Origin of the sequence: Pseudomonas sp. CNPSo 3701 (assembly GCF_028674975.1) — a bacterium.
In the GTDB taxonomy this organism is placed as follows: domain Bacteria; phylum Pseudomonadota; class Gammaproteobacteria; order Pseudomonadales; family Pseudomonadaceae; genus Aquipseudomonas; species Aquipseudomonas straminea.
Genome location: NZ_JAQZSI010000001.1, coordinates 228111 through 285201, shown reverse-complemented (window position 1 = coordinate 285201; position 57091 = coordinate 228111). Strand labels below are relative to the sequence as shown.

The 57091-nt window shown below is 64.0% G+C and carries 52 protein-coding genes and 1 pseudogene (2 of these 53 only partly in view); 36 read left to right on the top strand and 17 right to left on the bottom strand.

Annotated elements, in window-relative coordinates; translation table 11 throughout:
• On the top strand, nt 1–921 hold the 3' portion of the coding sequence (locus PVA39_RS01255; protein ID WP_274122457.1) for an efflux RND transporter permease subunit. The gene continues 2166 nt to the left of window position 1, outside the view; the window shows 921 of its 3087 coding nt (coding positions 2167–3087); its start codon lies off the left edge, out of view; it ends in the stop codon at nt 919–921.
• A 148-nt stretch (nt 922–1069) separates the two neighbouring features.
• Here the strand turns inward: PVA39_RS01255 and PVA39_RS01250 are convergent, their stop codons facing one another.
• Both PVA39_RS01250 and PVA39_RS01245 read right to left on the bottom strand, forming a co-directional pair.
• On the bottom strand, nt 1070–1531 hold the full coding sequence (locus PVA39_RS01250) for an REP-associated tyrosine transposase (protein ID WP_274123392.1): 462 nt from the start codon (nt 1529–1531) through the stop codon (nt 1070–1072).
• A gap of 153 nt (nt 1532–1684) precedes the next feature.
• Nucleotides 1685–3451, bottom strand: a complete 1767-nt coding sequence (locus PVA39_RS01245; protein WP_443200926.1) for a sigma 54-interacting transcriptional regulator — start codon at nt 3449–3451, stop codon at nt 1685–1687.
• A 256-nt stretch (nt 3452–3707) separates the two neighbouring features.
• On the opposite strand from PVA39_RS01245, the gene PVA39_RS01240 reads away from it, so the two are divergent.
• Genes PVA39_RS01240 through PVA39_RS01230 form a run of 3 tightly spaced genes read left to right on the top strand, consistent with a single transcriptional unit; the run spans nt 3708 to nt 7013 of the window.
• Nucleotides 3708–5198: a benzaldehyde dehydrogenase gene (locus PVA39_RS01240; RefSeq protein WP_274122456.1), complete on the top strand. Its 1491-nt coding sequence runs from the start codon at nt 3708–3710 to the stop codon at nt 5196–5198.
• 49 nt (nt 5199–5247) lie between these two features.
• Nucleotides 5248–6012: a coniferyl-alcohol dehydrogenase gene (locus tag PVA39_RS01235; protein ID WP_274123388.1), complete on the top strand. Its 765-nt coding sequence runs from the start codon at nt 5248–5250 to the stop codon at nt 6010–6012.
• 53 nt (nt 6013–6065) lie between these two features.
• On the top strand, nt 6066–7013 hold the full coding sequence (locus PVA39_RS01230) for a SphA family protein (RefSeq protein WP_274122455.1): 948 nt from the start codon (nt 6066–6068) through the stop codon (nt 7011–7013).
• Between the two features lie 21 nt (nt 7014–7034).
• Here the strand turns inward: PVA39_RS01230 and PVA39_RS01225 are convergent, their stop codons facing one another.
• Nucleotides 7035–8051 carry a bile acid:sodium symporter family protein gene (locus PVA39_RS01225; RefSeq protein WP_274122454.1) on the bottom strand — a complete coding sequence of 339 codons (1017 nt, stop codon included), beginning with the start codon at nt 8049–8051 and terminating at the stop codon, nt 7035–7037.
• Between the two features lie 97 nt (nt 8052–8148).
• On the opposite strand from PVA39_RS01225, the gene PVA39_RS01220 reads away from it, so the two are divergent.
• Nucleotides 8149–8940, top strand: coding sequence for an AraC family transcriptional regulator (locus PVA39_RS01220; protein ID WP_274122453.1), 792 nt, complete (start codon nt 8149–8151; stop codon nt 8938–8940).
• A 1-nt stretch (nt 8941) separates the two neighbouring features.
• Here PVA39_RS01220 and PVA39_RS01215 read toward each other — a convergent pair whose 3' ends face one another.
• The 4 genes from PVA39_RS01215 to PVA39_RS01200 form a co-directional block, all read right to left on the bottom strand.
• Nucleotides 8942–9721: a DUF1835 domain-containing protein gene (locus tag PVA39_RS01215; RefSeq protein WP_274122452.1), complete on the bottom strand. Its 780-nt coding sequence runs from the start codon at nt 9719–9721 to the stop codon at nt 8942–8944.
• A gap of 19 nt (nt 9722–9740) precedes the next feature.
• Entirely contained in the window at nt 9741–10814 is a 1074-nt protein-coding gene (locus tag PVA39_RS01210) for a hypothetical protein (RefSeq protein ID WP_274122451.1), read from the bottom strand.
• A 71-nt stretch (nt 10815–10885) separates the two neighbouring features.
• Nucleotides 10886–12295 (bottom strand): FAD-binding oxidoreductase, encoded by a 1410-nt coding sequence (locus tag PVA39_RS01205; RefSeq protein WP_274123387.1) that lies wholly within the window; start codon nt 12293–12295, stop codon nt 10886–10888.
• 31 nt (nt 12296–12326) lie between these two features.
• Nucleotides 12327–13634, bottom strand: a complete 1308-nt coding sequence (locus PVA39_RS01200; RefSeq protein ID WP_274122450.1) for an MFS transporter — start codon at nt 13632–13634, stop codon at nt 12327–12329.
• A gap of 612 nt (nt 13635–14246) precedes the next feature.
• Between PVA39_RS01200 and PVA39_RS01195 the strand changes: the two genes are divergently transcribed.
• From PVA39_RS01195 to PVA39_RS01185, 3 genes are all read left to right on the top strand, one after another.
• Nucleotides 14247–15224 (top strand): tripartite tricarboxylate transporter substrate binding protein, encoded by a 978-nt coding sequence (locus tag PVA39_RS01195; protein WP_274122449.1) that lies wholly within the window; start codon nt 14247–14249, stop codon nt 15222–15224.
• A gap of 64 nt (nt 15225–15288) precedes the next feature.
• Nucleotides 15289–15819 (top strand): tripartite tricarboxylate transporter TctB family protein, encoded by a 531-nt coding sequence (locus tag PVA39_RS01190; RefSeq protein WP_274122448.1) that lies wholly within the window; start codon nt 15289–15291, stop codon nt 15817–15819.
• Between the two features lie 9 nt (nt 15820–15828).
• A complete protein-coding gene (locus PVA39_RS01185) occupies nt 15829–17349 on the top strand; it encodes a tripartite tricarboxylate transporter permease (protein ID WP_274122447.1) in 1521 nt (506 codons plus the stop codon).
• 64 nt (nt 17350–17413) lie between these two features.
• Here the strand turns inward: PVA39_RS01185 and PVA39_RS01180 are convergent, their stop codons facing one another.
• Together PVA39_RS01180 and prlC are read right to left on the bottom strand one after the other, a co-directional pair.
• Nucleotides 17414–17701 (bottom strand): YheV family putative zinc ribbon protein, encoded by a 288-nt coding sequence (locus PVA39_RS01180; protein ID WP_274122446.1) that lies wholly within the window; start codon nt 17699–17701, stop codon nt 17414–17416.
• Nucleotides 17698–19746 carry an oligopeptidase A gene (gene prlC / locus PVA39_RS01175; RefSeq protein WP_274122445.1) on the bottom strand — a complete coding sequence of 683 codons (2049 nt, stop codon included), beginning with the start codon at nt 19744–19746 and terminating at the stop codon, nt 17698–17700. Before prlC ends, PVA39_RS01180 begins: the two co-directional genes overlap by 4 nt.
• 100 nt (nt 19747–19846) lie before the next feature.
• Here prlC and PVA39_RS01170 point away from each other — a divergent pair, with 100 nt between their 5' ends.
• The 4 genes from PVA39_RS01170 to PVA39_RS01155 all read left to right on the top strand — a co-directional run bounded on the left by PVA39_RS01170 (nt 19847) and on the right by PVA39_RS01155 (nt 22175).
• Nucleotides 19847–20389: a gamma carbonic anhydrase family protein gene (locus PVA39_RS01170; RefSeq protein ID WP_027908502.1), complete on the top strand. Its 543-nt coding sequence runs from the start codon at nt 19847–19849 to the stop codon at nt 20387–20389.
• Between the two features lie 81 nt (nt 20390–20470).
• Nucleotides 20471–20941 (top strand): type II RES/Xre toxin-antitoxin system antitoxin, encoded by a 471-nt coding sequence (parS, locus tag PVA39_RS01165; RefSeq protein WP_274122444.1) that lies wholly within the window; start codon nt 20471–20473, stop codon nt 20939–20941.
• Nucleotides 20941–21402, top strand: a complete 462-nt coding sequence (locus tag PVA39_RS01160) for an RES family NAD+ phosphorylase (protein ID WP_192293016.1) — start codon at nt 20941–20943, stop codon at nt 21400–21402. The genes parS and PVA39_RS01160 overlap by 1 nt, the downstream gene beginning before the upstream one ends.
• A 284-nt stretch (nt 21403–21686) precedes the next feature.
• Nucleotides 21687–22175: a GNAT family N-acetyltransferase gene (locus tag PVA39_RS01155; RefSeq protein ID WP_274122443.1), complete on the top strand. Its 489-nt coding sequence runs from the start codon at nt 21687–21689 to the stop codon at nt 22173–22175.
• A gap of 210 nt (nt 22176–22385) precedes the next feature.
• Here PVA39_RS01155 and solA read toward each other — a convergent pair whose 3' ends face one another.
• Both solA and PVA39_RS01145 read right to left on the bottom strand, forming a co-directional pair.
• Nucleotides 22386–23552: an N-methyl-L-tryptophan oxidase gene (gene solA, locus PVA39_RS01150; protein WP_274122442.1), complete on the bottom strand. Its 1167-nt coding sequence runs from the start codon at nt 23550–23552 to the stop codon at nt 22386–22388.
• An 8-nt stretch (nt 23553–23560) separates the two neighbouring features.
• Nucleotides 23561–24220 (bottom strand): HD domain-containing protein, encoded by a 660-nt coding sequence (locus tag PVA39_RS01145; protein WP_274122441.1) that lies wholly within the window; start codon nt 24218–24220, stop codon nt 23561–23563.
• A gap of 284 nt (nt 24221–24504) precedes the next feature.
• Here PVA39_RS01145 and PVA39_RS01140 point away from each other — a divergent pair.
• From PVA39_RS01140 to PVA39_RS01100, 9 genes and pseudogenes are all read left to right on the top strand, one after another.
• Nucleotides 24505–26630 (top strand): annotated as a pseudogene (locus PVA39_RS01140) (type VI secretion system Vgr family protein).
• Between the two features lie 25 nt (nt 26631–26655).
• Nucleotides 26656–27105 (top strand): DUF6484 domain-containing protein, encoded by a 450-nt coding sequence (locus PVA39_RS01135; protein WP_274122440.1) that lies wholly within the window; start codon nt 26656–26658, stop codon nt 27103–27105.
• Between the two features lie 9 nt (nt 27106–27114).
• Nucleotides 27115–28227 (top strand): DUF2169 family type VI secretion system accessory protein, encoded by a 1113-nt coding sequence (locus PVA39_RS01130; RefSeq protein WP_274122439.1) that lies wholly within the window; start codon nt 27115–27117, stop codon nt 28225–28227.
• Complete coding sequence (locus tag PVA39_RS01125) at nt 28224–29261, top strand: hypothetical protein (protein ID WP_274122438.1); 1038 nt, start codon at nt 28224–28226, stop codon at nt 29259–29261. Before PVA39_RS01130 ends, PVA39_RS01125 begins: the two co-directional genes overlap by 4 nt.
• A complete protein-coding gene (locus tag PVA39_RS01120; RefSeq protein ID WP_274122437.1) occupies nt 29261–30427 on the top strand; it encodes a PAAR-like domain-containing protein in 1167 nt (388 codons plus the stop codon). Before PVA39_RS01125 ends, PVA39_RS01120 begins: the two co-directional genes overlap by 1 nt.
• 17 nt (nt 30428–30444) lie before the next feature.
• Nucleotides 30445–31353: a hypothetical protein gene (locus PVA39_RS01115; RefSeq protein ID WP_274122436.1), complete on the top strand. Its 909-nt coding sequence runs from the start codon at nt 30445–30447 to the stop codon at nt 31351–31353.
• Nucleotides 31354–31378: 25 nt separating this feature from the next.
• Nucleotides 31379–32617 carry a TIGR02270 family protein gene (locus tag PVA39_RS01110; protein WP_274122435.1) on the top strand — a complete coding sequence of 413 codons (1239 nt, stop codon included), beginning with the start codon at nt 31379–31381 and terminating at the stop codon, nt 32615–32617.
• A gap of 352 nt (nt 32618–32969) precedes the next feature.
• Complete coding sequence (locus tag PVA39_RS01105; protein ID WP_244154103.1) at nt 32970–33374, top strand: DUF4198 domain-containing protein; 405 nt, start codon at nt 32970–32972, stop codon at nt 33372–33374.
• 33 nt (nt 33375–33407) lie between these two features.
• Nucleotides 33408–34559 (top strand): lipase family protein, encoded by a 1152-nt coding sequence (locus PVA39_RS01100; RefSeq protein WP_274122434.1) that lies wholly within the window; start codon nt 33408–33410, stop codon nt 34557–34559.
• A 39-nt stretch (nt 34560–34598) separates the two neighbouring features.
• On the opposite strand, the gene PVA39_RS01095 is transcribed toward PVA39_RS01100, so the two are convergent.
• The 4 genes from PVA39_RS01095 to purE form a co-directional block, all read right to left on the bottom strand.
• A complete protein-coding gene (locus PVA39_RS01095) occupies nt 34599–35132 on the bottom strand; it encodes a DUF3299 domain-containing protein (protein WP_147176259.1) in 534 nt (177 codons plus the stop codon).
• A gap of 61 nt (nt 35133–35193) precedes the next feature.
• Nucleotides 35194–35442, bottom strand: a complete 249-nt coding sequence (locus PVA39_RS01090; RefSeq protein WP_093500853.1) for a GlsB/YeaQ/YmgE family stress response membrane protein — start codon at nt 35440–35442, stop codon at nt 35194–35196.
• A 95-nt stretch (nt 35443–35537) separates the two neighbouring features.
• Complete coding sequence (locus PVA39_RS01085) at nt 35538–36623, bottom strand: 5-(carboxyamino)imidazole ribonucleotide synthase (protein ID WP_274122433.1); 1086 nt, start codon at nt 36621–36623, stop codon at nt 35538–35540.
• Complete coding sequence (gene purE, locus PVA39_RS01080) at nt 36623–37114, bottom strand: 5-(carboxyamino)imidazole ribonucleotide mutase (protein WP_073263433.1); 492 nt, start codon at nt 37112–37114, stop codon at nt 36623–36625. Before purE ends, PVA39_RS01085 begins: the two co-directional genes overlap by 1 nt.
• A gap of 250 nt (nt 37115–37364) precedes the next feature.
• Here purE and adhP point away from each other — a divergent pair, with 250 nt between their 5' ends.
• From adhP to PVA39_RS01035, 9 genes are all read left to right on the top strand, one after another.
• Nucleotides 37365–38387, top strand: coding sequence for an alcohol dehydrogenase AdhP (gene adhP, locus PVA39_RS01075; RefSeq protein WP_274122432.1), 1023 nt, complete (start codon nt 37365–37367; stop codon nt 38385–38387).
• A gap of 89 nt (nt 38388–38476) precedes the next feature.
• Entirely contained in the window at nt 38477–39274 is a 798-nt protein-coding gene (locus PVA39_RS01070) for a hypothetical protein (protein ID WP_274122431.1), read from the top strand.
• Nucleotides 39275–39558: 284 nt separating this feature from the next.
• Nucleotides 39559–40467, top strand: a complete 909-nt coding sequence (locus PVA39_RS01065) for a glutamate/aspartate ABC transporter substrate-binding protein (RefSeq protein ID WP_274122430.1) — start codon at nt 39559–39561, stop codon at nt 40465–40467.
• Between the two features lie 343 nt (nt 40468–40810).
• Entirely contained in the window at nt 40811–41557 is a 747-nt protein-coding gene (locus tag PVA39_RS01060) for an amino acid ABC transporter permease (RefSeq protein ID WP_093500863.1), read from the top strand.
• Nucleotides 41554–42222 (top strand): amino acid ABC transporter permease, encoded by a 669-nt coding sequence (locus PVA39_RS01055; protein ID WP_178109863.1) that lies wholly within the window; start codon nt 41554–41556, stop codon nt 42220–42222. Before PVA39_RS01060 ends, PVA39_RS01055 begins: the two co-directional genes overlap by 4 nt.
• Nucleotides 42219–42953 (top strand): amino acid ABC transporter ATP-binding protein, encoded by a 735-nt coding sequence (locus PVA39_RS01050; protein WP_013793461.1) that lies wholly within the window; start codon nt 42219–42221, stop codon nt 42951–42953. The genes PVA39_RS01055 and PVA39_RS01050 overlap by 4 nt, the downstream gene beginning before the upstream one ends.
• A 70-nt stretch (nt 42954–43023) precedes the next feature.
• Nucleotides 43024–44697 carry a gamma-glutamyltransferase gene (gene ggt / locus PVA39_RS01045; protein ID WP_274122429.1) on the top strand — a complete coding sequence of 558 codons (1674 nt, stop codon included), beginning with the start codon at nt 43024–43026 and terminating at the stop codon, nt 44695–44697.
• A gap of 99 nt (nt 44698–44796) precedes the next feature.
• Entirely contained in the window at nt 44797–46698 is a 1902-nt protein-coding gene (locus tag PVA39_RS01040; RefSeq protein WP_274122428.1) for a sensor histidine kinase, read from the top strand.
• Nucleotides 46691–48013, top strand: coding sequence for a sigma-54-dependent transcriptional regulator (locus PVA39_RS01035; RefSeq protein ID WP_274122427.1), 1323 nt, complete (start codon nt 46691–46693; stop codon nt 48011–48013). The genes PVA39_RS01040 and PVA39_RS01035 overlap by 8 nt, the downstream gene beginning before the upstream one ends.
• Before the next feature lie 52 nt (nt 48014–48065).
• Here PVA39_RS01035 and PVA39_RS01030 read toward each other — a convergent pair whose 3' ends face one another.
• Nucleotides 48066–48977, bottom strand: a complete 912-nt coding sequence (locus tag PVA39_RS01030) for a LysR substrate-binding domain-containing protein (RefSeq protein WP_274122426.1) — start codon at nt 48975–48977, stop codon at nt 48066–48068.
• Nucleotides 48978–49154: 177 nt separating this feature from the next.
• Here PVA39_RS01030 and aspA point away from each other — a divergent pair, with 177 nt between their 5' ends.
• From aspA to PVA39_RS01010, 4 genes are all read left to right on the top strand, one after another.
• Nucleotides 49155–50579: an aspartate ammonia-lyase gene (aspA, locus tag PVA39_RS01025; protein WP_274122425.1), complete on the top strand. Its 1425-nt coding sequence runs from the start codon at nt 49155–49157 to the stop codon at nt 50577–50579.
• 123 nt (nt 50580–50702) lie between these two features.
• Nucleotides 50703–51956, top strand: a complete 1254-nt coding sequence (locus tag PVA39_RS01020) for a dicarboxylate/amino acid:cation symporter (RefSeq protein ID WP_274122424.1) — start codon at nt 50703–50705, stop codon at nt 51954–51956.
• Nucleotides 51957–52122: 166 nt separating this feature from the next.
• Nucleotides 52123–52890, top strand: a complete 768-nt coding sequence (locus tag PVA39_RS01015; protein ID WP_274122423.1) for a substrate-binding periplasmic protein — start codon at nt 52123–52125, stop codon at nt 52888–52890.
• Between the two features lie 157 nt (nt 52891–53047).
• Nucleotides 53048–53815, top strand: coding sequence for a substrate-binding periplasmic protein (locus tag PVA39_RS01010; RefSeq protein WP_274122422.1), 768 nt, complete (start codon nt 53048–53050; stop codon nt 53813–53815).
• 315 nt (nt 53816–54130) lie between these two features.
• Here PVA39_RS01010 and PVA39_RS01005 read toward each other — a convergent pair whose 3' ends face one another.
• Entirely contained in the window at nt 54131–54943 is an 813-nt protein-coding gene (locus tag PVA39_RS01005; protein ID WP_274122421.1) for a helix-turn-helix domain-containing protein, read from the bottom strand.
• 165 nt (nt 54944–55108) lie between these two features.
• On the opposite strand from PVA39_RS01005, the gene PVA39_RS01000 reads away from it, so the two are divergent.
• Nucleotides 55109–56563, top strand: coding sequence for an alanine/glycine:cation symporter family protein (locus PVA39_RS01000; protein ID WP_274122420.1), 1455 nt, complete (start codon nt 55109–55111; stop codon nt 56561–56563).
• A gap of 267 nt (nt 56564–56830) precedes the next feature.
• A protein-coding gene (locus tag PVA39_RS00995; protein WP_274122419.1) for an alanine/glycine:cation symporter family protein crosses the window boundary here: on the top strand, nt 56831–57091 show its start. 1164 nt of this gene lie beyond the right edge of the window; the window shows 261 of its 1425 coding nt (coding positions 1–261); its start codon is at nt 56831–56833; its stop codon lies off the right edge, out of view.

Sequence of the window (57091 nt, the reverse complement as noted above, 5' to 3'; positions counted from 1 at the left end):
CAGTTCGGGCTGTCCTCCGAAGACGTCGCCAACCTGCTCAACAGCGTGGTCAGCGGCAACACGGTCACTCAAGTGAAAGACGACATCTACCTGATCGACGTCATAGGCCGCGCCGAAGACAGCGAACGCAGCTCGCCGCAAACCCTGGAGAATCTGCAGATCGTCAACCCCAATGGCGTGGCCGTTCCGCTGCGCGCCTTCGCCACCGTCGGCTACGAGCTGGAGCAACCGCTGGTGTGGCGTCGCGACCGCAAGCCGACCATTACCCTCAAGGCCGCCGTAGTCAGCGATATCCAGCCCACCGACCTGGTCGCCAACCTGGCGCCGGAGATCCAGAAATTCGCAGGCGGATTGCCAAACGGCTACAGCGTCGATACCGGCGGCACCGTGGAAGAAAGCGGCAAGGCCCAGGGTCCGATCGCCAGCGTGCTGCCGCTGATGTTGTTTCTAATGGCCACCTTCCTGATGATCCAGTTGCACAGCGTGGCCAAGACCTTCCTGGTGTTCAGCGTGGCGCCGCTGGGCCTGATCGGCGTGGTGCTGGCCCTGGTACCGACCGGCACGCCGCTGGGTTTCGTGGCGATTCTCGGCGTACTGGCGCTGATCGGCATCATCATCCGCAACTCGGTGATTCTGGTGACCCAGATCGACGAATTCGAACGCGCCGGCGACTCGCCCTGGCAGGCGGTGATCGACGCCACCCACCACCGCCGCCGGCCGATCCTGCTGACCGCCGCTGCCGCCAGCCTGGGCATGATCCCCATCGCCCGCGAAGTGTTCTGGGGCCCGATGGCTTACGCCATGATCGGCGGCATCTTCAGCGCCACCCTGCTGACGTTGTTATTCCTGCCGGCGCTGTATGTAGCGTGGTATCGGATTGAGGAGCCGTCGGAAAAGGAGCGGGAGAAGGCGCCGGCTTGAGGTGAATGGCCTATCGCGTGCTGTCAGTGAGATTGATGGTGCTCGATAGGCCCTTCGCGGGCATGGCCCGCTCCCACAGGTTTGGCGGGGCGCTCAGACTCCGTGGGAGCGGGCCATGCCCGCGAAAAATCAGGCAGTCACCTCACCCCTAAAGCCAAACCGCATTCCAAAATGGGTAGTCACCAATACGCCTGACCAACCCAGCCCTCAGCGGATTGGCCACGATATACCGCGCCACACCGAGCAAATCCTCCTCGGCACGCAGCCCATGATCGTGGAACCCAGCCACCCAGATACCCCTCTCGGTGCCCGCGCACTTTCCAGCCAATCGACTACTCGACGATTTCAGCCGATTCACCAAAGCAGCCAGGCTGTCCACCTCCCCCAGTTGAATCAGCCAATGGGCATGATCCGGCATCAACACCCAGGCCAGCATATGGCTGTCGCGAAGGAGCCTTGACGTCTCGAAGCAGCGAGCCGCTGCACAGCCAGCGGGGAAGTGGCTGAATATCGGCTGACGGTCACGGGTGATGGTAGTGATCAGATAGGCCGTTCCGGGGCAGGAAGCGCGGCCTCTGCGCAGGGCGCGATAGCCGGGTTTCGAGGGCATCGGCATGAATCGACCTCCGTGTTGATTCAGCGAGGTCAGTCTAGCCCTTGATATCGCGTCGCGCGCATGGCGCGCTCCCACAGGGATCTATGGATACCGACAATTCGGTGTCGGACTCGAATCCTGTGGGAGCGGGCTATGCCCGCGAAAAGATCAGCCTCCCCGCGCCCGCTTGAGCCGATAGGCAAACTGCGCCCGGCTCAACCCCAGTAGCCGCGCCGCTGCAGCCAGGTTGCCGGCGCTGCGTTGCAGGGCCTGCTCCAGCAGCTGGTTTTCAACGGCCTCCAGCGACAGGCTGGCATCAGGCAAATCCGGGCAGCCAAGGCGGGTCAGCAGATCCACCTCGCCGGGCTGCTCCTGGTCTTGTACCAGGCGCCCCTGCTGCAACAGCGAATAGAACTCGGCCGGCAGCTCCTCGTCGCGGAACAGGTGGTTGAGGTCGATGGGCGCGCCGTCGTTGCTGGCGATCACCCCGCGTTCGATCAGGTTCTGCAGCTCGCGGATGTTGCCGGGAAAGCTGTAGTTGAGCAGTGCCTTCAGGCCACGCATGGTCAGGCCAACCGGCGTGCGCCCGTAGCGCTCGCAGTAGCGGCGCATGAAGAAATCCACCAGCAGCGGAATATCGTCGCGCCGTTCGCGCAGCGGCGGAATATGGATCGGGTAGACGTTGAGGCGATAGTACAAATCCTCGCGAAACTCGCCGCGGCGCACCGCCGCACGCAGGTCGACGTTGGTGGCGGCGATCACCCGCACGTCGACGCTGATCACCGAAGTGCCGCCAACCCGTTCGATCTCGCGCTCCTGCAGGGCGCGCAGCAGCTTGCCCTGGCCCGGCAGACTCAGGCAGGCGACTTCGTCTAGAAACAGCGTGCCGCCCTGGGCGCGCTCGAAGCGGCCAGGCCTCGAATGGCTGGCGCCGGTGAAGGCGCCGCGCTCGACGCCGAACAGTTCGGCCTCGATCAGGCTTTCGGCGATGGCCGCGCAATTGAGCGCCACGAACGGCCCGTCGCGGCGCTCGCTCATGCGGTGCAGGTTGCTGGCGAACAGTTCCTTGCCGACCCCGGACTCGCCGCCGAACAACACCGTGGCCGGCGTGCGCGCCACCCGCTGCAATGACTGAAAGGCGGCGTTGAAGGCGGCTGAGGCACCGATCATGCGACCTTCGTCGGCCTCCCCGGCGCTGGCCGGCAATGGCTGATAGGCCGCGCGTTCCACGCCGCTACGCTCACCTTCCTCGGCCGATGCGTTCAGGTAACGCAGGTCCTCTTCAACGTCGCCCCAAAGCTCGGCGGTCTTGCCCAGCACGCGGCACACCTGATGGCCCATGGCGCGGCATTCCACCTCACGAAATACCACCAGGCGGCCGAACAGCCCGCTTACGTAGCCGGTGGCATAACCGATTTCCATCCAGCAGGCCGGGTCATTGCCAATGCCATAGGCGGCGATGTGCTCGTCGTCTTCGTGGGCGTGGTGCCAGAGAAACTCGCCGTCGTAGTGGCCGCGGTCGACATCGAACTCGAAGTGCAGCGGCTCGACCTTGACCATGCCTTCGAGCCCATGCAGACGGATGCCGGCGGCGAAGATCGACGCCGGCTCGGCGCCCGCCCAGCGCTGCTGCACCAGGCGTGCATCGCGGGCGCCGGAGAGGTAGCCAACGCGGGTGAACAAACCGCGGGCGCGCTCCATGCCCAGGCTGTCGATCAGCTCGCGGCGCAGCGCGCCCAATGCCTCGCAATGCAGCAGCACCATGCGCTGATCGTTGAGCCAGATGCGTCCGTCCCCCGGAGAAAAGAACAGGCACTCGGTGAGGTCACGCAGGGTCGGCGCGCTCTGCCAGTCCAGCGCATCGCTGGCGCCTCGGTAGTGCGGCACTTCGGTGATCTGCAACGCATCCAGGGAAATACGACGGGTATCGATCACGCACGACTCCTCGCTTACGCAACTCATCACTTCGATCTGTGGCGGACAGGCTCTGGATTGCTCATTTGCTTAACAGCGAACGCTTCAAAAACCCACCTTACGGATCGTAGAAACTCGATGAATAAAGCCAGCTTATTGAAATTGTTATGGATTCTCTGCGCTACCCAATACCGCGATACGGCTGGGCACGCTCCTTGCGATCAGTGTCAATGCCATCGGCACATCACTCAAAACAACAATACTCCAAGGAGACACCATGTCTCGACTGCCCCGTTCAGAATCGACCCCTGCCCTGTTGGATGAGCAGATCTGGGAGGCCCGGCTGTTTTCCGGCACCTGGCGCACGCCAATAGCGGGCGGGCGTAACGAAGTCAGCGAGCCGGCTACCGGTGAGTGTCTGGCCACCACCGGCCAGGCTCGCGCTGAGGACGTCGCCATGGCCACCGCCGCGGCAGCCGCCCAACAGCCGGCCTGGGAGGCTGTGCCACCGCGCCAGCGCGCCGATATCTTCCTGCGCGCCGCTCAGCTACTGCAGGCCCAGGCAGACGAGTGTGCGCTGTTCATCGCCCGGGAAACCGGCGGTATCCTGCCCAAAGCCCAGCATGAGGTGCGCGAAGCGGTGCTGTTCCTGCAGCTCGCCGCCGGCCAGGTGATGCAACCCCACGGCCTGGTACTGCCGAGCAACAGCGGTACGCTCTCCTACGCACGGCGCCTGCCCCACGGCGTGGTCGGGGTGATTTCGCCGTTCAACTTTCCGCTGATCCTGTCGATCCGCGCCGTGGCGCCGGCCCTCGCCGCCGGCAATGCAGTGGTGCTCAAGCCTGATCCGCAGACGCCGATTGCCGGCGGTTTCCTGATCGCCCGTTTGTTCGAGCTGGCCGGGCTGCCCGAGGGCGTGCTGCACGTGTTGCCCGGCGGCGCCGATGCCGGCGCGGCGCTGTGCAGCGACCCGCACGTGCGGATGATTTCCTTCACCGGCTCCACCGCTGCCGGCCGCAAGGTGGCGGAAACCGCCGGCCGCCACCTGAAAAAGGTGGCCCTGGAGCTCGGCGGCAAGAACCCGCTGATCATCCTCGACGACGCCGACCTGGAGCGCGCCCTGAGCTGCGCCAGCTGGGGCGCCTTCCTGCATCAGGGGCAGATCTGCATGGCCAGTGGGCTGATCCTGGTGCACGAGTCGCTGCACGAGCGTTTCGTCGAAGGGTTGGTCGAGCGCGCCCGGCACCTGCGCGTCGGCGACCCGGCCGGCGGCGATGTGCAGCTCGGCCCGATGATCAACGAGAACCAGCTGGTGCGTACCCATCAACTGGTGCTCGACAGCGTGGTGGCCGGCGCTCACCTGCATACCGGCGGTCAGTACGACGGCCTGTTCTACCAACCCACCGTGCTCAGCCACCTGACGCCGGGCATGCCGGCCTTCGATACCGAGATGTTCGGTCCCGTGGCCTGCGTGGCCAGCTTCGCCAACGACGAAGAGGCCGTCGATCTGGCCAACCGCACCGAGTACGGCCTCGCCGCGGCAGTGATCTCGCGCTCCGTGGGCCGCGCCATGGCGGTCGGCGCCCAGCTGCGCGCCGGCATGCTGCACATCAACGACCAGACGGTGAACGACGACGGCGTCAACCCGTTCGGCGGCCGCGGTAACTCCGGCAACGGCGGCAGCATGAGCGGCCCGGCCAACTGGGACGAGTTCACGCAGTGGCAGTGGGTGACGGTCAAGGACACGCCGCCGCAGTACCCCTTCTGACCGCTCACCCGACTTACTCACAACAAGAACAAGAGGACGCACCATGAACCTGAATCTGCACGACAAGACCCTGATCGTCACCGGCGCCGCTTCCGGCATCGGCGCCGAAGTCGCTCGCCTGGCGCGCTGCGCCGGTGCGCGGGTGATCGCCCTGGACCGTAACGAGCCACAGATCAGCGTGCACGCCTATCACCAGGTGGATCTGGGCGACCCGGCGAGCATCGACCAGGTGATCGCCCGCCTGCCCGGGCACATCGACGGCCTGTGCAACATCGCCGGCGTGCCCGGTACCGCGCCCGCCGAACTGGTCGGCCGGGTCAACTACCTGGGCCTACGTCACCTTAGCGAAGGCCTGCTGCCGCGTCTGGCTGGCGGTTGCATCGTCAATGCTGCGTCGATTCTTGGCGCCGAATGGCAGCAGCGCCTTGAAGCCCACAAAGCGCTGGCCGCCACCGCGGGTTTCGAGGCCGGTAGTGACTGGCTGGATGCCAATCCGGTCGATCAGGCTACCTGCTACCAGTACTTCAAGGAGGCGCTGATCGTCTGGTCGTACCAGAACGCTTCGCCCTGGTTCCGCGAGCACGACGTGCGCATGAACTGCGTGGCCCCCGGCCCGGTGTTCACGCCGATCCTCGGCGACTTCGTACAGATGCTCAGCGATGAACGCCTGGAGCGCGACGGCCGCCACATGAAACGCCCGGCCCTGGCCGACGAAGTAGCTGCAGTGGTGCTGTTCCTCTGCTCGGATGCGGCGCGTTGGGTGTGCGGCGCCAATATCCCGGTCGATGGCGGGCTGGCAGCCAGCTACGTGTGAGTCGCGCCAACGCGGCGCAGCGATCTACCAAAACAACAAGAAGGATCACCACCATGCACGCATCACGTCTTTCGGCTCTGACCCTCGGCCTGGCTACCCTGGCGGGCACCGCCCAGGCCTACGACCTGCCCACGGTCAACCTTGGCTCCACCAGTTTCTACGACGGCGCGCCACTGCCCGGCGGGCCGGGCGGCTACGTGGTCGAGTATCTGGTCTACGGCAAGGCTTCGCGCTTCAACGACCAGAACGGCGACAAGCTGCCGCTGCCCAAGCAGGAAATCGAAACCTTCGCGCCGGTCACTCAGTACATCCACCTGGCCCAGCCGCTGGCCAATGGCTGGATGCCCGGCGCCACGGTGATCGTGCCCTGGCTGGCCCACGCCAAGGTGGACGACGGCCTCGACAACGCCGTGCTCAGCTCGCGCGAAGGTGTGGGCGACATCGTGCTGGGGGCCTTCCTGCAATCGCCGGTAAGTACTCGCGCTGACGGCTCGCCGCTGTTCGCCCAACGTATCGAAGCCGAAGTGATCCTCCCCACCGGCGCCTACGACCGCGACAAGGCGGTCAACCCGGGCAGCAACTTCTGGTCGTTCAACCCCTACTACGCGGCGACCTACTGGTTCACGCCCAGGTGGTCGGTGAGTGGGCGCTTCTGGTACCTGTGGAATGCCAAGAACCGTGATCCATTAACCTCGTTCGGCGACGTGTCGAGCACCCAGGCCGGCCAGGCATTGCATGCCAACTTCGCCACCCAGTACGCACTCACCGACCAACTGAGCGTCGGCCTGACCGGTTACTGGCTCAAGCAGATCACGGATACCGAGGTCGATGGCCGCGATGTCAGCGGCCGCCGTGAAAAGGTCTGGGCCATCGGGCCGGGCCTGACCTACAGCTTCTCGAAGGAGACCATCGTGACTGCCAACAGCTACTTCGAGCAGGACGCCGAGAACCGCACCGAGGGCAACAAATTCGTGCTCAGCTTCGTGCACAAACTGTTCTAGCGGGCCTCGGCGCGATACGCGTCACGGCGCCTTGGCGACGGGCGCAGGCTGCGCGGCCTGTGCCTCGATGGCGACTTCCGGGCGGCGCGCATAGCGCTGGGCGAGCACTGCGCAGACCATCAGCTGGATCTGGTGGAACAGCATCATCGGCAGGATCATCAGGCCGATGCTGCCGCCGGCGAACAGCACCTGGGCCATCGGCACGCCGGTGGCCAGGCTCTTCTTCGAGCCGCAAAACAGGATGGTGATGCGGTCTTCCTGGTTGAAGCCGCACACTCTGCCGAGCAGCGCGGTGATGCCCAACGCCAGGGCCAGCAGAATGCAGCAGGAGAGGATCAGCAGACCCAGCGTCGGCCAGGACACCTGATTCCACAGGCCTTCGACTACGGCTTCGCTGAACGCGGTGTAAACCACCAGCAGGATCGAGCTCTGGTCGACATACTTGAGCCAGTTCTTGTTGCGGCCGACCCAGGCGCCGATCCAGCGGCGGGCGATCTGCCCGGCGATGAAAGGCACCAGCAGTTGCAGGGTAATCTTGCCGATGGCGTCGAGCATCGAGCCGCCACTGCCGTGCACGTCCATCAGCAGCGCAACCAGTAGCGGGGTGAGGAAAATGCCGAACAGGCTGGACGCCGCCGCGCTGCAGATCGCAGCCGGGATGTTGCCGCGCGCCAGCGAGGTGAAGGCGATGGCTGACTGCACGGTGGCCGGCAGCGCGCACAGGTAGAGCATGCCCAGGTACAGCTCGGTGCCGATCAGCGGCGACAGCAGCGGCTTGAGCGCCAGGCCGAGCAGCGGGAAGAGGATGAAGGTACAGCTGAACACCAACAGGTGCAAACGCCAGTGGCCGGCACCGGCGAGGATCGCTTCGCGCGACAGCTTGGCACCGTGCATGAAAAACAGCAGGCCAATCGCCAGGTTGGTGATCCAGCCGAACGCCACGGCCGCCTGGCCGCTGACCGGCAGGAAGGTGGCGGTAAGCACGACGGCGATCAGCGTCAGGGTGAAGTTGTCGGGCAGTAAACGGGAACGGGCCATGGGCAGGACTCCGGGCAGGCGATGGCAAAGTTGCCACAGAAAGGGCGCCACTTTACCCTGAGCGGCCAATTGCCGACTAACGCCATAAAGTCAGATCATGTCGCCTAACGGACAAAGCAGCATCGCAGAACGCAGTATTCCCCAGCTGGAACGCCTGCCCCGACCGCTCTACGCGCGCAACGAGTCACTACTGCGCCAGACCGGCACGCCCCGCCATAGCCATCCGTGGGTACAGCTGACCTACGCCATCCAGGGCGTACTGCACGTGCGCACCACCGCTGGCAGCTTCGTCGCGCCGCCACAGCGGGCCATCTGGATTCCCGCCGGCCTGGAGCACGAGGTGCTGAGCTCGCCCAACACCGAAATGCGCAGCCTGTATCTGCAGGACGAGAACCCTGAGAGCACCGTTGAGAGCTGCCGGGTGCTCGGCGTGGATGCGTTGACCCGCGAGTTGATCCGCAGCTTCTGCGAACTGCCGGTGGGGTACGACGAGGATGGCCCGGACGGCCGCCTGGCTCAGGTACTGCTCGACCGCCTGCGCGCAGCACCGGAAGTGCTGTTGTCGCTGCCGCTGCCGAGCGACGCACGCCTGAAGAAACTCTGCAGCCGCCTGCAGAACAGGCCCGACGACGACCGCACCCTGGCCGCCTGGGGCGACGAACTTGGCGTGTCGGAAAAGACCCTCAGCCGCCTGTTCCTGCGCGACACCGGCCTGACCTTCCGCGCCTGGCGCCAGCGCCTGCGCCTGCTTGGCGCGCTGACCCCGCTGGAGCGCGGCGAGCGGGTCACCGATGTCGCCCTGCTCTGCGGTTACGACTCCACCTCGGCCTTTATCGCCGCCTTTCGCCAGCAGTTCGGCGCCACGCCGGGTGAGTTCTTCAACAGCTGATTCAGCTGCTACGGCGCACCTGCAGGCCCGAGTAACCGTGATCGCCCGGCTCACCACCGAGCACCAGCTGGCCGCTGCCGGCCAGCTCGCGGGCACGCCAGAACAGGAAGAAGTCGGTGGCGAAGAAGCCGTCGCAGCGCGCCATCACCTCCGCCATCACCCGTGCCAAAGGTTGTGGCTCGGCGCGAGCGTGGCGCAGCAGCGCCGCGTCGATGGACTGGTAGTCCTCAGCGCTGAACGCGCCGGTCTGCCAGCGATGGATCAGCCCGCCATCGGTGACCGCAGCGCGCCACTGCGTCGCCAGCGCGGCGAGGCGTTCAGGGCCGACCGGCTGCGGGTTGGCCAGCTCCAGTAGCGCCTGCGGCGCATGCATGGCCACCGCCTTGCGGCTCTGCACCCAGCTGTTGCCGGTGCCGCAGGCCACTTCGATCAGCGCGACGCCGCTACCTTCAAGAGCATTGGCCACCCGCGCCAGCAGCAATTGCTCGCTGGCACTGTCGCCATGCCAGACCGTAACCGGCCGCGCCTGACGGGCCAGATCGGCGAGCCACTGCGCATCGGCGGGCAGGTCCGCCTCAAAATCCGGTACCGGCGTCACGCCCGCCGGCCATACCCCACGCCAGAACGCCGCGCGTGCCGGACAGGGCGAGGTGTCGACATCGCCCAGCGGGCCTACGGCCAGGTCGTCGCGCAGCACACGCAGGCCAGCTTCGGCGGCCTCCTGGCCGATCACATGGGTGACGCCGGCGACGGCATTGTCACCACAGACCAGATGCCACATAAGCCCTCCTCGTCGGATGTTACGGGGTGAGTTTTACCGCCAGCGCCCGCTTTCCGCCCTGCTGCCAGGTACCGGTCAGGCTGCCGTCGGCCTGAAATTCGAGTTCGAAGCGCGCCGGCGGTTCGCCGCTTTCGTGCAGGGTGAGCGAATCCTGCTGGAATTCACCGCCCAGCTCGATGTACTTCGCGTGTTTGTCGTAGAAGTAGCTGGCGGTCAGGCTGCGGTCGCTATACAGCTGCTCGATCACCAGGGTGATCGGATAGGCGCCGAGGCTGCCGTAGTACACGCCTTGCGCCGTGCTGCTCGCTGGCAGGGTGCAGTCGCTGCGTTTTTCCAGCAGCAGGCAGCGGCCGTAGGGGCTCAGGTCGGCACTCAGGGCCTGGTAGCTGATGCTCTCGGGAAACTCGCCCAGCTCGTCCAGCGCGCGGCTGGCGTGGTTGGCACAGCTGCCGCCAATCACCGTCATGCTGTCTGTGCCCAGTTGCAGACGGTCGAAGTCGAAGCTGGCCTCGCCAAGGCTCTCCAGGCATTCGCTGTAGAGGGCGCGCTGGTCTTCCTGCTGCTGCTCGTCGTCGCTCAGCTCGTCCGGGTCCACCGGCTTGCTGGGCGGCATGGCCTTGAGAAAGTCCTGCATGCGTTTGGCCCGTTTGCCCTGCAGCTCGGTTTGCAGGCGCGCCAACCCTTGAGGAGTGAGCAACTGCGCCAGGCCGATGGGTCGCCCGCTGGCCAGGTCGAAGTTGTAGGCGGTCGAATTCTGGCTGCTGTAGGCAGCGGTGTATTCGCTGTCGACGTTCAGCGACAGATAACCCGGGCCCTGACCGACTACCTGATAATCGAGGCTGTTCACGCCACCGATTTCGCCCTCCTTGGGCCGCACCTTCTCGAACGGCGACTTGGCGAAGCGCCCTGGCAACGCCTGCAGTTCGCGCACATGCAGGAATGTGTTGATGCGCGCGATGGCCGGGCTGTCACCGACCAGCAGCGGGAAGCGGTAGGTTTCCCAGTCGCTGCGCTTGTCGGTGAGATCGTCGATACGCACATCGGCCAGCGCCGGCAAGGCGATGGCGAGCAGGGGCAGTAGCAGCAGACGCACGGCAGGTCCTTATTGCAGTCACGGGAGGCCAGCAGTATCCGCCACGCCCACCACGAACTCCAGACGCTGGATCAGAACAGCTTGCCGGGGTTCATCAGCCCGGCGGGATCCAGCGTCTGCTTGAGGCTGCGCATCAGTTCCAGCTCCAGCGGGTCCTTGTAGCGCCGCGCCGCCTCGCGCTTGGCCTGGCCGATGCCGTGCTCGGCGCTGATGCTGCCGGCGAACGCCGCGGTTACATCGTAGATCTGCTGCATGATCGCCTCGGCCTGAGCCTTGAATGGGGCATCCTCGCTGCCTACCGGCTTGCTGATGTTGTAGTGCAGATTGCCGTCGCCGACATGGCCGTAGCAGACGATGCGCACGCCGGGAAACGCCTGCTGCAGGCGTTCGTCGGCCTGGGTGATAAAGGCGGGAATGGAGCTGACCGGCACGCTGATGTCGTGCTTGAGACTGGGCCCTTCGTGGTTCTGCGCCTCGGAAATGCCCTCGCGCAGTTTCCATAGCGCAGCGACCTGCGCCTCGCTGCCCGCCACCACGGCGTCCAGTGCCTCGCCCTCTTCGAATGCCGCACCCAGGCCGTTTTCCAGCATCTCGGCCAGGGGCGCGTCGGGTAGCGTGTCGCTCAGCTCGATCAGCACGTACCAGGGGTGCGACTCGGCGAACAGCTCGCCGCAGCCGGCGACGTGGCGCAGCACGAACTCCACGCTTTGCCGCGACATCAGCTCGAAGCCGGTCAAACGATCGCCGCACAGCGCGCGCATGCGACCGATCAGGTCGACCGCTGCCTGGGGGCTCGGTAGTGCGACCCAGGCGGTGGTGCGGCTACGTATCGCCGGGTAGAGCTTGAGCACGGCAGCGGTGATGATGCCCAGGGTGCCTTCCGAGCCGATGAACAGGTGCTTGAGGTCATAGCCAGTGTTGTCCTTGCGCAGGCCACGCAAGCCATTCCAGACACGCCCGTCGGGCAGCACCACCTCCAGGCCCAGAGCCAGGTCGCGCATATTGCCGTAGCGCAATACGGCGGTGCCACCGGCGTTGGTCGCCAGGTTGCCGCCCACGGTACAGCTGCCCTCGGCGCCCAGCGACAGCGGAAACAGCCGGCCCACCTCGGCGGCCGCTTCCTGCAGACGCTGCAGCAGCACACCGGCCTCGACGGTGATGGTTTCGTTGCCGGCATCCACGTCGCGGATCTGCGTCATGCGCGTCAAGGACAGTACCACCTGGGTGCCGGAGTCGTCCGGAATCGAGCCGCCACACAAGCCGGTGTTGCCGCCCTGGGGTACTAGAGCCACTCCGGCCTCGCGGCACAAGCGCACCACGTGCGCGACCTGCTCGGTGCTGGCCGGGCGCACCACTAGCGCCGCCTTGCCGCGGTAGGCGTTGCGCCAATCGCTCAGGTAGCTTTGCAAGCGCTGTTCGTCGCGTACCAGACCGGCTTCGCCGACCACCTGTTCCAGATCCTGCAACAAACGCTGGGGCATGCTCATGGTCTCTCTCTCCGTCGGCGGGTTTTCAGTCTTTCAGTTCGATGCGCTGGATACGGCCGACCACTAGCAGATAACAAAGCACCGCCAGCAGGGAGTTGGCCGCCACGTAGGCCAGGGCCAGGTCGAAGGAGCCGCTGCGGCTGACCAGGTAACCGACGATGATCGGCGTGGTGATCGCCGCCAGGTTGCCGAAGCTGTTGAAGAGCCCGCCGCTGAGCCCGACGATTTGCCGCGGCGAGGTGTCGGCCACCAGCGTCCAGCCCAGTGTGCCGAAGCCCTTGCCGAAGAACGCCAGGCCCATCAGCGCCAGCACCGCGGCGTCGCTCTCGACGAACACGCACAGGCCGATACAGGCCGACAGGCTCATGCCGGTGACGATGGGCAGCTTGCGCGCCAGGGTCAGCGAGTGGCCATGGCGCACCAGGCGGTCGGACAGCAGGCCGCCGCTGAGGCTGCCGGCGAATCCACTGACGGCCGGCACCACGGCCGCGAAGCCGGCCGCTATCAGGGTCATGCCGCGCTCTTGTACCAGGTACACCGGAAACCAGGTGAGCAGAAAGTAGCCGATGGCGTTGCCCAGGTACTGGCCGACGTAGATGCCCAGCAGGGTGCGCTGGCTCAGCAGCTGCCAAAGATGGCCGCGTTGGCGGGGCTTGTCGGTCGCGGGCAGCGGCGTCAGGTCGAGCAGTCCGCCACCGCGCTCGATATGCGCGAACTCGGCGGCGCCGATGCGAGGATGTAGACGCGGACTGTGGATGGTTCGCGCCCAAAGGAAGCACAGCGCAAAGCCGAAACAGCCGAGCACGATGAACACTTGCTGCCAGCCAAGGGCTTGTACCACCCAGCCCATCAGCGGCGCGAACAACGCAGTGGAGCAATACTGCGCCGAGCCGGACACCGCGGTGGCGGTGGCGCGCTCGCTGCTCGGGAACCAGGCGGCGATAATCCGCGCGTTACCGGGAAAACAGGGGGCCGCAGCGAGGCCGACCGCCACGCGCAGCAGAAACAGACAGGCCACCGTCCAGGCTACCGGCAGGAAGCCGACGAAGCCCTGGGCGAAGGTGAGCGCCGACCAGCACAGAAGAGCGATGCCGTACACGCGCTTGACGTCGAAACGGTCGAATAGCCAGCCGCCGGGAATCTGCGCGACCACGTAGGCCCAGCCGAACGCCGAGAAGATATAGCCGAGGGTCAGGGCGTCGATCCCCAGGTCGGCCTGCAGCGCAGCCCCGGCGATGGACATGCTGGAGCGGTCGGCAAAGGTCACCGCGGTGACCATGAACAGTATCGCCACGATGTTGAAGCGTACGCGTCCGGTTCTAGGGGCAGACATGAGCGATCCTTGCAGCGAAACACGAGACGGAAGATGGGCCGGGCTCAGGGTTCACAGCGGGTCAGGGATCTGTGGAAGCAATACGGGTCATCAGAGGCCTTGTTTGTTGTTATGGCGGCGCCAGAAGCGCGACTGACAGAAGTGAGCATACAAGTTCAAGCAAAAAATTTGTCATACGTTATCGTACGACAATAAAAAAGATCACTCCTTATCTTTATACCATCACGTCCAAGGCTCCTCACCGTGCTCCCAGCCGTAACCCGAAGCGCATCAAGAGCAAGGGTTTCGTTGACAGTGTCGCATGACCTTGGTACTAATCTGCCAAGTCATACGACAACCTATAACAAGAGAGGCTAACGGTCATGCCCACGACCACAACTGCCTACCCGGGTGCCTTGACACCCCCGCTCGCCTTGCCCTGGTCAAGCGCCCATGCCTGCGTCTGATCACGCCTCTCCTGCACGCCTATTTGTCGGTCGCGACCGCTTCTGCCATGGTCGCGCTACCGCACCTGAGTCACGCTCTCTTCTCTCGCCTTGCGGCACGGCAGCAATGCGCCGTTCCCGATTCACCGTCATGAACTGACGGTCCCACACCACCACGGAGCTTCCAATGAAAAAAATATTCCGCGCCTCTCTTCTTTCTGCCGTCGTCGGCATGGGTGCCATCGGCGCTCAGTCAGCGGCCTTCGCCGATGACGTCAAATGGCCGACCCGCCCCGTGCAGGTCGTGGTGATCGCCAACCCGGGCGGTGATACCGACTTCAACGCCCGCATGATGGCCAAGTACTTCAACGAGATCACCGGCAAGAGCATGGTGGTCACCAACGTCGCCGGTGGCGGTGGCACCCTGGCCGCCGAGCAGGTCAAAGGCGCCGCGGCGGACGGCAACACCATCCTGTTCACTCACCCGGGCCAGATGATCGTCAACGAAGTGGCCGGCCTGACCGAAGACAGTTACGAAACCTTCGACATCTCGTGCATCGCCGGCGTCGACAAGAGCACCGTGTTCGTCGCCTCCAAGCAAGCCGGCGTGAACAACATGAAAGAGCTGATCGACAAATCCAAGGCCAGTCCAGGCAGCATCACCTACGGCACTGAGATGGGCAGCTTCTCCCACCTGCAGGGCCTGATGCTGGAAAAACTCGCCGGCATCAAGCTGAAGATGGTCGACGGCGGCACCGTGTCCGACCGCGTAGTCGGCATGCTGGGTGGTCGCCTGGGCATGGGCGCCATCACCTACGGCTCTGTGCAGGATTATGTTCAGGGCGGGCAGATGGTCGCACTGGGCCAACCCAACGCAGAACGCAACCCCATGATTGGCGATGTACCAACCCTCAAGGAGCAGGGTCTGGACATCACCATGGACAAACCTTACGTGGTTGCTTTCCCGAAAGGCACCGATCCGGCGATTGTCAAGAAGATGTCTGACATCATGAAGCAGATCACCGAGAAACCCGAGTACGCCGAAGACCTGAAGAAATTCAAGCAGCCGGTCGCCTTCTACGGCACCGAAGAGGCCAAGCAGATTCTGGCCAAGACCCGCGAAGACTTCATGCAGTTCAAGGATCAGCTGCGCCAGGCCAAGTGAGTCATGACGCCGCGCCGGCCCAGTGAGCGGGCCGGTGCGGTGTATCCCTTCCCCGAGGTTTCACATGAGCACCACCGCGAAAAAGAAAGAGCTGATCACGGGCGTCATCATGATCGGTGTCAGCCTCGCCTATATGGTGATGGCCTACCAGGTACCCGGGCATGACGGCATCGATGCCGGCACACTGCCCGTGCTGCTGGCCGGTTTCCTGACTTTGCTGGGCGTTTTTCAGCTGCTCAGCGCACTGCCCAAAAAGGTGCCGAGCGCCGAAGCGCCTACTCTGGCAGCCACTACAGGCGACCTGCCGGAAACACCCAAAGACGACACACCGCCGGATGTCATCGAACCCAAAACCGTGCTGCTGACCCTGGGCCTGATCCTCGGCTACATGGCGCTGCTCGGTACGGTCGGTTTTCCCATCATGACGGTGATCTACCTGTACCTGCAGTTCCTGGTGCTGACGCCCGTGGCGCAGAAACCCCGGCACGTGGTTTACCTGCTGACCGCCGTGATCTGCTCCGCCGTCATCTTCCTGCTGTTCCGCGAGGCCTTCGACCTGTTGCTGCCCGCTGGCCTGCTGAACGACTTCCTCTGAGGATCGACCATGCTCGAATTACTGCAGCAAGGCTTCGGTGCCGTCTTCTCCATTCATATCCTGATGCTGATGGCCGTTGGCGTGGCCATGGGCATCGTCTTCGGCGCCGTACCGGGACTGTCGGCCACCATGGCCGTGGCGCTGTGCCTGCCGCTGACCTTCACCATGGGCCCGCAAGCGGGCCTGTCACTGCTGGTCGCGCTGTTTATCGGCGCCACCTCCGGTGGTTTGATCTCGGCGATTCTGCTGAAGATCCCCGGCACGCCCTCATCGATCGCCACGGTGTTCGATGGCGGCCCGCTAATGGAACAGGGTCACGGCGTCAAGGCGCTGGGCGTCGGCATCGTGTTCTCGTTCCTGGGCACCATTTTCAGCATCGCCGCGCTGATGTTCATCGCCCCGCAGCTGGCCAAGGTAGCCCTGAGCTTCGGGCCCCATGAATACTTCGCCATCGCCGTGTTCTCCCTGACCCTGATCGCCACCCTGTCGGCTGGCTCGATGGTCAAGGGTCTGTTCGCAGGCGCGCTGGGTATCGCCGTGTCCACTGTGGGCATCGCCCCGGTCGAGGCCGTGCGCCGCTTCACCTTCGGTATCAGCGAGCTCAACGGTGGCTTCTCGATGCTGACGGTGATGATCGGCATGTTCGCTGTGGCCGAGATCATCAAGCTCGCCGAGACCGGCCGCCATACCGTACAGGGCAAGGCCAAGTCGGTGAGCATGAAGAACATCAAGGGCTTTGGCTTCTCGCTCAAGGAATTCCGCGAGCAGTTGCCCAACGCCGGCCGCTCTGGCCTGATCGGTCTGGGCATCGGCATTCTGCCGGGCATCGGTGCGGGCACCTCGAACCTAGTGTCCTACATCATCGCCAAGAAGCGCGCCAAGGACGGTGACACCTACGGCAAGGGCAACATCGGTGGCGTGGTAGCCAGTGAAACCGCCAATAATGCCGGTATCGGTGGCGCCATGATGCCGCTGATGACTCTGGGCATCCCCGGCGACACCGTCACCGCGATCATGCTCGGCGGCTTCCTGATCCACGGCATCCAGCCCGGTCCGCTGCTGTTCATCAGCCAGGGGCCGCTGGTGTACACCATCTTCGCCGCCCTGATCGTCGCCACCTTCATGATGCTGTTCATGGAGTTCTACGGCCTGCGTCTGTTCATCAAGCTGCTCGACGTGCCCAAGCACATCCTGCTGCCGATCATCCTGGTGCTGTGCGTGGTCGGTGCCTTCGGTCTGTCCAGTCGCCTGTTCGATGTCTGGTCGATCCTGCTGTTCGGCCTGCTTGGCTATGGCTTCGTCAAAGCGGGCATGCCGGCAGCGCCGTTCATCATCGGTTTCATCCTCGGACCAATGGCGGAAACCAACCTGCGCCGTGGCCTGATGCTCTCCGACGGCAGCTTCACGGCGTTCTTTACCAACCCCATCGCCGGCACTTTCCTGGGCCTGGCCCTGGTGTTCGTGCTCTGGCAGGTGTTCAGCGCATTGCGCCCGAAACCGAGCGCGATCAACGAAATCCTGCGTACCTGATAAAGACCGTAGAAACAAAAACGCCGCTCCAGCTGGAGCGGCGTTTTTTATTGTGACAACCGTGTCAGTCGTCGCTTTTCTTCAACTTCGGATTGGGGAAGAACTGCACCGCCTTGACCTTGGGGTCAGCGGCCTTGGGCTTCAGGCCACTGACATTGACACGGGTCGGCAGCTCCCTGGCCACCGAGTTGCCACGCTCGTCCAGGGTGTCGGCGTAACCGCACTGCACGCATTCGCGGTGCGGCACGCCATCGACGTTCCACATCTTGATGCTGTCCATCTCGCTGCACGCCGGGCACACGGCACCGGCGATGAAACGCTTGGGCGTGATATCTACAGGGGCGTCGCTCATGCCGCCTCCGCACTCAGGCCCAGGTGGCGCAGCAGCGCGTCGATGCTCGGCTCGCGGCCGCGGAAATCGACGAACAGCACCATCGGCGCCTGGGAACCACCGCGGGCCAGGATCGCCTCGCGGAACGCACGACCGGTCTGCGGGTTGAGCACGCCCTCTTCCTCGAACTTCGAGAAGGCATCGGCGCTCAGCACCTCGGCCCACTTGTAGCTGTAGTAACCGGCCGCGTAACCGCCGGCGAAGATGTGCGCGAAACTGTTGGGGAAGCGGTTGTAGGCCGGCGGACGCAGCACCGAGACCTCGTCGCGGATGCCTTCGAGCACCTCCAGCACGCTGCGACCATCGCCGTGGGTAACGTGCAGTTCGAAGTCGAACAGCGAGAACTCCAGCTGGCGCACCATCATCAGGCCGGACTGGAAGTTCTTGGCGGCCAGCATCTTGTCGAGCAGGTCCTGGGGCAACGGCTCGCCGGTCTGGTAATGGCCGGAGATCAGCGCCAGGCCCTCGGGCTCCCAGCACCAGTTCTCCATGAACTGGCTCGGCAGCTCGACGGCGTCCCAGGCAACGCCATTGATGCCGGACACGCCGACGTGCTCGACGCGGGTCAGCAGGTGATGCAGGCCATGGCCGAATTCGTGGAACAGCGTGGTGACTTCATCGTGAGTCAACAGCGCCGGCTTGCCGGCCGAAGCCGGCGTGAAGTTGCACACCAGGTTGGCCACCGGGCTGATCAGTTCGCCACCGACGGCGCGGCGCTTGTCGCGGGCGCCATCCATCCAGGCACCACCACGCTTGTTGGCGCGGGCGTAGAGGTCGAAGAAGAAGCGCCCGACGTGCTGGCCGTTCTCGGAAATCTCGAACAGGCGCACGTCCGGGTGCCAGGTGTCGAAGTCATGCAGCTCCTTGATCTGGATGCCGTAGAGCTTCTCGACGATGGCGAACAGGCCGCTCAGCACCTTGTCGATCGGGAAGTAGGCGCGCAGGATTTCCTGGGAAATGCTGTAGCGCTGCTCGCGCAGCTTCTCGCTGTAGTAGCCCACGTCCCAGCTTTGCAGGTCGTTGCAGCCCTGCTCGGCGGCGAAAGCGCGCAGCTCGGTCAGGTCCTGCTCGGCGAACGGCTTGCTGCGTACCGCCAGGTCGCGCAGGAAACTCAGCACCTGCTCGGTGGACTCGGCCATCTTGCTGGCCAGGCTCAGTTCGGAATAGTTGGCGAAGCCCAGCAGGCGCGCCAGCTCCTGGCGCAGCTCGAGAATCTCGGCCATCACCGGGCCGTTGTCATTCTGCCCGGCGTTCGGGCCCTGGTCCGAGGCGCGGGTGCAGTAGGCCGCGTACAGCTCTTCGCGCAGGGCGCGGTTGTCGGCGTAGGTCATCACCGCGTAGTAGCTGGGGAATTCCAGGGTGATCAGCCAGCCCGAGAGGTTCTTGGCTTCGGCGGCCTGCTGCATCTGCGCCTTGGCCGACTCGGTGATGCCGGCCAGCAGGCTTTCATCCTCGATGTGCTTGGTCCAGGCCTGGGTGGCGTCCAGCAGCTGGTTGGAGAAGCGGCTGCCCAGCTCGGACAGGCGCATCTGGATCTCGCCATAACGCTTCTGCTGCTCGGCCGGCAGGTCGATACCGGACAGGCGGAAGTCCCGCAGGGCGTGTTCGAGAATGGTCTTCTGCGCGACATCGAACTTCGCCGCTTCGGGGCTGGCGGCCAGCGCCTCGTAGGCCTGGAACAGGGCGCGGTTCTGGCCCATTTCCGTCCAGTATTCCGACAGTTTCGGCAGGCAGGCCTCGTAGGCGGCGCGCAGCTCGGGGTTGTTGCGCACCGCATTGAGGTGGCTGACCGGGCTCCAGGCGCGGCCTAGCTTGGCGCCCTGCTCGTCGAGCGCGTCGATCAGGCTTTCCCAGCGCGGCGCATCGCCCTGGCTGGCCAGCACCTTGGCGACCACGCTGCGGCTCTCGGCGAGAATAGCATCCACCGCCGGCTCTACATGCTCGGGCAGGATGGACGAATACGGCGGCAGGTCGAAATCTTGCAGCAGGGGATTGTTCGCACTCACGTCGGGTACCTGTGGTGGAATGAATTAAAAACACTGACCAGTGATATGGCGGTCATCTTAATTACAATCAACCCCCGACGTAACTTCAGAGGTTTCTATCGTGGCGATTCGTACGTATCAGGGCACAAAACCGACGCTCGGTGATCGGGTGTTCGTCGATAGCTCGGCGGTGGTCATCGGCGACGTGGAAATCGGCGAGGACAGCTCGGTGTGGCCGCTGACCGTGATCCGCGGCGACATGCACCGCATCCGCATCGGCAAGCGCACCAGCGTGCAGGACGGCAGCGTGCTGCACATCACGCACGCCGGCCCGTTCAACCCGGACGGCTTCCCGCTGATCATCGGCGACGAAGTGACCATCGGCCACAAGGTGATGCTGCACGGCTGCACCCTGGGCAGCCGCATTCTGGTCGGCATGGGCAGCACGGTGATGGACGGCGCGGTGGTCGAGGACGACGTGATCATCGGCGCCGGCAGCCTGGTGCCACCGGGCAAAGTGCTGGAGAGCGGTTTCCTGTACGTCGGCAGCCCGGTGAAACAGGCACGCCCGTTGACCGACAAGGAGCGCAACTTCTTCAGCTACACCGCCGGCAACTACGTGAAACTCAAGGACCAGCACATCGCCGAGGGCTACGATCAATAGCCGACAGCCGAGCGTGCAAGCAAGAACGCAAAGGTGTAACCTTCATTTGACGCTTAATTTCATTCAAATGAAGGAGGCAACATGACCGTTACCGTAATGCGTCAGGCCAAACAGGGCAAGGACGACCATTCGCCCGTGGTCGCCGCCTTCTGGGATTTCAGCGCCGGCCGGGAAAAGCTCAGTGAAGCCGAGCGCCTGCAGCAGATTCGCGACGGCTTCGCCGCCGATCTGGTGCAAGCGGTCAAGGCGACCTTCACCCTGCCCGAGCGCAGCCTGGAGATCCTGCTCAACGCTTCGATCTCGACCCTCGAACGCCGCCGCCGCGAGCGCAAGGTGCTCGATCCGGTGGCCTCGGAGCGCCTGGATCGCATCGCCATGGTCTGCCAATTGGCCGAGGACGTGTTCGAAAGCCGCCAGGCAGCCGCCGAGTGGATGTCCCGCGCCAATCGCTCCCTCGGCGACCAGGCACCGATCATGCTCTGCGAGACGGAAATCGGCGCCAAGCAGGTACGCCGGGTGCTCAACGCTCTCGATTGGGGTGGCGCCGCCTGATGCGTGCCTGGCGCGTGGCCAAGGCCAAGCGGGCCACCGACCTGTCCGGGCGTGGCGCCGCCATCGAAGGCGGGCGCTGGAACGAGCAGGACATCGCCGCCGTGTACATGGGCCTGAGCCCCGGCATCTGCTGCCTGGAAACCTTCGTGCACGCCGAAGGCCCGCCCGCGATGCCGATGAAGATCACCTGTTTCGAGCTGCCGGACGACGCGGATCTCTACTGGGAGCCTGCAGCGAGCGAGTTGCCAGAAGGCTGGAGCGCGCTGCCGGTGGATCGCCCGAGCATGGATTTCGGCAGCGCCTGGCTGCGCGCCGTCAGCCACCTCGGCCTGATCGTGCCGTCCGCGGTGCTGCCGCTGGAGCGCAACCTGGTGGTCAACCCGCTGCACCCGGCCATCAGCCGCATCCGCATCGTCGACACCTACGATTTCACCTACGACCCACGCATGTTCAAGGCGTGATGAGCCTCTAGGGTCTGTTGACGTTTCAGCACAAACCGCGTTGCTGCGAGAAATCTCGCCAGGTTAGGCGGAGGACGCAGGGAATGGCATTCCCTTTTCAAGTCCTCCAACGACGCCTGGCGAGATTTCCCGCGCAACCCGCAGGGCCGGGCCAGTTTTTGTGCGATGCTGCGTTTCTCGGTGACTCATTTGGCCAGCCAAACTTCGCACCTCGTGCCTTGCCTCGCGCAAAAACTGGCTCCGGCGCGGTCGTACTGAAACGTCAACAGACCCTAGGAAACCCCGTGAATATTCGCCCCATCAACGAAACCGATTTCGACCAGGTCTGGCCCATCATCCGCGATGTCGTGCAGGGCCAGGAAACCTACGCCTATGACCCGGCCATGGATCGTGAGACGGCCTGGAAAACCTGGGTCGAGCTGCCCCGCGCCACCTTCGTGGCCGAAGAACATGGGCAGATCCTCGGCACCTATTACATCAAGGCCAACGCCGCAGGACCTGGCGACCACGTGTGCAACTGCGGCTACGTGACCTCGCCGGCCGCCCGCGGCAAGGGCGTGGCGAGCGCGCTGTGCCAGCACTCGCTGCAGGTCGCCCGTGAGCTGGGCTTCCAGGCCATGCAGTTCAACTCGGTGGTGGCCAGCAACACCGTCGCCGTGGCGCTCTGGCAGAAACACGGTTTCGCCATCGTCGGCACCCTGCCCAAGGCCTACCGCCATCGCACGCTGGGCCTGGTGGACTGCCATGTGATGTATCGCTGGCTGAATGACTGAAACCGATTCCGTAGCCCGGCGTAGAGCGTAGCGATACCCGGGATCATCTCCCGGGTATCGCTACGCTCAACCACAGGCTACGAGCTGGTGATTATCTGTGGGAGCGGCCATGCCCGCGATTTTTCGCGCGCATGGCGCGCTCCAACAGTGGATCGGCGAACGGCTGCTCCTGCACTGCTGCAGTCGATAAGCCACTAGCGCCCGAGCAGGCTACGACGTGAAGCGCGCCAGCGAAAACGCCGACAGGTCAGCCGCGCCGGGCTCGCCGCAATGCTGCATGGCCAGCGCCTCACCGATGCCGGCGGAATGCTTGAAGCCATGCCCCGAGCAGGCCGACACCAGGGTCACGTTGGCCATCTGCGGGTGGGTATCGATGATGAAATTGAAGTCCGGCGTGATGGTGTAGGTGCACACCTTGGACTTCAGCACCCGCCGGGAAACCCCGAGCAGCCGGCCAGCCACGTGGGCGTCGTACAGGGCGTCGGTATCCGCCTGGCTGATGTGGCGATCCAGCGCAACGGGGTCGCAGCCTTCGAGGTACTGCTCGGTGGCGACCTTGATGGCGTTCTCGCCCGGCAGCGGTGGAAAACCGTAGCAACTGTCGGTATCAGCCGCACCATGCAGCAGGATGTACACCGGCGAGCCGGCAGCGAAACGCTCCGGCTCGTCCAGCTCGAACCACACCAATTGCTGGCGGCAGACCTTCAGCAAGCCCTCGACCGACGCGCCCAGCAGCCGGCCCGTCCACATGCCGGCGCAGACGATGGCCTTGTCCGCCGTCAGCGTGCCGCTGGCCGTACGCACCCGAACGCCGCCGGCATCGGACTCTATAGCCTCGACCAGCGTATGGGTGTGCAAGGCCGCACCCAGTTGCTCGGCCAGCCGCAGCTGCACGTCGATGGCCCGCTCGGGGCATACGTAGCCGGCGCCCGGCTCGTAATAGCCGGTGGCCGCATCGCCGAAGCCGCCGAATTGCGGGAAGCGCTGGCGGACGGCGGCGGCGTCCAGCAGGCTGTGTTCGATGCCGAAGCGTTTGGCCAGCGCCGCCGTTTCGCCGCCGAAGTCAGGCGTGCCGTGGCCGCGGGTCGGCTCCCGGCTGCTGCTCAGCATCAGCATGCCGCAGGCTTCGAACAGCGCCTCGCCGCTCTGCGCCTCCAGCTCGCGCCAGATGCGCTGGGAGTTGAGCGCCAGCGGCACGTAGGCCGCGCCCTCGCCCACCGCCTGGCGGGTGATGCGCGTGTCGCCATGGCTGGAGCCCTGGTCGTGGGGCGGCGCATGGCGGTCGACGCCGGCCACGCGCACGCCGCGCTTGGCCAGTTGATAGAGGGTGGTGGCGCCCATGGCGCCCAGGCCAATCACGATAACGTCGTAGTGCATGGGATTCTCTACTGCTCGAAGGGCTGGGTTTCTTCGCGAAAGGCGTCGAGGAAGGCGACCATCCGCGCGTGCCGCTGCCCGGCCAGGCGCGCACCGGTGGCGGTCTGGAAGCCGGCGGCCAGGCCCAGCAACTTGGTGTGGAAATGGTCCAGGGCGAAACGCTGGTCATCCAGCGGCCGCTGGCGTGCGTCGATATCCTCGGCATCGTACAGCGCACTGCCCAGGCGCCCGGAAACATGAAAGCAACGCGCCACGCCGATCAGGCCGATGGTGTCCAGGCGGTCGGCATCCTGCAGGATGCGGGCCTCCAGGCTGGTCGGCGTGATGGCGGCGGAGAAACTGTGCGCCTCGATGGCATGGCGCACGCCGGTGATGCGCTCGCTCGGCCAGCCGTGGCCTGCGAGCACCTCACCGGCGCGCGCAGCGGACAATCGCGAAGCGCTGGAGCGCAGTGGCGAATCCTTTTCCACCGCCACGCAGTCATGCAGCAGCACCGCCGCCAGCAGCAACTGCAGATCGCCGCCCTCCTCGCGTTGCAAGCGCCGAACGTTGGCCCATACCCGCTGCAGGTGCGACAGGTCATGGGCGCCATCGTCGGTAGACGGCGCGCAGCCGGCCAACAGCTGGTCAGCCAGCTCGGCGTAGGGGGCGAAAGGATCAAGATTCATGACAGATCGCCAGAAAGGGAAAGCCGCACCTTACGGGCCAGCCGCCAGGGCTCGCAAGTCATGCAGCGGAGTGTGGCGCCTTGCCATTACTGGACAAGCTCATAGCGCTTGCGCCACCTTTGGCAGCTTCGCCGAGCGACCTGGCCGCGCGCCAGGATCGCCCCGGCGCATGAAGGATCTTCGACAGACTCGCCCCCAATGAGCGCACATTCCGAACGGCGTCTCAGCAGATAACCGCGTTCGCGGTTATCTTCGGCACAGGATGGCATCGCAGGGATACGCACATGGCAATCACACAACAGTCGCGCATGGCCAAGGTCAACAGCCCGCTCGGCGACAACGTGCTGGTGATGGAGCGCCTGGCCGGCAGCGAATCCCTGGGCCGCCTGTTCCACTACGAGCTCAGCCTGGCCTCGGAAAATTCCTCGCTCAAGCTCAACGCCCTGCTCGGCAAGCCCATGGGCCTGGCCGTGCAATTGGCCGACGGCAGCGACCGCTATTTCCATGGCATCGTCGCGCGCTGCAGCCAGACCGCCCACCGTGGCCAGTTCGCCAGCTATCAGGTCACCCTCAAGCCCTGGTTGTGGCTGCTGTCGCGCACCTCCGACTGCCGCATCTTCCAGAGCAAGACCGTGCCGGACATCGTCAAGCAGGTGTTCCGCGACCTGGGTTTCTCCGACTTCGAAGACGCCCTGACCCGCTCCTACCGCGAGTGGGACTATTGCGTGCAGTACCGCGAGACCAGCTTCGATTTCGTCAGCCGGCTGATGGAGCAGGAAGGCATCTACTACTACTTCCGCCATGAGCAGGAGCGCCATGTACTGGTGCTCTGCGATGCCTACGGCGCCCACGGTACGGCGCCCGGCTATGGGCGCGTGCCGTTCTACCCGCTCGATGACCAGATGCGCGAGCGTGACCACATTCACGACTGGCACCTGGCCCACGAAGTGCAGCCCGGCTCCCTGGCGCTCAACGACTATGACTTCCAGCGCCCCAGCGCACGCCTGGAAGTGCGCTCCAGCATCGCCCGCGAGCACAGCAACGCCGATTATCCGCTCTACGACTACCCGGGCGAATACGTGCAGAGCAAGGACGGCGAGCAGTACGCGCGCAATCGCATCGAGGCCATCCAGGCGCAGTACGAGCAGATCCGCCTGAAGGGCAATGCCCGCGGCCTGGGCAGCGGGCACCTGTTCAGCCTCACCGATTACCCGCGCGACGATCAGAACCGCGAGTACCTGATCGTCGATGCCGAATACACAATCACCCAGGACCTCTACGAAAGCGGCCGCGGCAGCGAGAGCTTCCAGTTCGACAGCAGCCTGACCTGCATCGACGCCAGCCAGGTGTTCCGCCCGCTGCCGCAGACCGTGCAGCCAATCGTGCAGGGCCCGCAGACTGCCATGGTGGTCGGCCCCAAGGGCGAGGAAATCTGGACCGACCAGTACGGCCGCGTGAAGGTGCACTTCTACTGGGACCGCCACGACCAGTCCAACGAGAACAGCTCGTGCTGGATTCGCGTATCGCAGAACTGGGCCGGCAAGAACTGGGGCTCGATCCAGATCCCGCGTATTGGCCAGGAAGTGATCGTCAGCTTTCTGGAAGGCGACCCTGACCGGCCGATCATCACCGGCCGCGTCTACAACGCCGAGCAGACGGTGCCCTACGACCTGCCCGGCTGTTCATCCATGCCGAGAAGAACCAGGACATCGAGGTCGAGAACGACGAGACCCACTGGGTCGGCCACGACCGCACCAAGACCATCGACAACGACGAAACGGTGCACGTCAAACACGACCGCACCGAGACGGTGGACAACAACGAGACCATCACCATCGGCGTCGACCGTACCGAAAAGGTCGGCAACAACGAGTCCATCACCATCGGTGTGAACCGCACCGAAAACGTGGGCAGCAACGAATCGATCAGCATCGGTGCCAACCGTACCGAGAGCGTGGGCAGCAACGAAACCATCAGCATCGGCGCCAACCGCACCGAGAGCGTGGGCAGTAACGAAACCATCAGCATCGGTGCCAACCGTACCGAAAGCGTGGGCAACAACGAGCGCATCACCATTGGCGCCGACCGCACCGAGCTGGTCACCGCCAATGAGAGCGTGTTCATCGGTGCCAACCAGACGACCGCCGTCGGCGGCAGCGAATCGCGCTACGTGCGCGGCGAGCGCAACACCCGCATCGGCAAGGACGACACCCTCAACGTCGGCAAGAACTTCGTACTCAAGGCCGGCGACTCGATCACCCTGCAGACCGGCGCCGCCAGCATCACCATGAAGAAGGACGGCACCATCGTCATTCGTGGCAAGAACATCAGCATCGACGGCTCCGGGGCGATCAACGTCAAGGCCGCCAAGAACATCGTGATGAAAGGCCAGAAGATCCTGCAGAACTAGGCCGCGATCAGCGCCAGGAGCCCCCATGACTGTCCAGCACCACACTCCCGCCGCCGCCACTCGCCTCGACGGCGTGGTCATCGGCGTACTGCTCGATGTGCCGCAAGCTTCCAGCCCGGTGGTGGCTTTTGCCGGCTGCCCGTCGGAGACCGGCATTGCCGCGACCACCACCACGGCCCTCAGCCGCGAGGACATCGGCGCCCAGGTGGCCCTGATGTTCGTCGGTGGCGACCCGGGCCAGCCACTGGTGATCGGCCGTATCCAGCGCCTGCCGCAGGCACCGGCGCCTGCCGCCATCGCCCATCTCGACGGCGAGCGCCTGGAATTCAGCGCCGAGCGCGAGATCGTGCTGCGCTGCGGCAAGGCCAGCATCACCCTGACCCGCGAAGGCAAGGTGGTGATCAAGGGCGCCTACCTGTCCAGCCGCTCCAGCGGCGTGAACCGCATCAAGGGCGGTTCGGTGCAGATCAACTAAGAGCCGCCCATGGAACTGCTCAATGCCACCCGGATGGTGGCCGCCTACAACCAGGGCCTGGACGCCGATGGCCGCGAATACCTGGTGGTCATCGTCAAGGGCACCTTCGACCTGCCGGTGGACGGCAGCGTGGCGCGCCTGCTCGATGAGCAGCAGCCGCTGCTGATGAGCGATACCTTCGCCGGTGACCCGGCGCTGTCCGCGCCGTTGCGCGAGTTCGACTTCGCCCCTTTCAAGCCGTACTGCGACGTGCTGGTCAGTGGCAGCGCCCATGCGCCGGGCGGGCGGCCGGTCAGCCAGCTGACCGTGGGCATCCGCGTCGGCCGGGTCAGCAAAGCGTTCAGCGTGTTCGGCCCGCGCCACTGGCAGCCCGGCGCCCTGGGCACCAGTGCCGGCGCGCCGCAGCCCTTCGTGCGCCAGGACATTTCCTACGCCAGCGCCTTCGGCGGCAGCCACCCGGCGCCGGGCAACCCCGAGCAACTGCTGTGCAACCTGCGCAACCCGGCCGGCCAGGGCTGGTACCCGCGCAGCCTGGGCGGCGGCACCGTGGTCGGCATGCCGATGCCCAATACCGAAAAGCTCGGCCAGCCGGTGGATGCGCCCCATGGCGATTTCGAGCCCATGGCCCTCGGCCCGCTGGGCAAGCACTGGCAGGCGCGGGTCGGTTTCGCCGGCACCTACGACCAGGCCTGGCAGGACGAGCAGTTTCCCTTCCTGCCCAGGGACTTCGACGAGCGCTATTTTCAGGCGGCCCCGGCCGACCAGCAGACCGACTACCTCAAGAGCGGCGAAGAGGTGTTCCTGCTCGGCCTACTGCCCACCGAGCGCGCCGGCTTCCGGGTGCCCAGCGTGCGGATGCCGGTGACCTATTTCCTCAGCGCCGGTGGCCATGAAACGGCGGAAGCGGTCATCGACACCCTGCTGGTCGACACCGACGCCAACCATGTGGAAATCACCTGGCGCACCCGCCGCCCCCTCAAGCGCAGCCTGTTCGAGATCGCCCAGGTGCTGGTGGGCGCGAAGTCCCGCGCCTGGTGGCGCGCCCGCGAGCTGGGCAAGGACTATTACCCGTCCCTGGCCGCCCTGAGCCGCAGCCGCCTGGCCGAGGATGAATCGTCATGAGCGCCCTCAGCATCCTCTCCAGCGGCATGCTCAGCGCCGTGGGCCTGAGCGCGCCGGCCAGCTGCGCGGCGATCCGCTGTGCCCTCGACAACTTCCAGGAAACCCGCTTCATCGACGGCGGCGGCGAATGGCAGGTCGCTGCCAGCGTGCCGCTGGAAGAGCCGTGGCGCGGGCGTACCAAGCTGGTGAAGATGGCGGCCCGGGCCATCGCCGAAAGCCTGGCCGGCGTGCCGGGCATCGATTGCGCCACCACGCCGCTGCTGCTCGGCGTTGCCGAAGTGGATCGCCCAGGGCGTAGCGAAGGCCTGGACAACAGCCTGCTGCACGATATCGAGCGCGAGCTGGGCGTGCGCTTTCATGGCGCCTCCACGCTGATCCCGCGGGGCCGGGTCAGCGCGGGCGTGGCGCTGCTCAATGCGCGCCGGCTGATCCACGAAGGCGGCCACCGCCACGTGCTGATCGCCGGGGTCGACTCGTATCTCAACGCCGCCACGCTGTCCACCTTCGAACAGCGCCAGCGGCTACTCACCAGCCGGTATTCCAACGGTTTCATTCCCGGCGAAGGCGCGGCGGCGGTGGTGGTCGGCGCGCCGGTGCGCCAGGACGCCGAACAGCTGATCTGCTTCGGGCTGGGCTTTGGCATCGAGAAGGCCACCGTGGAAGCCGACGACATCCCGCTGCGCGCCGACGGCCTGGTGCAGGCCACCCAAGCGGCGCTCAAGGACGGCAACTGCCGTATGGAGCAGATGGACTACCGCCTGACCGACAACTCCGGCGAGCAGTACTACTTCAAGGAAGCCGCCCTGGCGCTGAGCCGTACGCTGCGGGTGGTCAAGGAAGAGTTCGACATCTGGCACCCCGCCGACTGCATCGGCGAGTGCGGCGCCGCCATCGGCCCGGCCATGCTCGCCGTGGCACTGGCCGCCTCGCGCAAGGGCTACAGCCCTGGTGCGAACATCGTCTATCAACTGGGCAACGACGCCGGCGAACGCGCCGTGGCGTTGCTGCGTTACCAACGGGTAGGAGCCGCCTGATGGCCAACGAGGTCTATGCCAACAACCGGGAGATTTCCTGCAAGGCGGCCAGCGGCAAATCCATCGCCGCCTTTCCCGACGTCTGCTTCACCCCGCCGCAGACGCCGCCGATGCCCCTGGGCATCCCGATCCCGTACCCCAACACCGGGCTGTCCAAGGACACCACCAAGGGCACGCGCACCATCCGCATCACCCGCAAGGAAGTGATGCTCAAGAACAAGAGCTACTACAAGACCAGCTACGGCGACGAACCCGGCCGCGCCCCGAAGAAAGGCATCATCACCAGCAAGATCAAGGGCAAGGTGTACTTCACCTCCTGGTCGATGGACGTCAAGTTCGAAGGCAAGAACGTGGTGCGGCATATGGATCTGACGACCCATAACCATGGGTCGATGCCGGGCAATACGCCGCCGTGGCTGTATGTGGACCAAATGGCGTTAGACACCAGTCAGGGGCAGGTCTGCAAGGATGAAGAAAAGGCCGCCAAGGACAAATGTGCAGATGCTAAACCTCGCCCCAAGCGCAAAACAGTGAAGGGCAATCTGGTAGCCGATGGCCTGGACTGTGATGACGACTGCAAGAAGGCCAAGGCTTGCGTGCTCAAGCCTAAAAAGGATGACAAGGGATTCTGCTGTCACCCAGAAACTACCGGGCACCACTTGATCGAAGTGCATTGTTTCTCGGTTACCGGAAATAGAGGCACCTCGTTGCCCGGCTTCGAGAAATACAACCAGCATGACGCGCCATGCGTCTGCGCCTCGCAGTCACGCGCAGATGGCACCCACGGCATTCTGCATGCCGTACAGGGGCAAATGGAGGCTGCGCATAACGACGGCCCCGTGCTCAAAAGCTGGCCAGGGGCCGGCGCCAAGATCAACTCCAGCGGGCAGCGTGGGCCTGCGGAGGCCAAATGGACCTACAAGAGCGCCCGAGAAGCAGGAACGCTTGCCCATAAAATTGCCTTCCCTCACTGCAACGCCCAGTGCATCAGCAATCAGTTGGATGACTATCACAAGGGCTGCGGAATTGATGACAACACGCCGCTGCGTAGTGATCCGGGCTCGGATAAGCGGTCCTCAGGCAGGCTCACCAATGCCCAACAAGAGACCGTAACCGTGGCAATCCTTAATCAGAAATCGACGGCAAACGGCGCATCACCGTTCTAGTTTTCAGGAATATTTTTATGGCTAACGAACTCTCTTTTTTGTCCGGCTTTATTCAGAGCCGAAACATTGGCCGAGTGATCGCACAGATAGATCAGTTAAAAGATCAGGGTTCAACAGCGTCAATACTCCTCAAGTGGGATAGAGCACAAAGTAGGTGGTTCCACTTCTCCCTTGAGTGGCATGCAACGCGAATGGGCTTTGTAGAACATCCCGAACCAACATTGATAGCCATTGGCCCTGACGGAATTGCCTCGGTCAGTACAGCGAATGGAGCAAGCGAAGAGCAAGTCGATTCCTCACTTGAAGGCCCGTCTCGCCGCGGTCCCATCCGCGATCTTCAAATCATTGCGGGCATACCCTACGCCACCGGAATGGGTCGCCAGGTCTACCGCCGCGAAGGGGTCGATAACTGGACACGCCAGGACCAGGGCGTGGTTCTGCCTCGGGGCGAAATCCAGCTATGCGGTTTCAACTCCATTGATGGCCTGAGCGAAGACGCCATTTATGCGGTTGGCTTCAACGGCGAAATCTGGTTTCGCAGCCACAACAAGTGGCAGCAGCAGAGCAGTCCCACCAACCTCGTATTGCATAAAGTCAGGGTAGTGCGCGAAGACCTTATCTTCGCCTCTGGCCAGATGGGCACTTTGCTGCGCAGTGACGGCAATCACTGGGAGACCATCGAGCATGATGCGATCACTGATGATCTTTGGGGGATGGAGTGGTTCCAAGGCGAACTGTACTTGGCCTGCGACAGCGGACTATTCAAGCTCGACAGCAAGGACCAGCTGGTTGAAGTGGATATGCAGCTTTCACCAAAACCCACCTGTCGGCATCTACACGCCAATGATGGCGTGCTTTGGTCATGCGGGCCCAAGCATGTGATCTGGACGGAAGACGGGCAGACATGGAATGACGTGACTCTATGACTCCCGTATTTTTAGGTAATAGGTGATGTCAGTCGCCATCATGGTCGGCCAGCACGCCGAAGAAGCCGCCTTTCTCGCCGGCCTGCGCTACTACGCCGTCGGCGCGCCGCATTATGACCTGGCCCATCTCGGCGATCTGGACGAGCGGATCGAGGCTCATCTCGATGGTCTGCAGATCGCCGGCCTCAAGGGGCTTCATCTGTTGCTGGAGCAACTCACCCCACACGCCCAAGGCGAAGTATTCGCTACGGCTGCGCTGGCGCTGCGGCTGGGCAACGAGAGCGCCCTGGAAACCCTGTATCAGCATCTGCGAGAGCATCCTGAAGGCGAGCCGTATCTTGTCGCGGCGCTGGGCTGGTTGGAGTGGCACGAGGTCTCCGCCCTGATCGAACGCGACCTGAGTTCCACGGACGCCCAACGCCGCCGGATAGCCCTGGCTGCCCATGCCCTGCACGGCAAGGATCCCGGCCCGGCGCTGCTGTCGGCCCTGGGCCACGGTGATGCCAGCGTACTGGCTGCTGCGGCTCGGCTGGCTGGCACCCTGCGGCGTCGCGATCTGTTGCAGCCGCTGCGTCAGCACCGCCTGCACGGCGACGATGAAGTCCGTTTCTGGAGCAACTGGGCCAGTGCCCAGATGGGTGATCAGGAGGCGCTCGGCAACCTGCGCCTGTTCGCCGAGCAGCCAGGTGAACGGCGCAGGCCTGCGCTCGAGGTGCTGCTCGCCTGGCAACCGCGTGAGGCCAGCGTCGCCTGGTTGCGTGGCCTGATGCAGAGCGCGGCGCACCGCCATATGGCGATCCAGGCCATCGGTTTGTTTGGCGATCCGCAGACCATCCCCTGGCTGATCCGCCAGATGCACGAACTGCCCACGGCCCGTGCCGCGGGTGAAGCCTTCAGCCTGATCACCGGCACCGACCTCGCGGAACTCGACCTGGAATTGGACGTCTATCCCGACTACGACGAAGGCCCTACCGATGATCCGTCCGACGGTAACGTCACCATGGATCCGGACATCGACCTGCCCTGGCCCGATCCCCATCGGGTCGAACAGTGGTGGCAGAGCCGGCAACAGGGCTTGCAACCAGGCACCGGCTACCTGCTGGGCCAGCCGTTCAGTGAGCAGCAATGCATGGCGGTACTCCGCAGCTGGACGCAGCGACAACGAAGGGCCGCCGCCAGCCTGCTGGCGCGCTATCAGCCCACCCGTGTGCTGTTCGCGACGGATGCGCCGGCGAGTCGGCAAAAGCGATTGCTCGACAGCTGAGCCAGCCGTCGACGACACAAGGAGAGTGCGAACATGCTCAAGAAATCCCTGCCATGCCCCTCGCTATACTCGGTAACCGACGCGAATCATGCGGCTAGCGTACCTGTGCAAGCCGAGCGGCCAACTAGCGAAAATTGCGGACACCACAGCGGCAGCCGAAATCCCGAATACCGGCCTTCAGAAACCTTCAAGCAAGGACTCGCTTACCCATGAACACGCCACGCCACATTGTGCCTTGCGGTTTCTGCCCTTCCACGAATCACATTCACTCGACGAGGGAATGACCTTGAACCGCAAATCAATAGTCTGCTGCGCGCTGTTACTTACCGGACTACTCACACAGGGTTACGCCATGGCTTTTTCCAAGACGCTCTATCTGTTCTCAGCAGTCGAAGGCACGGTGCTGCTGGATGGCAAGCCGGTTCAAGGCGTTGAAATCGAACAGGAATACCACTGGCACTGGAAAAACGAACATCGCAAGAACACGGTACAAAGCGATGCACAAGGTCGCTTCCACCTTCCGGCGGTAACGGCGAAGTCGCTAACCGCTGGTTTCATGCCCCATGAGCCGGTAATCGGCCAGCGTCTGACGCTTCGTTATCAAGGCAAGGATCACAAGGGCTGGGTCTTCACCAAGCACAACTACGACGATCTAGGGGAGGTAAAGAATCGGCCGCTGAAGTTCGTCTGTGAGCTTAATAGCGAGCCCGTTGCACACCCTGAAACAGAGACCTTTGGCATCTGCGTTATCCAATAACGTCCTCTCTCACCAGACCAGAAGGATTCGGCTGTGAACCCCTTGAGCCCCAAACAATCCGCACAAATCGCCACTCACGTCTACACGGTCAAAGACGCCGTCGTGTCATCGATGGGAGGCATCGCGGATGAAGCCGCCCGTCTCGGGCTGAGCAACTCGTTCGACTTTTCCAATCTGCAAATGGCCAGTGGAACCAGCGGCGCGATATTTCGTACTCGCACCGGATTCGCTTACGCCGTGCAGGGTGTGGGCGGTCGCCAAGGGGAAATGCTGCTGGCCTTTCGCGGCACCGACAGCATTGCCGACGCCCTGACCGATGCGAACGCGGGATTGCAACGAGGACCAAGCACCTGGCCGGTTCACGCAGGCTTCAACGAAACATTCAAATCGTTGCGTGGCGATATCGACAACTTCATGCGCGGCCGCAACCCCAGCACTGTGCACTGCGTTGGTCATAGTTTGGGCGGCGCCCTCGCCACGTTGGCGGCCGATCATCTGAGCGAGCTTGGCGTAGCCGGCATCAAGCTCTACACCTTTGGCTCACCACGCACGGGTGTGGCCGGCTTCGCACGCCACCTGAGCGGTAAGCTCGGCGCCGACAATATCCACCGGGTCTACCACAGCGCTGACCCGGTGAGCATGGTGCCGATCTTCCCGTTCAGCCATGTGCCGGTTACCGGCAATGTCTGCATGATTCCGTGGAAGGGCGCGCAGATCAGCCCTGACGCTCACCGCATGACCTCCTACCTGCCTTCGATTGGCGATGCCAGCTGGAGAGGGCTCTACCGCAATCCGGAGCCGCCTCTGGATCGGGAAATCGATATCTGGCTGGAAAGCGCCAGCTACGGCCCGACCATGTTTTCTGCGGCAACGCTGTGGATGATCTCCAAGGCCATGCAGTACCTGCTCAAGAAGGCCGCCAATATCGTTATCGGCAGCGCGATCACCATCGGCGTTACAGTGCTGGATCAGATTGCCGGGATCCTGGTGCAAGGCGCCCAGATCTGCAAAGAGATCAGCGATTCGGTCCGCGCCCTGATCGTGAAAATCTTCAAGTTCCTGGGCCGTGCGGTCCCCGCGACCATTGAAGTGACCACGTTCTTCCTGCGCTGGGTACTCGACCTGCTCGCCCGAGCAGTCGTCGATATGGCGCGTCAGGCCATGCACCTGGTCATACGCTCCTGAGTCCAAAAGAAAACGGCGCCTTTAGGCGCCGTTTTCACATTACAGATCCCCTTCCTCAACCATCCTCGCGCTGCTGGCATCCAGCGCATAAGCCGCATCAGCCAGATCGTTGCTGACCTTCTCGACCTTCAGCGTGCCGCTGACCCATAGCGGTTCGTAGATATCGGGCAGGGCGATGCCCTTGGGGTAGCGCACCAGCACCAGTTGGTTCGGTGGTGGTGGCGGGACGTGGATGCATGCGCCTGGGTAGGGCACCAGGAAGAACAGTGTGCTACGTCCGGCGTTGTTGGTTTCCAGTGGCACCGGGTAGCCGCCGAGGCGGATCTTCTTGCCGTTCATGCCCGGCACGGTCTTGGCGGAATACATGACGGCGGGCAGGCCTTTGTCCTGCTGCTTCAAACCGCCCTTGCTGTCGAAGGTGCCTGAGCCTTCGGGGCCGTTGTGGGAGATTTCCGGCATCTGCTCCAGGGCGCGCTGATCCTCTTCGGGCATCAGGTCGAGCCAGTCGGTTTCGGGAAGTTCGGCGCGGGCGAAGCCGCTCAGCAACAGCAGGACCAGCAACAGGTAACGCATCGACGAGACTCACGTAATGGCAACGGGAGGCAGCCTCACGTCGATGCGTCAGGCTACCGGTTCAACTTTTCTTGGTGATCATGCCGAAGATCACCAGCAGGATGATCGCACCGACGACCGCACCGATGAAACCAGCCGCTTCACCCGCTTCGTAGATGCCCAACGCCTGACCACCGTAGGTTGCGGCGATGGAGCCACCTATGCCCAGCAGGATGGTCATGATCCAGCCCATGCTGTCATCGCCCGGCTTGAGGAAGCGAGCCACCAGACCCACGATCAGGCCGATGAAAATAGTGCCGATAATACCCATGACGCCCTCCGCAATTGAAAAAGGCGCCGCACGAATGCGGCGCCTTTCATCTGACGGAGACGGCGCGGGAGAGGTTCAAACTCCTGCGCCTGGCCTCAGCCGGCGTCGATCAGCGCCTGCACCTGAGCAATACGGCTGTCGAGAGTGGCGCGGTCTGCGCAGCGCAGCGTGGCGTGACCGACCTTGCGACCGGCCTTGAAGGCCTTGCCGTAGTGGTGCAGGTGGCACTCGTCGATAGCCGCCACTTTATCCACAGCCGGTACGCTGCCGATGAAGTTGAGCATGGCGCTCTCACCGACCTTGGCGGTCGAGCCCAGCGGCAGGCCAGCGACAGCGCGCAGGTGGTTCTCGAACTGGCTGCACTCGGCGCCTTCGATGGTCCAGTGCCCGGAGTTGTGCACGCGCGGGGCGATCTCGTTGGCCTTCAGGCCACCATCGACTTCGAAGAACTCGAAGGCCAGCACGCCGACGTAGTCGAGCTGTTTGAGCACACGGCCGACGTAATCCTCGGCCAGCGCCTGCAGCGGGTGCGCGGTGCTGGCGATCGACAGGCTGAGAATGCCGCTGCCGTGGGTGTTGTGCACCAGCGGGTAGAAGCGCGTTTCGCCATCACGGCCGCGCACGGCGACCAGCGACACCTCACCGGTGAACGGCACGAAGCCTTCGAGGATGCACGGCACGCTGCCCAGCTCGGCAAAGGCGCCAGCCACGTCTTCGGGCTTGCGCAGGACCTTCTGGCCCTTGCCGTCGTAGCCCAGGGTGCGGGTCTTCATCACCGCCGGTAGGCCAATGCTGGCAACGGCCGCATCGAGGTCAGCCTGGGACTGGATATCGGCGAACTCGGGCGTGGGGATGCCCAGGTCCTTGAACATCGACTTCTCGAACCAGCGATCACGGGCGATGCGCAGCGACTCGGCGCTCGGGTACACCGGCACGAACTGGGACAGGAAAGCCACGGTTTCCGCCGGCACACTCTCGAACTCGAACGTCACCAGGTCGACCTCGTCGGCCAGCTGGCGCAGGTGATCCTGATCGCCGTAATCGGCGCGGATGTGCTCGCCCAGGGCTTGCGCACAGGCGTCCGGCGCCGGGTCGAGAAACGCGAAATTCATCCCCAGCGGAGTGCCCGCCAGGGCCAACATGCGGCCGAGCTGGCCGCCACCGATTACGCCGATCTTCATCACTGTGCCCTCGGGTCCGGGTTTTCCAGCACGGTGTTGGTCTGCTCGTCGCGGAACTGCTTAAGCGCCGCGTGGAACTGCGGGTGCTGATGACCGAGGATGCTCGCCGCCAACAGCGCGGCGTTGATGGCGCCGGCCTTGCCGATGGCCAGGGTGGCCACCGGAATGCCGGCCGGCATCTGCACGATGGACAGCAGCGAGTCGACGCCCGAAAGCATGGACGACTGCACCGGCACACCGAGCACCGGCAGGTGGGTCTTGGCTGCGCACATGCCCGGCAGGTGGGCCGCGCCACCGGCACCGGCAATGATCACCTGGATGCCACGGCCCTCGGCTTCTTCGGCGTACTGGAACAGCAGGTCCGGCGTGCGGTGGGCGGAAACCACCTTCACTTCGTTGGGGATGCCCAGCTTGTCGAGCATCTCGACGGTATGGCTCAGGGTGCTCCAGTCGGATTTGGAACCCATGATCACGCCAACCAGTGCGCTCATCGTCGTGCCTCTCTACGTCTCGGGCGCAGGGCGCCATGTCGATTGATCGGGCGCTTGGCGCCGCGGCAGAAACAACAAACCACGCGGGAGGCGTGGTTTGCGGAAACCGGCAATTATACTGCAGTCGCACACAAATCGATAACCGACCGCCTGTCGGCCTATGACGCCCGGCGCACTGCTGTTGTCCTGGAGCAATACCCTGCCCCACCAGGCTTCGCATACTGCGGCCCTCATTGAGGAGGATCGCGCCATGCAACAGACCATGAAAGCAGCCGTCGTCCATGCCTTCGGCGAGCCGTTGCGGCTCGAAGAGGTGAAGGTTCCCCTGCCCGGCCCCGGGCAGATTCTGGTGAAGATCGAGGCGGCGGGCGTTTGCCACACCGACCTGCACGCCGCCGACGGCGACTGGCCGGTAAAACCCAGCCTACCGTTCATTCCAGGCCATGAAGGCGTCGGCTACGTTGCCGCGGTCGGTGCCGGCGTAACCCGGGTGCGCGAAGGCGACCGGGTCGGCGTGCCCTGGCTGTACACCGCCTGCGGCTGCTGCGAACACTGCCTGACCGGCTGGGAAACCCTCTGTGCCGATCAGCAGAACACCGGTTACTCGGTCAACGGCAGCTACGCCGAATACGTGCTGGCCGACCCAAACTATGTGGGTATCCTGCCGAAGAACGTCGAATTCGCCGAGATCGCGCCGATCCTCTGTGCCGGCGTTACCGTCTATAAAGGTCTGAAGGTCACGGGCGCCCGGCCCGGCCAGTGGGTGGCAATTTCCGGCATCGGCGGCCTCGGTCACGTGGCGGTGCAGTACGCTCGCGCCATGGGCCTGCACGTGGCCGCCATCGACGTGGACGACGCCAAGCTGGCGCTGGCCAGAAAGCTCGGCGCCAGCCTGACCATCAATGCCCGTCAGGAAAACCCGGCCGAAGTCATCCAGCGTGATATCGGCGGCGCCCACGGCGTGCTGGTCACCGCCGTATCGAACAGCGCCTTCGGCCAGGCCATCGGCATGGCCCGGCGGGGCGGCACCGTCGCCCTGGTGGGGCTGCCACCCGGCGACTTCCCGACGCCGATCTTCGATGTGGTGCTCAAGGCCATCAGCATCACCGGCTCCATCGTCGGCACCCGCGCGGATCTGCAGGAGGCGCTGGACTTCGCTGGCGAGGGACTGGTGAAGGCGACCATCCACCGTGACCGGCTGGACAACGTCAACGGCGTGCTCGAACAGATGCGTGCGGGGCAGATCGAAGGCCGGGTGGTGATGCAATTCTGATCGTGGCGTCTGACAGCGCGGAACGGGCTCACATCACGCGCTGTCAGACGCAGTTAGAATCGCCTCATCACCCACCAAAGGACCATGCCATGACACGGCTGTCGCTGCTTATCGCCTCAACCTTCCTGACCTTCAATGCCAGCGCTCTGGAGCTGGCGAAATATCCCAAGGCCTTCGCCGCCGACAAGGGCGTCAGCGTCGTGGTCGCGCCCAGCAGCGACGAGAAGCAGGCCCTCGTGCAGATCAGCGGTATCAACCATCCGCTCGATGAAGTGGTGCTGCTGACCGACGTCAACGCGCGCAGCCAGGACGAAAGCGATTACGCCACCACCCTCGATGGCAGCGCCTACGTACTGGTTGGCCAGCGCCAGGAGTGGGGCGGCGAGTCCTACCAGCTGTACCTGCCGGGCAACCGTGAGCCGCTGTACCTGAGCTTCGACGAGAAGGCCAGCAAGGCGGTCAAGCCGGCCGAGCTGCTGGCGCTGTACGAGAAGCAGAAAAAGGATGGCGTGCAGGACAAGCTGGCCAAGTTCGACCGCGAGAAGCGCCAGCAGTACCACGTCGAACGCCTGCAGCAGATGGACAAGGAGGCGTCGGCCAGCTGCGGCACCGACCTAAAGACCGAGGTCAACTGGCAGGCCCTGGACGAGCCGCTGCTCAAGGAACTGAGCGTGTCCGGCTACTGCGGCGAGGTGGTCAACCAGATGAACAGCCTGTGCAGCAGCTCGCCAGAATTCAAGGAGCAGGCCGCCAAGCTCAATACCGTCGAGTGCAGCTTCGGCAAGGAAATGAAGATCCGCGAGCAGGGCAATCGCATCCTGTTCACCACCGAGCGTGACGCCGCCAACCAGGGCGAATTCATTAACGCCTTCCTGCGTAACCGCTAGTAAACGTCCCCCCGGCGGGCGGCCATCATGGCCGCCCGCTTTCATTCGGAAATCCGAACGCCTTCAGGTCGAAAAACCGAACAACCGACCGCCCCGCCCTGCCTACCTTCGCAAACTAAAAATTAAAAACCTTTAAATTCATAAAGTTGAGCACTAAACATGGCGCCGAGAAGGTCTGGCACACATCCTGCTCTCTACCTGTCAGGAAAGCGATAGCCGCTCCACATGGAGGTACGTACCTCGCCGTACGTCCTCAATAACAACAACACCGAGGAAATCGACCCATGCGTATCGTCCCCCGCGTACTGGCTGTAGCCGTTGCCGCCACCCTGATGTCCAGCCCGGTTTTCGCCGCCGAACTGACCGGCACCCTGAAGAAGATCAAGGATTCGGGCACCATCACCCTGGGTCACCGCGACTCGTCCATCCCCTTCTCCTACTACGGTGACACCTCCAAGCAGCCGGTTGGCTACTCCCACGACCTGCAACTGAAAGTGGTCGAAGATCTCAAGAAAGAGCTGGAGATGCCTGACCTGAAAGTGCGCTACAACCTGGTCACCTCCCAGACCCGTATCCCCCTGGTGCAGAACGGCACCGTGGATCTGGAGTGCGGCTCCACCACCAACAACGTCGAGCGTCAGCGCCAGGTCGACTTCTCCGTCGGCATCTTCGAAGTGGGTACCCGCCTGCTGACCAAGAAGAGCAGCGGCGTGAACGATTTCGAAGACCTCAAGGGCAAGAACGTGGTGACCACCGCCGGCACCACCTCCGAGCGCCTGCTCAAGTCCATGAACGCCGAGAAGAAGATGGGCATGAACGTGATTTCCGCCAAGGATCACGGCGAGTCCTTCCTGATGCTCGAGTCCAACCGCGCCGTGGCCTTCATGATGGATGACGCCCTGCTGGCCGGCGAGATGGCCAAGGCCAAGAAGCCGGACGACTGGCACGTGGTAGGCACCCCGCAGTCCTTCGAAATCTACGGCTGCATGGTTCGCAAGGGCGACGAAGGCTTCAAGAAGGTGGTCGACAAGGCCATCTCCGACACCTTCGCTTCGGGCGAAATCAACGACATCTACAACAAGTGGTTCCAGCAGCCGGTTCCGCCAAAAGGCCTGAACCTCAATTTCCCGATGAGCGAAGAGCTGAAGAAGCTGATCGCCAATCCCACCGACAAGTCTGCCGAGCAGATCTGACGGTGTGATGCCACGCCCCTTTCACGAGAAGGGGCGTAGCGGGGACCCGGAGGGGCCGGCGGCCTCTCCATCCATTTCCTGACGAAGCCAAAAAACGTCCGTTCGTGCGGATGCGGGCAACTGTTGCCCTTCATCAACGTATTCAAGATCTCGCGAGCTAGAGCCATGCAAGGCGCAACGACCAACGGGAGTAACAGCCAAAGGCTGGCCCGAAGGGCGAGCGCCAGCGAGTAAAGCAGGCGAGGAAGCGGAGTGTGCTGTAGCACATGAGCATTCCGAGCCTGGTTTCAACGCAGCAGGGCCGACGCGCAGCAGATCGCTTCCTCACAAGAGGGGAAACCCGATGAACTACAACTGGGACTGGGGCATCTTCTTCAAGTCCACCGGCATTGGCGATGAAATCTACCTGGAGTGGTTCATTACCGGTCTGGGCTGGACCATCGCCATCGCCCTGGTCGGCTGGCTGATCGCCCTGTCGCTTGGCTCGCTGCTCGGTGTGATGCGCACCGTGCCGAACCGCCTGATCTCCGGGATCGCCACCGCCTATGTGGAGATCTTCCGTAACGTACCGCTGCTGGTGCAGCTGTTCCTCTGGTACTTCCTGGTGCCGGACCTGCTGCCCGAGCCGCTGGAAATCTGGTTCAAGCAGGACCTCAACCCGGCTACCTCGGCCTACCTGAGCGTGGTCGTATGCCTGGGCCTATTCACCGCCGCCCGCGTCTGCGAACAGGTGCGCACCGGCATCCAGGCGTTGCCCAAGGGCCAGACTGCGGCGGCCTATGCCATGGGCTTTCGCCTGCCGCAGATCTACAAGAACGTGCTGCTGCCCCAGGCCTACCGGATCATCATTCCGCCGCTCACCAGCGAGTTTCTGAACATCTTCAAGAACTCCTCGGTAGCCTCGCTGATCGGCCTCATGGAGCTGCTCGCGCAGACCAAGCAGACCGCCGAATTCAGCGCCAACCTGTTCGAAGCCTTCACACTGGCGACGCTGATCTACTTCACCCTGAACATGAGCCTGATGATGATCATGCGCATGGTCGAGCGTAAGGTCGCCGTACCGGGCCTGATTTCCGTGGGAGGCAAATGATGGACTTCAGTCAGATCATTCCCGCTCTGCCAGGCCTCTGGGAAGGCATGGCCATGACCCTGCAACTGATGGTCATGGGCGTTATCGGTGGCGTGGTTCTCGGCACCCTGCTGGCGCTGATGCGCTTGTCGAACAGCGTGCTGCTGTCCAAGATTGCCGCCACCTACGTCAACTACTTCCGCTCGATCCCGCTGCTGCTGGTGATCACCTGGTTCTACTTCGCAGTGCCGTTCATCCTGCGCTGGATCACCGGTGAAGACACCCCCGTGGGCGCGTTCGCGTCCTGTCTGGTGGCCTTCATCATGTTCGAGGCGGCGTACTTCTGCGAAATCGTCCGTGCCGGCATCCAGTCGATTCCGCGCGGCCAGATGGGCGCGGCCCAGGCGCTGGGCATGAGCTACGGCCAGACCATGCGCCTGATCATCCTGCCCCAGGCGTTTCGCAAGATGACTCCGCTGCTGCTGCAGCAGAGCATCATCCTGTTCCAGGACACCTCGCTGGTTTACACCGTCGGCCTGATGGACTTCCTCAACGCCGCCCGCTCGCGCGGCGACATTCTGGGTCAGCCCCATGAATTCCTGATCTTCGCCGGCCTGGTCTACTTCACCATCAGCTTCGCTGCCTCGCAGCTGGTCAAGCTCCTGCAAAAAAGGTTAGCCGTATGATTTCCATCAAGAACGTCAACAAGTGGTATGGGGACTTCCAGGTGCTGACCGACTGCACCACGGACGTCAAGAAAGGCGAAGTGGTCGTGGTCTGCGGACCGTCCGGTTCGGGCAAGTCGACCCTGATCAAGTGCGTCAACGCCCTGGAGCCGTTCCAAAAGGGCGACATCGTGGTCGACGGCACCTCGATTGCCGACAAGAAGACTAACCTGCCGAAACTGCGCTCGCGCGTCGGCATGGTGTTCCAGCACTTCGAGCTGTTCCCGCACCTGACCATCACCGAAAACCTGACCATCGCGCAGATCAAGGTGCTCGGCCGCAGCAAGGAAGAAGCCACCAAGAAGGGCCTGGCGCTGCTCGAGCGCGTCGGCCTCAAGGAGCACGCCCACAAGCATCCGGGTCAACTCTCCGGTGGCCAGCAGCAGCGTGTGGCCATCGCCCGTGCCCTGGCGATGGATCCGGTGGTGATGCTGTTCGACGAACCGACCTCGGCGCTCGACCCGGAGATGGTCAACGAAGTGCTCGACGTGATGGTGCAGCTGGCCCACGAAGGCATGACCATGATGTGCGTGACCCACGAGATGGGCTTCGCCCGCAAGGTCGCCGACCGGGTGATTTTCATGGACGCCGGCAAGATCGTCGAGGACTGCCCCAAGGAAGAGTTCTTCGGCGACATCAGCGCCCGCTCCGACCGCGCCCAGCAGTTCCTCGCCAAGATCCTTCAGCATTGATGCGCCAGGCCCGCTATCGCCGATAGCGGGCCTACACTCGAAAAGCCCAATAAAAATTCGAGGCCCCATCATGCGTGTTCTGCACTTCAAAACCCTGACACTCAGCGTCGCCATCGCCGCCTGCAGCAATGCCGTGCTGGCCGCCAATCTGGACGGCGGCGCGGTCGCCGCGCCTGACGAATACGCCGCCAAGGTGGCCGCCGAGGTCCTCAAGAAAGGTGGCAATGCGGTCGACGCCGCCGTCGCCACCGCCTTCACCCTGGCCATCACCTACCCCGAAGCCGGCAACATCGGCGGCGGCGGCTTCATGACCCTGTTCATGGATGGCAAGCCGTACTTCCTCGACTACCGGGAGACCGCGCCCAAGGCCGCTACCAAGACCATGTACCTAGACGACAAGGGCGAGGTGATCGAGAACCTCAGCCTGGTCGGCGCCAAGGCCGCCGGCGTGCCCGGTACGGTGATGGGCCTTTGGGAAGCGCACAAGCGCTTCGGCAAGCTGCCGTGGAGCGAGCTGCTGACGCCCGCCATCGGCTACGCCAACAGTGGCTTCAAGGTCGCCGACCAGCAGTTCCAGTATCGCGAAGACGCCATCGGCCTGTTCAACGGCAAGACCAACTTCACCGCACACTTCGGCAGCATGCGCCCAGGGGAAACCTTCAAGCAGCCGCTGATGGCCAAGACCCTGGAGCGCATTGCGGCCAATGGCCCGGACGAGTTCTACAAGGGCAAGACCGCCGACCTGCTGGTCGCCCAGATGCAGCGTGACGGCGGGCTGATCACCAAACAGGATCTGGCCGACTACCGCGTCAAATGGCGCGAGCCGATGCGCGTCGACTGGCAGGGCAACAGCCTGTACACCGCGCCGCTGCCCAGCTCCGGCGGTATCGCCCTGGCCCAGCTGATCGGTATCAAGGAGCAGCGCGCCGCCGACTTCAAGGGCGTCGAGCTGAACTCCGCGCGCTATATCCACCTCCTGGCCGAGATCGAGAAGCGGGTGTTCGCCGACCGCGCCGATTACCTGGGCGACCCGGACTTCTCCAAGGTGCCGGTCGCCAAACTGATCGACGCCGAGTACCTCAAGCGCCGCGCTGCCGAGGTCAACCCAACCGCCATCTCGCCGACCGAGAAGGTTCGCCCGGGCCTGGAGCCGCACCAGACCACGCACTTCTCGATCGTCGACGCCGACGGCAACGCGGTCAGCAACACCTACACCCTGAACTGGGACTTCGGCAGCGGCGTGGTAGTCGAAGGCGCCGGCTTCCTGCTCAACGACGAGATGGACGACTTCAGCTCCAAGCCTGGCGTGGCCAACGCCTTCGGTGTGGTCGGTAGCGATGCCAACGCCATCGAGCCGGGCAAGCGCATGCTGTCGTCGATGAGCCCGAGCATCGTCACCCGTGACGGCAAGGTCAGCCTGGTGCTGGGCACGCCCGGCGGCTCGCGGATCTTCACCTCGATCTTCCAGGTGCTCAACAACGTCTACGACTTCAAGTTGCCTCTGGAGAAGGCTGTAGCCGCCCAGCGCGTGCACCACCAGCTGCTGCCCAAGGACACCATCTATTACGACGCCTACGCGCCGCTCACCGGCAAGGTCGCCGACGAGCTGAAGGCCATGGGCTACGTGCTCGAAGACCAGGGCTGGAACATGGGCGATATCCAGGCCATCCGCGTCGACGGGCGCAGCCTGCAAACCGCTTCCGACCCCCGCGGTCGCGGTGTCGGCATGGTGGTCAAACCCTGAGCGGCATGGCATGACTCACGTTTCACGGCACCGCTGCGCCCGCAGCGGTGACCGATCTGCCCTGCCCTTGCGCGGGCTGGCTAGGTCGCGGTGACTGTGATGCAATGCGTGTCCATCAGTCTCCCTGGGGTGCCGCCCGCCTTGGCTGCCAAACCGCGCTACGTCCGCCACCTGTCGCTGACCCTGCTGATGCTGGCGCTGGTGGCTGCCTGCGGTTACGCCGGTTACTACCTGAGCGAACAGTCGGGTATCCGCAGCCTGGTCGACAGCGGCGAGCGCCAGCTCGAGCTCAACGCCCGGGCAGTGGAAAGCGAGATCAACAAGTACACCTACCTACCCAGCCTGCTGGAGCTCGAATCCAACGTCAGCCGCCTGCTGCTGACGCCCGACGCCTACCGGCGCCAACGCGTCAATGACTACCTCGAAGGCCTCAACCAGCGCAGCGGCAGCCTGGCCATCTACGTGATGGACACCGAAGGCCGGGTGCTGGCCACCAGCAACTGGCGCCAGGCTGACAGCTACCTGGGCGAGGATCTGTCCTTCCGCGCCTATTTCCAGGACGCACTGGAAGGCGAACAGGGCCGCTTCTACGGCATAGGCAGTACCACCGGCGAGCCCGGCTATTACCTGTCCCACGGCCTGCGTGCCAACGGCCGAATCATCGGCGTGGCAGTGGTCAAGGTGCGCCTCGATCCACTGGAGCAGCGCTGGCAACGGGCGCGACTGGAGGCCTACGTCAGCGACGAGAACGGCATCATCATCCTTTCCAGTGATCCGGCGCGACGGCTCAAGGCCGTGCGCCCACTCAATGCCGACACCAAGGAACGCCTGGCGCGCAGCCTGCAATATCACTGGTCGTCACTCGACGAGCTGATGCCTCTGGCACGCGAGACGCTGGCCGATGGCGTCGAGCAGGTCAGCTTCGCGGGCCACAACGCGCAGGATGCCAGCGAGGTTACAAACTATCTGGCCCAGAGCCGCCCGCTGGAAGACACACCCTGGCACCTGACCCTGCTGAGCCCGCTGCAGGACCTGCGCCGCGAAGCGGTCAGCCACGGCATGCTGGCCGCCGCCGCCTTCGCCCTGCTGGCCTTTCTGCTGATCGCCTGGAACGAGCGCCGCAAGGTGATCGCCACCCGCCTGGCCGCCCGTGAAGCCCTGCAACGTGCCAATAGCGAGCTGGAGCGCAAGATCACCGAACGCACTGCCGACCTGCGCGCCAGCAACGAGCGCCTCAAGGCGCAGATTCGCGAGCGCCGCCAGGCCGAGCAAACCCTGCGCCTGGCCCAGGACGAGTTGGTGCAGGCCGGCAAGCTGGCGGTCATCGGGCAAATGTCCACCAGCATCGCCCACGAGCTCAACCAGCCGCTGGCGGCGCTGCGCACGCTGTCCGGCAATACCGTGCGTTTCCTGTCCCGCGGCGCCTATGACGTGGCCACCACCAACCTGCAGACCATCAACGAGCTGGTCGACCGCATGGGCAAGATCACCGGCAGCCTGCGCGCCTTCGCCCGCCGCGCCAACGATGGCGGCGAAGCCAGCCTGAGCAAGGCCGTGGACGCCGCGCTACAGGTCGTGCAGCCGCGCCTGGAGCGCACGCCACTGACCATTCACCGCGAGTTCGCCGACGCGCGCCTGGCGATCAACCAGACCCGCCTGGAGCAGATTCTGGTCAACCTGATCGCCAACGCCGCCGATGCCATGAGCGCCCAGGCAGATCGCCAGCTGTGGTTGCGGGGCAGCGCAGAGGGCGAGCGCTATCGCCTGCGCGTGATCGACAACGGTCCCGGCATCGCCCCCGAAGACCGCACCCACCTGTTCGAACCCTTCTTCACCACCAAGCCCGGCGAGCAGGGCCTGGGGCTTGGTCTCACGCTGTCCGCCAGCCTCGCCGCAGCCGCCGGCGGCAATCTTAGCGCTGACCATCCGCCCCAGGGCGGTACCGCTTTCGAACTCAACCTGAGCCAGGTTGCAGCTGTCATGGAGACACCCGATGAATGATGACCTCACCGTGCTGATCGTCGAGGACGACCCCCACGTACTGCTCGGCTGCCAGCAGGCCCTGACCCTGGAGGACATTCCCTGCGAAGGCGTGGGCAGCGCCGAAGACGCCCTGAAGCGTATCGACGCGGATTTCGCCGGCATCGTCATCAGCGACATCCGCCTGCCCGGCATGGACGGCCTGCAACTGCTCGGCGAGCTCAAACGCCGCGACCCCAGCCTGCCGGTGGTGCTGATCACCGGCCACGGCGATATCGGCATGGCGGTCGGCGCCATGCGCGACGGCGCCTACGACTTCATGGAAAAACCCTTCTCGCCGGAGCGCCTGGTAGAAGTGGCCCGTCGCGCGCTAGAGCAGCGCAGCCTGGCTCGCGAAGTTTCGTCGTTGCGCCGCCAGCTGGCCGGCAAGCAGGCCCTGGAACACCGCTTGATCGGCCGTTCGCCGGCCATGCAGCAGCTGCGCGAACTGATCGCCAATGTCGCCGATACTTCGGCCAAACTACTGATCGAAGGCGAGACCGGCACCGGCAAGGAGCTGGTCGCCCGCTGTCTGCACGATTTCAGTCGCCGGCAAAGCAAGGCCTTCGTGGCGCTCAACTGCGGCGGCCTGCCGGAGAATCTGTTCGAGAGCGAAATCTTCGGCCACGAAGCCCATGCCTTCACCGGCGCCGGCAAGCGCCGTATCGGCAAGATCGAGCACGCCAACGGCGGCAGCCTGTTTCTCGACGAAATCGAAAGCATGCCGCTCAACCTGCAGATCAAACTGCTGCGCGTGCTGCAGGAGCACAGCCTGGAGCGATTGGGCTCGAACCAGCCGGTGGCTGTGGATTGCCGGGTGATCGCCGCCACCAAGTCCGACCTCGACGAGGCCGGCAAGAGCGGCCAGTTCCGTAGCGACCTGTACTACCGCCTCAACGTGGTGACCCTCGAACTGCCACCGCTGCGCGAGCGCCGCGAGGACATCGCCCTGCTGTTCGAACACTTCCTGCAACTCTCGGCCCTGCGCTTCGACCGCGCCGCGCCGGAGCTGGATCGTCACACCCTGGCCGCGCTGATGGCCCACGACTGGCCCGGCAACGTGCGCGAACTGCGCAACGTCGCCGAGCGCTTCGCCCTCGGCCTGCCGGCCTTCAAGAAGAGCGGCAGCAACGGAGGCAATGCCGCCACCTTCGCCGAAGCCGTGGAAGCCTTCGAACGCAACCTGCTGGTCGATGCGCTCGACCAGCATGCCGGCAACCTCAGCCAGGCAGCCCAGGCCCTGGGCATGGCCAAGACCACGCTGTTCGACAAGGTGAAGAAGTACGGGCTGGGGTAAAAGCCGAGCAACTATCTAAAGATCACTGTGGGAATCTCTGGTCGCGCCACTACTAACCCTCCTCCCGCCCCACGCCGCCTTCCAGCTTGCGCCACAACAGCCGCACCGCCGCCTTGCGCGACATGCTCCAGCGGTACAGGCGAATCTCCAGCGGGATGTGCCAATGCTCCTTGCCGCACACCACCAGTTCGCCGCGCGCCAGTTCGGCGCTCATCGACAGACGCGGCACCCAGGCCACGCCCAGGCCTTGCAGGGCCATGGCCTTGAGGCTGTCAGCCATGGCCGTTTCATGCACGGTGGTGGAACGCAGCGCGCGTTGGCGCAGTAGCAGATTGACCGAGCGCCCCAGGAAGGTCCCGGCACTGTAGGCCAATAGCGGCACGCTCAGGCCGGCGTCCAGATCGTATAGCGGCGCGCCGTGCTCATCCGCCGCGCACACCGGCAGCATCTCGCTGCGCCCCAGATGCAGCGACGGAAACAGATCAGGCACCAGCTGCACGGCGGCGTCCTGGTCGTGATAGGCGAGGATCAGGTCACAGGTACCTTCGCGCAGCGAGTGCACCGCTTCGCCGACGTTGGTCGCCACCAGGCGTGTGGTCAATGGCAGGCCGTCACGGCGCAGGCGGGCAATCCATTCCGGAAAGAATCCGAACACCAGCGAGTGGGCAGCGGCGATCTGCAGCGCCTCACCCTGCTGTCCTTCCAGGTGATGCAAGTGACGCACTACTTCGCCGAGCTGTTCGACCATACTGCGCGCGGTGAGCAGGAACAGCTGGCCAGACTCGGTCAGCTCGATGGGCGTGCGCGAGCGGTTGACCAGGGTAAGCCCCAGGGCTGCCTCGAGGCTGCGAATGCGGCGGCTAAAGGCTGGCTGGGTGACGAAGCGCTTTTGTGCCGCTGCCGAAAAACTGCGGGTCGAGGCCAGGGTCACGAAGTCTTCCAGCCATTTGGTTTCCAGGTTCATGGGCGTCCTCGATTCGCGCAGCGCGGCGCACACGTTTGGTGCAAAGAATTGGTCACGGCCACATTATGCCGATTGTGCATAGGCCAGCAAACAACAGCATTGGCCGCTTCGCGTCCGCAAGCCTTATTCTTTGGCCCATCGCGGTATCTTCCGCCCTATCAAGAGAATCGAGACATCATGTCCGCTGCTGCATCGTTCCGCGTCGAAAAAGACCTGCTCGGCACCCTCGAAGTCCCGGCAGAAGCCTACTACGGCATCCAGACCCTGCGTGCGCTGAACAACTTCCGCTTGTCCGGCGTGCCCCTGGCCCACTACCCAAAACTGGTCGTGGCCCTGGCCATGGTCAAGCAGGCCGCCGCCGACGCCAACCGTGAGCTGGGCCACCTGCCCGCTGAAAAACACGCGGCGATCAGCGAAGCCTGCGCACGCATCATCCGTGGTGATTTCCACGATCAGTTCGTGGTGGACATGATTCAGGGCGGCGCCGGCACCTCGACCAACATGAACGCCAACGAGGTGATCGCCAACATCGCCCTGGAAGCCATGGGCCATGCCAAGGGTGAATACAAGCACCTGCACCCGAACAACGACGTGAACATGGCGCAGTCGACCAACGACGCCTACCCGACCGCCATTCGCCTGGGCCTGCTGCTCGGCCACGACACCCTGCTGGCCAGCCTGGAAAGCCTGATCCAGTCGTTCGCCGCCAAGGGTGAGGAATTCGCCCATGTGCTGAAGATGGGCCGCACCCAGCTGCAGGATGCCGTGCCGATGACCCTCGGCCAGGAATTCCGCGCCTTCGCCACCACCTTGGGTGAAGACCTGGGGCGCCTGCGCAGCCTGGCTCCAGAGCTTTTGACCGAAGTGAACCTGGGCGGTACCGCCATCGGTACCGGCATCAACGCCGACCCGGGCTACCAGCACCTAGCCGTGCAGCGCCTGGCGCTGATCAGCGGCCAGCCGCTGGTGCCGGCTGCTGACCTGATCGAAGCCACCTCGGACATGGGCGCCTTCGTGCTGTTCTCCGGCATGCTCAAGCGCACCGCGGTCAAACTTTCGAAGATCTGCAACGACCTGCGCCTGCTATCCAGCGGCCCGCGCACCGGCATCAACGAGATCAACCTGCCGGCACGCCAGCCGGGCAGCTCGATCATGCCCGGCAAGGTCAACCCGGTGATTCCGGAAGCGGTCAATCAGGTGGCCTTCGAGATTATCGGCAACGACCTGGCCCTGACCATGGCGGCCGAAGGCGGCCAACTGCAGCTCAACGTCATGGAGCCGCTGATCGCCTACAAGATCTTTGACTCGATCCGTCTGCTGCAGCGCGCCATGGACATGCTGCGCGAGCACTGCATCAATGGCATTACCGCCAACGAAGCCCACTGCCGTGCTCAGGTGGAAAACTCCATCGGTCTGATCACCGCGCTCAACCCGTACATTGGCTACGAGAACTCCACCCGTATCGCCAAGGAGGCGCTGATCAGCGGCCGCGGTGTACTGGAGCTGGTGCGCGAGGAGCAACTGCTGGACGACGCCACGCTGTCCGACATCCTGCGTCCGGAAAACATGATCGCGCCACGACTGGTTCCGCTGCAGGGCTAAACCTTCGAGTATCAAACACGCCGCACTCCATGAAGTGCGGCGTGTGCATTTGTGCCCTGTGCCGGGTACCACTCGCTAGCCGCTGCCGCGGCCTTCACAACAATTACAATCCAGGTGAAATTCATGAGTCAGAGCGTTACCGCTTCACGTCGCTTCCTGGGGGGCATGCCCCTCTGGCAGCAGATCCTCATCGGCCTTGTACTCGGCGTAGTGGTCGGCCTGCTGTTCAAGGACGGTGCGAGGCTGCTCGCGCCGCTGGGTGCGCTGTTCCTCAATGCGATCAAGATGCTCATCGTGCCGCTGGTCTTCGTTTCTCTGGTGGCCGGCATCACCTGCATGCAGGACACCGCCAAATTGGGCCGGATTAGCGTCAAGACCATTGCCATCTACCTGGTCACCACGGCATTCGCGGTCAGTATCGGCCTGCTGTTCGGCGCGCTGTTCAGCCCCGGCGCCGACATGAACATGAGCGCCAGCACAGCAACGCAAGCCAAAGAGGCGCCGTCACTGGTGCAGATCCTCGTCGGCCTGGTGCCCAGCAACCCGGTAAGCGCATTCGCCGAAGGCAACATTCTGCAAATCATCGTGTTCGCCATTGCCCTGGGGGTGAGCATGAACCTGGTCGGGGAGAAGGCGGCGCCTGCGGTCAAGCTCTTCAATAGCCTGGCCGAGGTGTTCTACAAGCTCACCGACCTGGTGATGCGCTTCGCACCGATTGGCGTGTTCGCGCTGATCGCCGGCGTGGTCGCCGCCCACGGCATCGAAGTGCTGCTGCCACTGGCGGGCGTGATCGGCGTCATCTATCTGGCCAGCATCGCCCATCTGCTGCTGGTGTATGGCGGCATGCTCGCCATGCTCGCGCGTCTGAGCCCGCTACGCTTTTTCCAGGGCATCGCCCCGGCACTGGCGGTGGCGTTCAGTACCTCCAGCAGCTCCGGCACTCTGCCGGTATCGATTGAATGCGCGCGCAAGAATCTGGGCGTTTCCGAAGGCGTGGCCGGCTTCGTGCTGCCGGTGGGCGCGACCATCAACATGGACGGTACCGCGATCTATCAGGGCGTGCTCGCACTGTTCATCGCCCAGGCGTTCGGGGTCGACCTGAATGCAGGCCAATACCTGATGATCATCCTCACCGCCACCCTGGCCTCGATCGGCACTGCCGGCGTGCCCGGCGCCGGCCTGATCATGCTTGGCCTGGTCCTGACCTCGGTCGGGCTGCCGCTCGAGGGCGTAGCCCTGATTGCCGGTATCGACCGCATCCTCGACATGGCCCGCACCATGGTCAACGTGGCCGGTGATCTGATGACCACGACCCTGGTCGGTAGCAGCGAAAACGAGCTGGATCGCTCGGTGTACAACGGCAATAACCGGCCGTAACGCCAAACAGGTACGCCGCCTAGCTACCGCTAGAGCCTGCTGCGGCGTACCGCACAAGCTCACGGGTAGCGATTTTCGGTAATCGTCGGCAATCTCGCCTGGGGCTGATTGCCCTTTGTGCGCCAGCGCGCTAAAAGGGCAGCAACCCTGACAAGAGATGCCTCCGATGACTGTCAAATCTGCGTGGCTGTTGTGTCTGCTGGCCGTTTCAAGCGTCGTTGCAGGGCCTGCCCAGGCCGAGCTACCGCCTGGCTATCAGGTCGTGCTGCAGACGGAAAACTTTCCGCCATTCAACATGGCCGACAACGAAAAGAACTTCGCCCGTGACGCCAATATCCAAGGTGTCAGTACCACCATCGTGCGCGAGATGTTCAAGCGCGCCGGCATCGACTACAGCCTGACCCTGCGCTTCCCCTGGAGCCGCATCTACGACGCCACCCTGGCCAACGCCAACCACGGCCTGTTCTCCACGTCGATGAACGAGGCGCGGCGCCCGCTGTTCAAGTGGGTCGGGCCTATTGCCAAGGTCGAGCGCGTATTGCTCGCTGCGCCCGGCTCCAACATTCCCAACCTGACGGGTTTGGAACAGGCACGCCAGTACCGCATCGGCAGCTACAAGGACAGCGCCGCCGCCCAGGCCCTGGAAAAGGCCGGCCTGCAGCCGAACAACACGCTGCGTGACCAGGAGAACATCGCCAAGCTCACGGGCGGCAAGATCGATCTGTGGGGCACCACCGATCCGGTATGGCGCTACCAGGCCCGCCAGGAGGGGGTGACCGGCCTGCGCAACGTGCTGACCTTCGACCGCGCCGACCTCTACCTGGCCCTCAACCTGGACACGCCGGATGAAGTGGTCACCCGCCTGCAACAGGCGCTGGATCAAATGAAGACCGAAGGCTACGGCACCTGCAACAAGCACCCGGAACTGTGCTGAGCCTCGCGCCACGAACACCTCGCAGGGCACTCTAGAGCGGCCGCTGCACGCAAAAGCCCCGGACCGGTTCACAGTCTGGGGCTTTGCTCGTGACGACTCATTGCCGTTTGCGCAGCGGCGCGCTAAAAGGGCGGCGGCCTAACAAGGAGCTGTTCCGATGAGAGTCAATGCCGCATGGTTTGCCGGCCTGCTGGCCGTTTCCAGCCTGTTCGCCCTGCCCGTCCACGCCGAGCTGCCAGCGGACTACAAGGTGGTGCTGCAGACCGAGAATTTCCCGCCCTTCAACATGGCCGAAGGGGACAAGAACTTCGCCCGCGACGCCAACGTGCAAGGCGTCAGTACCACTATCGTGCGCGAGATGTTCAAGCGCGCCGGCATCGACTACACCCTGACCCTGCGCTTCCCGTGGAGCCGCGTGTACGACGACACCCTGGCCCATGCCAACTATGGGCTGTTCTCCACCTCGATGAGCGAGGCGCGCCGCCCGCTGTTCAAGTGGGTCGGGCCGATCGCCAAGGTCGGAGGCGTGCTGCTCGCTGCCCCGGGCGCCAAGATCGAAAACCTGACGCGCCTCGAAGAAGCCGCCAAGTACCGCATCGGTGCCTACAAGGACGGCGCCGTCAGCCAAGCCTTGGAACGCGCCGGCCTGCAAGCGACCAATGCGCTGCGTGACCAGGAAAACATCGCCAAGCTAACCGGCGGCAAGATCGACCTGTGGGCCACCACCGATCCCGTATGGCGCTATCACGCCAAGCAGGCCGGCGTGACCGGCCTGCGCACCGTGCTGGTCATCGACCGCTCCGACATGTACCTGGCGCTCAACCTGCAAACCCCGGACGAAGTAGTCACCCGCCTGCAACAGGCCCTCGACCAGATGAAGAACGAAGGCTACGGCACCTGCAACAAGCAGCCGGAGCTGTGCTGATAGCGGTATTGCGTTCTGGCTTTCGCTGAGCGATTAGGCGAAGTGCGTTCGAGTTCAGCGCTCCCACATAAGTATCCAGAACCGTAGGGTGGGTGAGCGGCGCCACACCATCGATTGCCGATGGCCACAATCTCGGCACGCGGCGTAACCCACCGGGCGGTGTATAGCGTTGAGCCCGTGGTGGGTTACGGCGCGCCGAGCGCACCGTCATGTTCAAAGCGTAACAAGCGCCTCCACACACCCTACGAAGCGTGCGAAGACGCCCAGGCCGTAGGATGGGCGCCAGCCCATCAACGGGTGTACTCCCATGCCGCCTCACTCCACCTCGAACAACCCATCACGCACCGGCGCGTGGGCCAGGCGCTGGCGGATGTCTTCGTCGATACGTGGGTCGTCCGGCTGGTAGAGCATCACCTGGCGGTAGGTGCTGATGCGGTTGATCTCGGTGCCGAGGAATTCCCAGACCACCCGGGTGCACGCCGGGGTGCGACGATCGCCGCTGGATACGCCGGTCTTCAGCCCGTTGAGGCGGGTGATGCGGCTCTTGAAGCTGGGAATCAGGATGGTCTGGCTCATCTCGTTGACGGTCAGCGACTCGTAGTCGATGAGAAACAGCCGGTCCTGCAGCTGGAAGGCCGCGCCCAGGTAGCGACAGCGCGCCGAATCGTCAGCCAGCCCGCCGGTGGATAACACCTGGCGCTCCTGGCGCTCGAACAGGAAGTTGCCACCCTCTTCGCGCATGTGCACCAGCGACAGCAGGATGGTGCCCGGCACCGACATGCAGTTGGCGTACTCGAAGTAGTAGCCGCAATAGCGCGACAGATCGCCCGAACTTTCCCGTAGAGGCTGTAACAAGGCATGTAATGGATCGCGCTCGGCGGGTGCACCTATCTGCGTACCACGGGCGCCGATCAACCGCCCGAACTGGTCACCCGGCAGGCCCAGCTCGTAACCCTCGACACCAAAGAAATCGCCGATTCTCTTGAGGTTATATGCCGTGGGCTGGCTCTCTCCGGCCAGGTACTTGTTGAACTGGCCGCGGTTGATGCCGATCTTGCGGCACACCTCCGCAATGGAACGGTAGTGGCTGCAAAGCAGCCTGAGATTCTCACCGAGATGACTGGACATGACCGGCTCATATGATGCGAATGGCGTGATTGTAGCATCAAGTCGCGTCACCTGGGGTCGACCCGCGAAATTGTTCCAGCAGCCTCCTTGCTCAAAAATTGGCCAATGTCCTGCGCATCAGCGTCGGCCTGCGAACAATCACAATAAGCGTCGAGGATTCTGATCATGCTCGAAGTACTGAACGACTTTCTTTCCGGGAAAGTATTGATCGTGCTCATCGTCGGCCTGGGTAGCTACTTCACCCTGCGCTCGCGTTTCGTCCAGTTCCGCCACTTCACCCACATGTTCAGCGTGTTCAAGGACTCGATCCGCAGCAGCGGCGGCCAGCTCAGCTCCTTCCAGGCGCTGATGCTCAGCCTGGCCGGCCGGGTCGGCGCGGGCAACATCGCCGGTGTCGGCATCGCCGTGACCCTGGGCGGCCCGGGTGCCGTGTTCTGGATGTGGGTGACCGCCCTGGTCGGCATGTCCAGCAGCTTCTTCGAATGCACCCTGGCCCAGCTCTACAAGCAGAGCGACGGTGATGGCCTGTACCGTGGCGGCCCGGCCTACTACATCCAGCACGGCCTGAAGCTGCGCTGGATGGCGATGACCTTCGCGGTGTTGCTGCTGGTCACCTATGGCTTCGCCTTCAACGGCCTGCAGTCGTTCACCGTGACCCACTCGCTGCAGAACGCCTTCAACATCCCGGTCCAGTACAGCGGCATCGCCCTGGCCGTGCTGCTGGGTCTGGTGTTCATCGGCGGCATCAAGCGCATCGCCTCGGTGTCCGACCTGCTGGTACCGGTCAAGACCCTCGCCTACCTCGCCGTGACCCTGTACGTGATCGTCAGCCAGATCGACCTGGTGCCGGGCATGCTGGCCACCATCGTCAAGAGCGCCTTCGGCCTGGAACCGGCATTTGCCGGCCTGCTGGGCAGCGCCATCGTGATGGGTGTCAAGCGCGGCGTGTTCGCCAACGAAGCCGGCCTGGGCAGTGCCCCGAACGTGGCCGCCGTGGCCTCGGTCAAGCACCCGGCCGCACAGGGCGTAGTGCAGGCGTTCAGCGTGTTTCTCGACACTTTCGTGATCTGCACCTGCACCGCGCTGCTTATCCTGCTGTCGGGTTTCTACACCCCGGGTTTCGAAGGCGACGGCATCGCGCTGACCCAGAACTCCCTGGCGGCGGTGGTCGGTGACTGGGGCCGAACCTTCATCAGCATCGCGCTGAGCCTGTTCGTGTTCACTTGCATCCTCTACAACTACTACCTCGGCGAGAACGCCCTGCAGTTCCTGGTCGGGCGCAGCAAGGTCGCCCTGCTCGGCTACCGCGGCCTGGTGCTGGCGCTGATCTGCTGGGGTTCGATGCAGAACCTGGGCACCGTGTTCGCCTTCGCCGACATCACCATGACCTGCCTGGCGTTCGTCAACCTCACCGCCCTGGCCCTGCTGATCAAGGTCGGCCTGCGCGTGCTGAAAGACTACGACGCACAACGCAAGACCGGCATCGACCAGCCGGTATTCGACGGTTCGCAGTTCGCCGATCTGGATCTGGACCGCGCCGCCTGGCCGGCCGCCAAACCGGAAAATGCCAGCGCCGCCCAGGCACAGCGCGCGCCGGAACTGCTGCCGACGCAGCGCTGAGATTCGGTCTGCCGGGTGACACGCCCTGTGTCACCCGGCTGCGCCGCAGCCGCTGCAAGTGATGCGAGCGACTCTAAAATAGCATCAAGTCGCATCACATAGGATCGACCCGCGAAATTGCCGCTCCGCCGCCTTTGACCAACCATTGCGGCCGGTAAACCCGCTTGCACCGTCTGCGCGATGAACATCGCTCGCGCAGCGCCGTTGCCGGGCGCCTGGTGAACGCGCGGTTTTACCTATACCCCTAATAACAACAGGAAGAGTGTCATGCTCGATTTATTGAACGACCTTATCTGGAGCAAAGTGCTGATCGTCATGCTGGTTGGCCTCGGGCTCTACTTCAGCATCCGTTCGCGCTTCGTTCAGTTCCGCTACTTCACCAGCATGTTCCAGATCTTCGGCCAGGCGCTGCAGCGCAAGCCGGGTCAGCTCAGCTCCTTCCAAGCACTGATGCTCAGCGTGGCCGGTCGCGTGGGCGCCGGTAACATTGCCGGTGTGGCCGTGGCCATTACCCTCGGCGGCCCAGGC

Coding starts and splice junctions, on each gene's coding strand:
- PVA39_RS01090 (WP_093500853.1), bottom strand. CDS start 35,442: ATGGGTATTATCGGCACTATTTTCATCGGCCTGATCGTGGGTCTGGTG.
- PVA39_RS01030 (WP_274122426.1), bottom strand. CDS start 48,977: ATGAACCTGGAAACCAAATGGCTGGAAGACTTCGTGACCCTGGCCTCG.
- PVA39_RS01060 (WP_093500863.1), top strand. CDS start 40,811: ATGAACTACAACTGGGACTGGGGCATCTTCTTCAAGTCCACCGGCATT.
- PVA39_RS01135 (WP_274122440.1), top strand. CDS start 26,656: ATGACTGTCCAGCACCACACTCCCGCCGCCGCCACTCGCCTCGACGGC.
- PVA39_RS01205 (WP_274123387.1), bottom strand. CDS start 12,295: ATGCCCCAGCGTTTGTTGCAGGATCTGGAACAGGTGGTCGGCGAAGCC.
- PVA39_RS01190 (WP_274122448.1), top strand. CDS start 15,289: ATGAGCACCACCGCGAAAAAGAAAGAGCTGATCACGGGCGTCATCATG.
- PVA39_RS01230 (WP_274122455.1), top strand. CDS start 6,066: ATGCACGCATCACGTCTTTCGGCTCTGACCCTCGGCCTGGCTACCCTG.
- PVA39_RS01145 (WP_274122441.1), bottom strand. CDS start 24,220: ATGAATCTTGATCCTTTCGCCCCCTACGCCGAGCTGGCTGACCAGCTG.
- PVA39_RS01180 (WP_274122446.1), bottom strand. CDS start 17,701: ATGAGCGACGCCCCTGTAGATATCACGCCCAAGCGTTTCATCGCCGGT.
- PVA39_RS01055 (WP_178109863.1), top strand. CDS start 41,554: ATGATGGACTTCAGTCAGATCATTCCCGCTCTGCCAGGCCTCTGGGAA.
- PVA39_RS01120 (WP_274122437.1), top strand. CDS start 29,261: ATGGCCAACGAGGTCTATGCCAACAACCGGGAGATTTCCTGCAAGGCG.
- PVA39_RS01110 (WP_274122435.1), top strand. CDS start 31,379: ATGTCAGTCGCCATCATGGTCGGCCAGCACGCCGAAGAAGCCGCCTTT.
- PVA39_RS01000 (WP_274122420.1), top strand. CDS start 55,109: ATGCTCGAAGTACTGAACGACTTTCTTTCCGGGAAAGTATTGATCGTG.
- PVA39_RS01085 (WP_274122433.1), bottom strand. CDS start 36,623: ATGAAGATCGGCGTAATCGGTGGCGGCCAGCTCGGCCGCATGTTGGCC.
- PVA39_RS01040 (WP_274122428.1), top strand. CDS start 44,797: ATGCAATGCGTGTCCATCAGTCTCCCTGGGGTGCCGCCCGCCTTGGCT.
- solA (WP_274122442.1), bottom strand. CDS start 23,552: ATGCACTACGACGTTATCGTGATTGGCCTGGGCGCCATGGGCGCCACC.
- PVA39_RS01130 (WP_274122439.1), top strand. CDS start 27,115: ATGGAACTGCTCAATGCCACCCGGATGGTGGCCGCCTACAACCAGGGC.
- PVA39_RS01160 (WP_192293016.1), top strand. CDS start 20,941: ATGCGTGCCTGGCGCGTGGCCAAGGCCAAGCGGGCCACCGACCTGTCC.
- purE (WP_073263433.1), bottom strand. CDS start 37,114: ATGAGCGCACTGGTTGGCGTGATCATGGGTTCCAAATCCGACTGGAGC.
- PVA39_RS01070 (WP_274122431.1), top strand. CDS start 38,477: ATGACACGGCTGTCGCTGCTTATCGCCTCAACCTTCCTGACCTTCAAT.
- PVA39_RS01225 (WP_274122454.1), bottom strand. CDS start 8,051: ATGGCCCGTTCCCGTTTACTGCCCGACAACTTCACCCTGACGCTGATC.
- PVA39_RS01240 (WP_274122456.1), top strand. CDS start 3,708: ATGTCTCGACTGCCCCGTTCAGAATCGACCCCTGCCCTGTTGGATGAG.
- PVA39_RS01105 (WP_244154103.1), top strand. CDS start 32,970: ATGGCTTTTTCCAAGACGCTCTATCTGTTCTCAGCAGTCGAAGGCACG.
- adhP (WP_274122432.1), top strand. CDS start 37,365: ATGCAACAGACCATGAAAGCAGCCGTCGTCCATGCCTTCGGCGAGCCG.
- PVA39_RS01095 (WP_147176259.1), bottom strand. CDS start 35,132: ATGCGTTACCTGTTGCTGGTCCTGCTGTTGCTGAGCGGCTTCGCCCGC.
- PVA39_RS01050 (WP_013793461.1), top strand. CDS start 42,219: ATGATTTCCATCAAGAACGTCAACAAGTGGTATGGGGACTTCCAGGTG.
- ggt (WP_274122429.1), top strand. CDS start 43,024: ATGCGTGTTCTGCACTTCAAAACCCTGACACTCAGCGTCGCCATCGCC.
- PVA39_RS01065 (WP_274122430.1), top strand. CDS start 39,559: ATGCGTATCGTCCCCCGCGTACTGGCTGTAGCCGTTGCCGCCACCCTG.
- PVA39_RS01020 (WP_274122424.1), top strand. CDS start 50,703: ATGAGTCAGAGCGTTACCGCTTCACGTCGCTTCCTGGGGGGCATGCCC.
- PVA39_RS01195 (WP_274122449.1), top strand. CDS start 14,247: ATGAAAAAAATATTCCGCGCCTCTCTTCTTTCTGCCGTCGTCGGCATG.
- PVA39_RS01185 (WP_274122447.1), top strand. CDS start 15,829: ATGCTCGAATTACTGCAGCAAGGCTTCGGTGCCGTCTTCTCCATTCAT.
- PVA39_RS01010 (WP_274122422.1), top strand. CDS start 53,048: ATGAGAGTCAATGCCGCATGGTTTGCCGGCCTGCTGGCCGTTTCCAGC.
- PVA39_RS01200 (WP_274122450.1), bottom strand. CDS start 13,634: ATGTCTGCCCCTAGAACCGGACGCGTACGCTTCAACATCGTGGCGATA.
- PVA39_RS01005 (WP_274122421.1), bottom strand. CDS start 54,943: ATGTCCAGTCATCTCGGTGAGAATCTCAGGCTGCTTTGCAGCCACTAC.
- PVA39_RS01250 (WP_274123392.1), bottom strand. CDS start 1,531: ATGCCCTCGAAACCCGGCTATCGCGCCCTGCGCAGAGGCCGCGCTTCC.
- PVA39_RS01220 (WP_274122453.1), top strand. CDS start 8,149: ATGTCGCCTAACGGACAAAGCAGCATCGCAGAACGCAGTATTCCCCAG.
- PVA39_RS01215 (WP_274122452.1), bottom strand. CDS start 9,721: ATGTGGCATCTGGTCTGTGGTGACAATGCCGTCGCCGGCGTCACCCAT.
- PVA39_RS01035 (WP_274122427.1), top strand. CDS start 46,691: ATGAATGATGACCTCACCGTGCTGATCGTCGAGGACGACCCCCACGTA.
- PVA39_RS01115 (WP_274122436.1), top strand. CDS start 30,445: ATGGCTAACGAACTCTCTTTTTTGTCCGGCTTTATTCAGAGCCGAAAC.
- PVA39_RS01015 (WP_274122423.1), top strand. CDS start 52,123: ATGACTGTCAAATCTGCGTGGCTGTTGTGTCTGCTGGCCGTTTCAAGC.
- parS (WP_274122444.1), top strand. CDS start 20,471: ATGACCGTTACCGTAATGCGTCAGGCCAAACAGGGCAAGGACGACCAT.
- aspA (WP_274122425.1), top strand. CDS start 49,155: ATGTCCGCTGCTGCATCGTTCCGCGTCGAAAAAGACCTGCTCGGCACC.
- PVA39_RS01125 (WP_274122438.1), top strand. CDS start 28,224: ATGAGCGCCCTCAGCATCCTCTCCAGCGGCATGCTCAGCGCCGTGGGC.